The sequence below is a fragment of the Cupriavidus sp. SIMBA_020 genome (genome assembly GCF_046535395.1).
Lineage (GTDB): Bacteria > Pseudomonadota > Gammaproteobacteria > Burkholderiales > Burkholderiaceae > Cupriavidus > Cupriavidus campinensis.
In genome coordinates, this window is the sequence record NZ_JAWRWU010000016.1 from 1 (window position 1) to 54507 (window position 54507).

General features: G+C 67.1%; 57 protein-coding genes and 1 pseudogene (1 of these 58 only partly in view). 34 read left to right on the forward strand and 24 right to left on the reverse strand.

Annotation, left to right across the window (positions count from 1 at the left end; all coding sequences use genetic code 11):
* Window positions 1-247 precede the first annotated feature (247 nt).
* The 6 genes from SB751_RS24145 to SB751_RS24170 are packed head-to-tail and all read left to right on the forward strand — an operon-like array spanning window position 248 to window position 7087.
* Window positions 248-1633 (forward strand): NAD-dependent succinate-semialdehyde dehydrogenase, encoded by a 1386-nt coding sequence (locus SB751_RS24145; protein ID WP_092294840.1) that lies wholly within the window; start codon window positions 248-250, stop codon window positions 1631-1633.
* Window positions 1633-2658 carry an alcohol dehydrogenase gene (locus SB751_RS24150; protein ID WP_092294842.1) on the forward strand — a complete coding sequence of 342 codons (1026 nt, stop codon included), beginning with the start codon at window positions 1633-1635 and terminating at the stop codon, window positions 2656-2658. The genes SB751_RS24145 and SB751_RS24150 overlap by 1 nt, the downstream gene beginning before the upstream one ends.
* 28 nt (window positions 2659-2686) lie before the next feature.
* Window positions 2687-3094, forward strand: a complete 408-nt coding sequence (locus SB751_RS24155; protein WP_092294844.1) for a GFA family protein — start codon at window positions 2687-2689, stop codon at window positions 3092-3094.
* Window positions 3095-3130: 36 nt separating this feature from the next.
* On the forward strand, window positions 3131-3586 hold the full coding sequence (locus tag SB751_RS24160; RefSeq protein WP_092294846.1) for a (2Fe-2S)-binding protein: 456 nt from the start codon (window positions 3131-3133) through the stop codon (window positions 3584-3586).
* 1 nt (window position 3587) lies between these two features.
* A complete protein-coding gene (locus SB751_RS24165) occupies window positions 3588-5804 on the forward strand; it encodes a xanthine dehydrogenase family protein molybdopterin-binding subunit (protein ID WP_144196540.1) in 2217 nt (738 codons plus the stop codon).
* Window positions 5805-5815: 11 nt separating this feature from the next.
* Window positions 5816-7087 carry a c-type cytochrome gene (locus SB751_RS24170; protein ID WP_410748640.1) on the forward strand — a complete coding sequence of 424 codons (1272 nt, stop codon included), beginning with the start codon at window positions 5816-5818 and terminating at the stop codon, window positions 7085-7087.
* Window positions 7088-7115: 28 nt separating this feature from the next.
* Here SB751_RS24170 and SB751_RS24175 read toward each other — a convergent pair whose 3' ends face one another.
* Genes SB751_RS24175 through SB751_RS24195 form a run of 5 tightly spaced genes read right to left on the reverse strand, consistent with a single transcriptional unit; the run spans window position 7116 to window position 11187 of the window.
* On the reverse strand, window positions 7116-7901 hold the full coding sequence (locus tag SB751_RS24175; RefSeq protein ID WP_144196542.1) for an enoyl-CoA hydratase/isomerase family protein: 786 nt from the start codon (window positions 7899-7901) through the stop codon (window positions 7116-7118).
* Window positions 7902-7937: 36 nt separating this feature from the next.
* Window positions 7938-8693, reverse strand: a complete 756-nt coding sequence (locus tag SB751_RS24180; protein ID WP_144196543.1) for an ABC transporter permease — start codon at window positions 8691-8693, stop codon at window positions 7938-7940.
* Window positions 8694-8706: 13 nt separating this feature from the next.
* Entirely contained in the window at window positions 8707-9465 is a 759-nt protein-coding gene (locus SB751_RS24185; protein WP_144196544.1) for an ABC transporter permease, read from the reverse strand.
* Window positions 9462-10235, reverse strand: a complete 774-nt coding sequence (locus SB751_RS24190) for an ABC transporter ATP-binding protein (protein WP_244844552.1) — start codon at window positions 10233-10235, stop codon at window positions 9462-9464. The genes SB751_RS24185 and SB751_RS24190 overlap by 4 nt, the downstream gene beginning before the upstream one ends.
* Before the next feature lie 10 nt (window positions 10236-10245).
* Entirely contained in the window at window positions 10246-11187 is a 942-nt protein-coding gene (locus SB751_RS24195) for an ABC transporter substrate-binding protein (protein ID WP_144196545.1), read from the reverse strand.
* Window positions 11188-11301: 114 nt separating this feature from the next.
* Here SB751_RS24195 and SB751_RS24200 point away from each other — a divergent pair, with 114 nt between their 5' ends.
* The 3 genes from SB751_RS24200 to SB751_RS24210 all read left to right on the forward strand — a co-directional run bounded on the left by SB751_RS24200 (window position 11302) and on the right by SB751_RS24210 (window position 13692).
* Complete coding sequence (locus SB751_RS24200; RefSeq protein WP_186296776.1) at window positions 11302-11805, forward strand: MarR family winged helix-turn-helix transcriptional regulator; 504 nt, start codon at window positions 11302-11304, stop codon at window positions 11803-11805.
* Between the two features lie 202 nt (window positions 11806-12007).
* Window positions 12008-12982: a Bug family tripartite tricarboxylate transporter substrate binding protein gene (locus tag SB751_RS24205; RefSeq protein WP_186296777.1), complete on the forward strand. Its 975-nt coding sequence runs from the start codon at window positions 12008-12010 to the stop codon at window positions 12980-12982.
* 95 nt (window positions 12983-13077) lie between these two features.
* Window positions 13078-13692, forward strand: a complete 615-nt coding sequence (locus SB751_RS24210; RefSeq protein WP_144196548.1) for a flavin reductase family protein — start codon at window positions 13078-13080, stop codon at window positions 13690-13692.
* A gap of 89 nt (window positions 13693-13781) precedes the next feature.
* Here the strand turns inward: SB751_RS24210 and SB751_RS24215 are convergent, their stop codons facing one another.
* From SB751_RS24215 to SB751_RS24230, 4 genes are read right to left on the reverse strand one after another with little or no spacing between them, the layout of a single operon-like run.
* The gene (locus tag SB751_RS24215) at window positions 13782-14141 is read right to left on the reverse strand and encodes a hypothetical protein (RefSeq protein ID WP_144196549.1); all 360 of its coding nucleotides are present in this window, start codon (window positions 14139-14141) and stop codon (window positions 13782-13784) included.
* A 16-nt stretch (window positions 14142-14157) separates the two neighbouring features.
* Window positions 14158-14952 carry a citryl-CoA lyase gene (locus tag SB751_RS24220; protein ID WP_144196550.1) on the reverse strand — a complete coding sequence of 265 codons (795 nt, stop codon included), beginning with the start codon at window positions 14950-14952 and terminating at the stop codon, window positions 14158-14160.
* Window positions 14949-16499: an AMP-binding protein gene (locus SB751_RS24225; protein WP_410748641.1), complete on the reverse strand. Its 1551-nt coding sequence runs from the start codon at window positions 16497-16499 to the stop codon at window positions 14949-14951. Before SB751_RS24225 ends, SB751_RS24220 begins: the two co-directional genes overlap by 4 nt.
* 11 nt (window positions 16500-16510) lie before the next feature.
* Window positions 16511-17659: an acyl-CoA dehydrogenase family protein gene (locus SB751_RS24230; RefSeq protein ID WP_211942864.1), complete on the reverse strand. Its 1149-nt coding sequence runs from the start codon at window positions 17657-17659 to the stop codon at window positions 16511-16513.
* Window positions 17660-17837: 178 nt separating this feature from the next.
* On the opposite strand from SB751_RS24230, the gene SB751_RS24235 reads away from it, so the two are divergent.
* The 6 genes from SB751_RS24235 (at window position 17838) to SB751_RS24260 (ending at window position 22167) form a co-directional block, all read left to right on the forward strand.
* Window positions 17838-18854 carry a LacI family DNA-binding transcriptional regulator gene (locus SB751_RS24235; protein WP_092294874.1) on the forward strand — a complete coding sequence of 339 codons (1017 nt, stop codon included), beginning with the start codon at window positions 17838-17840 and terminating at the stop codon, window positions 18852-18854.
* Between the two features lie 110 nt (window positions 18855-18964).
* Complete coding sequence (locus SB751_RS24240; protein WP_144196552.1) at window positions 18965-19387, forward strand: acyl-CoA thioesterase; 423 nt, start codon at window positions 18965-18967, stop codon at window positions 19385-19387.
* A 2-nt stretch (window positions 19388-19389) separates the two neighbouring features.
* Window positions 19390-20181: an enoyl-CoA hydratase/isomerase family protein gene (locus SB751_RS24245; protein WP_092294878.1), complete on the forward strand. Its 792-nt coding sequence runs from the start codon at window positions 19390-19392 to the stop codon at window positions 20179-20181.
* Complete coding sequence (locus tag SB751_RS24250) at window positions 20178-20558, forward strand: RidA family protein (RefSeq protein ID WP_092294880.1); 381 nt, start codon at window positions 20178-20180, stop codon at window positions 20556-20558. Before SB751_RS24245 ends, SB751_RS24250 begins: the two co-directional genes overlap by 4 nt.
* Before the next feature lie 238 nt (window positions 20559-20796).
* Window positions 20797-21627, forward strand: a complete 831-nt coding sequence (locus SB751_RS24255; protein WP_144196553.1) for a DUF2092 domain-containing protein — start codon at window positions 20797-20799, stop codon at window positions 21625-21627.
* Window positions 21628-21639: 12 nt separating this feature from the next.
* The gene (locus SB751_RS24260; RefSeq protein WP_092294883.1) at window positions 21640-22167 is read left to right on the forward strand and encodes a hypothetical protein; all 528 of its coding nucleotides are present in this window, start codon (window positions 21640-21642) and stop codon (window positions 22165-22167) included.
* Between the two features lie 65 nt (window positions 22168-22232).
* On the opposite strand, the gene SB751_RS24265 is transcribed toward SB751_RS24260, so the two are convergent.
* On the reverse strand, window positions 22233-23063 hold the full coding sequence (locus SB751_RS24265) for a MipA/OmpV family protein (RefSeq protein ID WP_410748642.1): 831 nt from the start codon (window positions 23061-23063) through the stop codon (window positions 22233-22235).
* 111 nt (window positions 23064-23174) lie between these two features.
* Here SB751_RS24265 and SB751_RS24270 point away from each other — a divergent pair, with 111 nt between their 5' ends.
* From SB751_RS24270 to SB751_RS24285, 4 genes are all read left to right on the forward strand, one after another.
* A complete protein-coding gene (locus tag SB751_RS24270; protein WP_250025470.1) occupies window positions 23175-24368 on the forward strand; it encodes a BamA/TamA family outer membrane protein in 1194 nt (397 codons plus the stop codon).
* Between the two features lie 245 nt (window positions 24369-24613).
* A complete protein-coding gene (locus SB751_RS24275) occupies window positions 24614-25213 on the forward strand; it encodes a tetratricopeptide repeat protein (protein ID WP_144196554.1) in 600 nt (199 codons plus the stop codon).
* A gap of 48 nt (window positions 25214-25261) precedes the next feature.
* On the forward strand, window positions 25262-26092 hold the full coding sequence (locus SB751_RS24280; protein WP_144196555.1) for a hypothetical protein: 831 nt from the start codon (window positions 25262-25264) through the stop codon (window positions 26090-26092).
* 188 nt (window positions 26093-26280) lie between these two features.
* On the forward strand, window positions 26281-26820 hold the full coding sequence (locus SB751_RS24285) for an IclR family transcriptional regulator C-terminal domain-containing protein (RefSeq protein ID WP_244844546.1): 540 nt from the start codon (window positions 26281-26283) through the stop codon (window positions 26818-26820).
* A 177-nt stretch (window positions 26821-26997) separates the two neighbouring features.
* Here SB751_RS24285 and SB751_RS24290 read toward each other — a convergent pair.
* Window positions 26998-27303, reverse strand: a pseudogene (locus SB751_RS24290) (DUF4148 domain-containing protein); the annotation flags it as partial.
* A gap of 226 nt (window positions 27304-27529) precedes the next feature.
* Here SB751_RS24290 and SB751_RS24295 point away from each other — a divergent pair.
* Window positions 27530-28342 (forward strand): class I SAM-dependent methyltransferase, encoded by an 813-nt coding sequence (locus SB751_RS24295; protein WP_144196796.1) that lies wholly within the window; start codon window positions 27530-27532, stop codon window positions 28340-28342.
* Window positions 28343-28365: 23 nt separating this feature from the next.
* Here the strand turns inward: SB751_RS24295 and SB751_RS24300 are convergent, their stop codons facing one another.
* On the reverse strand, window positions 28366-33900 hold the full coding sequence (locus SB751_RS24300; RefSeq protein WP_211942861.1) for an AAA family ATPase: 5535 nt from the start codon (window positions 33898-33900) through the stop codon (window positions 28366-28368).
* Between the two features lie 370 nt (window positions 33901-34270).
* Here SB751_RS24300 and SB751_RS24305 point away from each other — a divergent pair, with 370 nt between their 5' ends.
* Together SB751_RS24305 and SB751_RS24310 are read left to right on the forward strand one after the other, a co-directional pair.
* Window positions 34271-35107, forward strand: a complete 837-nt coding sequence (locus SB751_RS24305) for an enoyl-CoA hydratase/isomerase family protein (RefSeq protein ID WP_144196557.1) — start codon at window positions 34271-34273, stop codon at window positions 35105-35107.
* 30 nt (window positions 35108-35137) lie between these two features.
* The gene (locus SB751_RS24310) at window positions 35138-35815 is read left to right on the forward strand and encodes a type 1 glutamine amidotransferase domain-containing protein (RefSeq protein WP_410748657.1); all 678 of its coding nucleotides are present in this window, start codon (window positions 35138-35140) and stop codon (window positions 35813-35815) included.
* A gap of 44 nt (window positions 35816-35859) precedes the next feature.
* On the opposite strand, the gene SB751_RS24315 is transcribed toward SB751_RS24310, so the two are convergent.
* Together SB751_RS24315 and SB751_RS24320 are read right to left on the reverse strand one after the other, a co-directional pair.
* Entirely contained in the window at window positions 35860-36369 is a 510-nt protein-coding gene (locus SB751_RS24315) for a GAF domain-containing protein (RefSeq protein WP_144196558.1), read from the reverse strand.
* 71 nt (window positions 36370-36440) lie between these two features.
* The gene (locus SB751_RS24320; protein WP_144196559.1) at window positions 36441-36692 is read right to left on the reverse strand and encodes a DUF2789 domain-containing protein; all 252 of its coding nucleotides are present in this window, start codon (window positions 36690-36692) and stop codon (window positions 36441-36443) included.
* A 387-nt stretch (window positions 36693-37079) separates the two neighbouring features.
* On the opposite strand from SB751_RS24320, the gene SB751_RS24325 reads away from it, so the two are divergent.
* Window positions 37080-38510 carry an SLC13 family permease gene (locus SB751_RS24325; RefSeq protein WP_144196560.1) on the forward strand — a complete coding sequence of 477 codons (1431 nt, stop codon included), beginning with the start codon at window positions 37080-37082 and terminating at the stop codon, window positions 38508-38510.
* Window positions 38511-38611: 101 nt separating this feature from the next.
* Window positions 38612-39178, forward strand: coding sequence for a TetR/AcrR family transcriptional regulator (locus SB751_RS24330; RefSeq protein WP_144196561.1), 567 nt, complete (start codon window positions 38612-38614; stop codon window positions 39176-39178).
* Between the two features lie 34 nt (window positions 39179-39212).
* Here SB751_RS24330 and SB751_RS24335 read toward each other — a convergent pair whose 3' ends face one another.
* A complete protein-coding gene (locus SB751_RS24335) occupies window positions 39213-40094 on the reverse strand; it encodes a LysR family transcriptional regulator (RefSeq protein WP_144196562.1) in 882 nt (293 codons plus the stop codon).
* Between the two features lie 122 nt (window positions 40095-40216).
* Here SB751_RS24335 and SB751_RS24340 point away from each other — a divergent pair, with 122 nt between their 5' ends.
* Both SB751_RS24340 and SB751_RS24345 read left to right on the forward strand, forming a co-directional pair.
* Complete coding sequence (locus SB751_RS24340) at window positions 40217-41338, forward strand: muconate/chloromuconate family cycloisomerase (RefSeq protein ID WP_211942859.1); 1122 nt, start codon at window positions 40217-40219, stop codon at window positions 41336-41338.
* A 43-nt stretch (window positions 41339-41381) separates the two neighbouring features.
* The gene (locus SB751_RS24345; RefSeq protein ID WP_410748643.1) at window positions 41382-42356 is read left to right on the forward strand and encodes a tripartite tricarboxylate transporter substrate binding protein; all 975 of its coding nucleotides are present in this window, start codon (window positions 41382-41384) and stop codon (window positions 42354-42356) included.
* A 19-nt stretch (window positions 42357-42375) separates the two neighbouring features.
* Here SB751_RS24345 and SB751_RS24350 read toward each other — a convergent pair whose 3' ends face one another.
* The 5 genes from SB751_RS24350 to SB751_RS24370 all read right to left on the reverse strand — a co-directional run bounded on the left by SB751_RS24350 (window position 42376) and on the right by SB751_RS24370 (window position 45618).
* Window positions 42376-43455 carry a calcium:proton antiporter gene (locus SB751_RS24350; RefSeq protein ID WP_144196565.1) on the reverse strand — a complete coding sequence of 360 codons (1080 nt, stop codon included), beginning with the start codon at window positions 43453-43455 and terminating at the stop codon, window positions 42376-42378.
* A 117-nt stretch (window positions 43456-43572) separates the two neighbouring features.
* Window positions 43573-43734: a hypothetical protein gene (locus SB751_RS24355; RefSeq protein ID WP_186296778.1), complete on the reverse strand. Its 162-nt coding sequence runs from the start codon at window positions 43732-43734 to the stop codon at window positions 43573-43575.
* A 136-nt stretch (window positions 43735-43870) separates the two neighbouring features.
* Window positions 43871-44581 carry an SOS response-associated peptidase family protein gene (locus tag SB751_RS24360; RefSeq protein ID WP_144196566.1) on the reverse strand — a complete coding sequence of 237 codons (711 nt, stop codon included), beginning with the start codon at window positions 44579-44581 and terminating at the stop codon, window positions 43871-43873.
* A gap of 55 nt (window positions 44582-44636) precedes the next feature.
* Window positions 44637-45038, reverse strand: a complete 402-nt coding sequence (locus SB751_RS24365) for a MarR family winged helix-turn-helix transcriptional regulator (protein ID WP_211942857.1) — start codon at window positions 45036-45038, stop codon at window positions 44637-44639.
* Between the two features lie 103 nt (window positions 45039-45141).
* Window positions 45142-45618 carry a DUF6130 family protein gene (locus tag SB751_RS24370; RefSeq protein ID WP_211942856.1) on the reverse strand — a complete coding sequence of 159 codons (477 nt, stop codon included), beginning with the start codon at window positions 45616-45618 and terminating at the stop codon, window positions 45142-45144.
* Window positions 45619-45837: 219 nt separating this feature from the next.
* Between SB751_RS24370 and SB751_RS24375 the strand changes: the two genes are divergently transcribed.
* The gene (locus tag SB751_RS24375) at window positions 45838-46818 is read left to right on the forward strand and encodes an alpha/beta fold hydrolase (RefSeq protein WP_284454296.1); all 981 of its coding nucleotides are present in this window, start codon (window positions 45838-45840) and stop codon (window positions 46816-46818) included.
* A gap of 80 nt (window positions 46819-46898) precedes the next feature.
* Window positions 46899-47318, forward strand: a complete 420-nt coding sequence (locus SB751_RS24380) for an organic hydroperoxide resistance protein (RefSeq protein WP_144196570.1) — start codon at window positions 46899-46901, stop codon at window positions 47316-47318.
* A gap of 31 nt (window positions 47319-47349) precedes the next feature.
* Here SB751_RS24380 and SB751_RS24385 read toward each other — a convergent pair whose 3' ends face one another.
* The 3 genes from SB751_RS24385 to SB751_RS24395 are packed head-to-tail and all read right to left on the reverse strand — an operon-like array spanning window position 47350 to window position 48455.
* Window positions 47350-47799, reverse strand: coding sequence for a carboxymuconolactone decarboxylase family protein (locus SB751_RS24385; protein ID WP_211942882.1), 450 nt, complete (start codon window positions 47797-47799; stop codon window positions 47350-47352).
* Window positions 47796-48236 (reverse strand): cupin domain-containing protein, encoded by a 441-nt coding sequence (locus SB751_RS24390; protein ID WP_144196572.1) that lies wholly within the window; start codon window positions 48234-48236, stop codon window positions 47796-47798. The genes SB751_RS24385 and SB751_RS24390 overlap by 4 nt, the downstream gene beginning before the upstream one ends.
* A 30-nt stretch (window positions 48237-48266) precedes the next feature.
* Window positions 48267-48455 (reverse strand): hypothetical protein, encoded by a 189-nt coding sequence (locus SB751_RS24395; RefSeq protein ID WP_144196573.1) that lies wholly within the window; start codon window positions 48453-48455, stop codon window positions 48267-48269.
* A 233-nt stretch (window positions 48456-48688) separates the two neighbouring features.
* On the opposite strand from SB751_RS24395, the gene SB751_RS24400 reads away from it, so the two are divergent.
* On the forward strand, window positions 48689-49900 hold the full coding sequence (locus tag SB751_RS24400; RefSeq protein WP_144196574.1) for an NAD(P)/FAD-dependent oxidoreductase: 1212 nt from the start codon (window positions 48689-48691) through the stop codon (window positions 49898-49900).
* 47 nt (window positions 49901-49947) lie between these two features.
* Here the strand turns inward: SB751_RS24400 and SB751_RS24405 are convergent, their stop codons facing one another.
* Window positions 49948-50469, reverse strand: a complete 522-nt coding sequence (locus SB751_RS24405) for an RrF2 family transcriptional regulator (protein ID WP_144196575.1) — start codon at window positions 50467-50469, stop codon at window positions 49948-49950.
* Window positions 50470-50703: 234 nt separating this feature from the next.
* Here SB751_RS24405 and SB751_RS24410 point away from each other — a divergent pair, with 234 nt between their 5' ends.
* The 5 genes in view from SB751_RS24410 to SB751_RS24430 are tightly spaced (at most 41 nt apart) and all read left to right on the forward strand, a layout consistent with a single transcriptional unit that may run on beyond the window.
* Complete coding sequence (locus SB751_RS24410) at window positions 50704-51066, forward strand: Zn-ribbon domain-containing OB-fold protein (RefSeq protein WP_144196576.1); 363 nt, start codon at window positions 50704-50706, stop codon at window positions 51064-51066.
* Between the two features lie 12 nt (window positions 51067-51078).
* Window positions 51079-52230, forward strand: a complete 1152-nt coding sequence (locus SB751_RS24415; protein ID WP_144196577.1) for a thiolase family protein — start codon at window positions 51079-51081, stop codon at window positions 52228-52230.
* 1 nt (window position 52231) lies between these two features.
* Window positions 52232-52996, forward strand: coding sequence for an SDR family NAD(P)-dependent oxidoreductase (locus SB751_RS24420; RefSeq protein ID WP_144196578.1), 765 nt, complete (start codon window positions 52232-52234; stop codon window positions 52994-52996).
* Between the two features lie 11 nt (window positions 52997-53007).
* A complete protein-coding gene (locus tag SB751_RS24425) occupies window positions 53008-53811 on the forward strand; it encodes an enoyl-CoA hydratase/isomerase family protein (RefSeq protein WP_144196579.1) in 804 nt (267 codons plus the stop codon).
* A gap of 41 nt (window positions 53812-53852) precedes the next feature.
* Window positions 53853-54507, forward strand: partial view of a Bug family tripartite tricarboxylate transporter substrate binding protein gene (locus SB751_RS24430; RefSeq protein ID WP_144196580.1) — the 5' portion only. 338 nt of this gene lie beyond the right edge of the window; the window shows 655 of its 993 coding nt (coding positions 1-655); its start codon is at window positions 53853-53855; its stop codon lies beyond the right edge, outside the window.

Sequence of the window (54507 nt, forward strand, 5' to 3'; positions counted from 1 at the left end):
CTGAGTCCTGTGCAATACAGGACCCAGCCCTTGGCCGCGGCCTAACTTACCCGTCCAACTTTAGGGGGTCAGTTCACTGTCGGCCCTTTTTTCGTTCCGGAATTGGGTCCTGGGCAGGGTTTGAAACCGTTTTCGGGACGTTGCCCATCAGACAATGTGGCAGCAGGTTGAAATTTATCGGCTGTGGTACTATTTTTATCGAAATCGTTTTCGATTCATTTTCGAAACTCTCAACAGGAGTCAGACCATGAGCTTTCGTACAGTCAATCCGGCCACGGGCGAATTCGTGAAGGAATTTCCGCTGCAAACCGATGCGCAAGTCTTCGCGGCGCTGGACACCGCGGAAAAGCGCTATCGCGAGGACTGGAAGTTCCGTTCCGTGGCCGAGCGGGCCCGCATCGTGGGCCGGGCGGCCCAGATCCTGCGCGAGAAGCGCGATGAATACGCGAAGTATCCGACCCTGGAAATGGGCAAAGTGGTCCGCTTTGGCTATATGGAGATCGATCTTGTCGCGGACATCCTGGATTACTACGCCGAGCATGGCGAACGGCTGCTCGCGGCGCAGGCATTGCCCGGCGAGCCCGGCGCCACGGTGGTGGCCGAGCCCATCGGCGTGATCCTGGCGATTGAGCCCTGGAATTTCCCTTACTACCAGCTGGTGCGCGTGGCCGCGCCGCAATTGATCGCCGGCAACGTGGTGTTGATGAAGCATGCCGAGAACGTGCCGCAGTGCGCGCTCGCCTTCGCGCGGCTGTTCGAGGAAGCCGGCGCGCCGGAGGGCGTGTACACGAACCTGTTTTGCAGCATCGACCAGATCGCCAGCCTGATCGACGATTTCCGCGTGCGCGGCGTGGCGCTTACCGGCAGCGAGCGGGCGGGCACGTCCGTGGGCGAGCGTGCCGGACGCAATCTCAAGAAGGTGATCCTGGAGCTGGGCGGCAGCGATCCGGCGCTGATCCTGGAGGGCGCGCCGCTCGATCACGCGGTGGAACAGTGCGTGATGGGCCGCACGTTCAACTCGGGGCAGGGCTGCGTCAATATCAAGCGCGTGATCGTGGTGGGCAAGACTCGGGGCGCCCAGATGCTGGCGGCGCTGAAGGAGCGGTTTGCCGCCATCAAGGTGGGCGACCCCACGGACGAGACCACGTTGCTCGGCCCCCTCGTCAGCGAACGCGCGCTGGAAGGGCTGCTCAAGCAGATCGAGGACGCCAAGGCTGCCGGCGCGACGATCGTCTACGGTGGCAAGCGGGTGGACCGCCCCGGCTTCTACCTCGAGCCGACCATCATCACTGACATCGCCGAAGACAATCCGCTGTATCAACAGGAAGCCTTCGGCCCCGTGCTGTCCTTCTATGTGGTGGATAGCGAGGAAGCGGCTATCGCCCTGGCCAACGACTCCAAGTACGGCCTGGGCGCCTTTGTCTTCGACGCCGATATCGAGCATGCGAAGCAGGTGGCGTCCCGCATCGAGTCGGGCATGGTCTACATCAACTCGTGCTTCGTCGACTCCCCGGGCCTGCCGTTCGGTGGCGTCAAGAACTCGGGCTTTGGCCGTGAACTGTCCGAACAGGGCATTGGCGAGTTCCTCAACCGCAAGCTGATCCGCATCGCCGACGCCGCCGGGAGCCAATGATGCGAACCATGCGCGCGGTGCAGGTGGCGCAGGCAGGCGGCCCGCTGGAGCTGGTGGATCGCGAGATCCCGGAGCCGCCCGCGGGGCATGTGCGGATCAAGGTGCAGGCCTGTGGCATCTGTCACAGCGACTCGCATACGCTGGATGGCTCGTGGCCGGGGATCCAGTATCCGCGTGTGCCGGGCCATGAGATTGCGGGCGTGATCGACGAGATCGGCGCTGGCGTGCAAGGCTGGCAGCCCGGGCAGCGGGTGGGCGTGGGCTGGCACGGTGGCCACTGCGGGCACTGTGACAACTGCCGGCATGGCGACTTCGTGCGCTGTGACAACCTGCGCGTGCCTGGCATCAGCTACGACGGTGGATATGCGGAGTACATGGTGGCGCCGCAGGAGGCGCTCGCCCGCATGCCGGACGCGCTTGCGGACGTCGATGCCGCGCCGCTGCTCTGCGCGGGCCTGACTACCTTCAACGCGCTGCGCCACAGCGGTGCGCGCGCCGGGGACGTGGTGGCCATCCTGGGCGTGGGCGGCCTCGGCCATATCGGCGTGCAGTTCGCGCGGCAGATGGGCTTCGTCACCGTAGCCATCGCGCTGGGGCAGGACAAGGCGACGCTGGTGCGCGACCTCGGCGCGCATCACTACATCGACGCCGCCACGCAGGATGTTGCCGAAGCGCTGCAGGCGCTCGGTGGCGCGCGCGTGATCCTGGCGACCGCGAACAGCGGCAAGGCGATGAGCGGCGCGCTCGGCGGGCTGGGCATGAACGGCAGGATGGTCATGCTCGGCTGGACCGAGGAGCCCATCGCCGTCTCGGCCACGCAGTTCATCATGCGCCGCAATGCCGTGGAAGGCTGGCCATCGGGCACGGCCGCGCAATCGCAGGAGACGCTGGCCTTCAGCGCGCTGTCCGGCGTGCGGCCGATGATCGAGCAGTACCCGCTGTCCCGCGCGGCGGAAGCCTACGAACGCATGAAGAGCGGAAAGGCCCGCTTCAAGATCGTGCTGACGCCAGACCCGTCACACTGATCCAACCTATCAACAGGGAATCCCAATCATGAAGGAAAGACAAGGCGGCTGCCTGTGCGGAGCCGTGCGTTACGTGATGAAGGGCGAGCCGGAGACGGCGGCCATCTGCCATTGCCGGCACTGCCAGAAACAGAGCGCCAGCCTGTTCTCGTTCAACCTCTTCGTGAAGGAGGCCAACTTCACGCAGCACGGCGAGACCAGGGTGTTCGAGGACCGGGGCGACAGCGGGCATCCCTCGTATCGCCATTTCTGCGGTAGTTGCGGGTCGCCCATCCTCACCCGGGTGTCGACGATGCCCGGCGTGGTGCTGGTGAAGGCAGGCACGCTGGACAGCCTGGCCGGCATCCAGCCGCCCGGCCTTGAGATCTATACCGATCGCGCGCCGTACTGGCTCGCGCCGGTGGACGGCACGCAGCGCTTCGCGCTCAGCCCCTGAGCGCTGGCGCATCCCCCCTAAACCGGAGCGGCACACATGGTAAGACTGGATATCAACGGCCGGCAGCACACGATCGATGCGCCGCCCGACATGCCCCTGCTGTGGGCGATTCGTGACCTCGTCGGCCTGACGGGCACCAAGTTCGGCTGCGGCATCGCCCAGTGCGGCGCGTGCACCGTCCACCTCGATGGCGTGGCGGTGCGGGCCTGCGTGATGCCGGTCTCGGCCGTTGGCGAGCGCAAGATCACCACGATCGAGGGCGTTAGCGCGACGCCGGCCGGCCAGCGCGTGCAGGCCGCGTGGCGCGCGCTCGATGTCGTGCAGTGCGGCTACTGCCAGTCGGGCCAGGTGATGTCGGCGGCGGCGCTGATCGCCAGCAATCCGAAGCCGAGCGACGCCGATATCGATGCCGCGATGGCAGGCAATATCTGCCGCTGCGGCACGTACAACCGCATCCGCGCCGCCGTCAGGCAGGCCGCGAAGGAAGCCTGACATGCATGGCGATGCACAGGAGACGGACGTCTCGCGCCGAGGCTTCCTCAAGTTCGCCGCGATGGTCGGCGCTGCCGGCGGCGGTGGCCTGCTGTTCGGCTTCAGCGTGCCGGCGCGCAGCCAGGGCGAAGGGCGCCGGTCGGTCATCGGCGGGGATGGCGTGGAGACGCCGCAGCCGGGCGTGTTCGCGCCCAACGCGTTCATCCAGATCGCGCGCAGCGGGCAGGTCACGCTGATCATGCCGAAGGTGGAGATGGGGCAGGGCGTCTATACGTCGATTCCCATGCTGTTGGCGGAGGAGCTGGAAGTGCCGCTGGAGCGCATCACGCTCGTCCATGCGCCGCCCGATGGCAAGCTGTTCAACGACCCGCTGCTGGGCGAGCAACTGACCGGCGCCTCGACCTCGATCCGCTACGCGTGGGAGCCGATGCGCAAGGCCGGCGCCAGCGCGCGGACGCTACTCGTCACGGCTGCCGCGCGGCGCTGGAAGGTCGATCCATCGACCTGTATCGCGCAGGCGGGCCGGGTAACGCATCCGCCCAGCCGCCGCAGCATCGGCTATGGCGAGCTGGTAGACGACGCGGCGAAGCTGCCGCCGCCGCAGGACGTCCGGCTCAAGGCGCCGAAGGATTTCCGGCTGATCGGCACGCGGGTGAAGCGGCTCGACTCCCCGGAGAAGGTCGACGGCACCGCCATGTTCGGCCTGGACGTGCGGCTGCCGGGCATGGTCTATGCGGCGATTGCCACGTGCCCGGTGTTCGGCGGCACGCTGGCCAGCGTCGATGACACGCACGCCCGCAAGATGCCCGGGGTGCAGCAGGTGGTCCGCTTCGACAACGGTGTGGCCGTGATCGGCGCCCACACCTGGGCGGCAAAGCGCGGGCTGCAGGCGCTGGTGATTCGCTGGAACGAAGGGCCGGGCGCCAAGGTATCGACGGAGACGATCGTCGCCGACCTCGTCAAGGCCTCGCGCCGCAGCGGCGCCGTGGCGCGCCGGGAAGGCGATGTCGACAAGGCATTCGCCAAGGCCCGCACGCGCATCGATGCGGTCTTCCAGCAGCCGTTCCTCGCGCACGCGACCATGGAGCCGGTGAACTGCACCGTGCATGTGCGCCCGGATGGCTGCGAAGTCTGGACCGGCACGCAGGTGCCCGGGCGCGTGGTCGATGCGGCCGCCAGGGTCACCGGACTGCCGCCCGGCAAGATCACCGTGCACAACTACCTGCTCGGCGGCGGCTTCGGCCGGCGGCTGGAAATCGACATGGTCACGCAGGCCGTGAAGATCGCCCGGCAACTGCGCGTGCCGGTGAAGGTGGTGTGGACGCGCGAGGAAGACATCCAGCACGACATGTACCGCCCGTACTACTACGACCGGATTTCCGCCGGGCTGGACGATAGCGGCAAGCCGCTGGCCTGGCAGCACCGCATTGTCGGCTCCTCGATCATGGCCCGCTACGCGCCGGCCGCGATGATGCCGAATGGCGTCGATCCCGATGCCGTGGCGGTGGCGGCGGAATTGCCCTACGACCTGCCCAACCAGCTGGTTGACTACGTGCGCCAGGAGCCGCGGGACGTGCCAACGGCCTTCTGGCGCGGCGTCGGGCCCACGCGCGGCGCCTTTGTGGTCGAGAGCTTTATCGACATGCTGGCGCAAGCCGCCAAGGTGGACCCGGTGGCGTACCGGCGGGATCTGCTGCGCAAGTCCCCGCGCGCGTTGTATGTGCTGAACGAGGCGGTGCGGGCCTCCGGATGGAAGCCGGGCGTGTCCCAGGGCAATGGCCGGGGCAGCGGCGTCTCCGTGATGCATGCGTTCGACAGCTTTTTCGCGATGGTCGTCGATGTGACCGTGCAGAACGGCGAGGTGCGCGTGAACCGCGTCACCTGCGTGGTCGACTGCGGCATGGCGGTCAACCCGGACACGATCGAGGCGCAGATGCAGGGCGGCATCATCTTTGGCCTGACGGCGGCGCTCTACAGCCAGATCACGATCCGGGCGGGCCGCGTCGAGCAGAGCAACTTCAACGACTACCGGATGCTGCGCATCAACGAGACACCGGAGATCGACGTCCATATCGTCAAGAGCAGCGAGGCGCCGGGCGGCATCGGCGAGCCGGGAACGTCCGCGCTCCAGCCCGCGCTGGCCAACGCCATCCACGCGGCCACGGGCCGGCGGCTGCACACCCTGCCGGTGGGCGATCAACTGAAGGCGCGCACGTGAGCACAGAAACGATGAACAAGCTGAAATCCACGGGTGCGCTGCTCGGCACCGCGCTGCTGGCGTTCGGGGCGGCGCCCGCACAGGCCGCCACGGCGGTGGACCAGGCGCTGGTCGCGCGCGGCGAGTATCTGGCCAGGCTCGGCGACTGCGTGGCCTGCCACTCGGCGCCGGGCGGCAAGCGCTTCGCGGGCGGGCTGCCGATGACGACGCCGCTGGGCCGCATCTACACCACCAATATCACGCCCGATCCGGCCACCGGCATCGGCGGCTATACGCAGGCGGCGTTCAACCGTGCCATGCGCGAAGGCGTGGCGAAGGACGGCCACAACCTGTATCCGGCCATGCCGTATCCGTCCTACGCCAAGGTCAACGATGCCGACCTGACCGCGCTCTACGCGTATTTCATGCATGGTGTGCCGGCGGTGCGGCAGGCCAACCGGGCGTCCGACATCCGCTGGCCGATGAATATGCGCTGGCCGCTCAAGCTCTGGAACCTCGTCTTCCTCGAAAAGGCCGTCTATAAGGAAAAGCCCGGCCAGGGCGCCGCGTGGAACCGCGGCGCCTATCTGGTGCAGGGGCTGGGGCATTGCGGCTCCTGCCACACGCCGCGTGGCGTCGGCTTCCAGGAGAAGGCGCTGGACGAGGGCGGCAAGGCGTTCCTTGCCGGCGCGCTGCTCGATGGCTGGTACGCCTCGAACCTGACCGGCGAGCACAACGTGGGGCTGGGGCGCTGGAGCGCAGCCGATATCGCGGGGTTCCTGAAGGATGGGGCAAACCGGCACGCGACGGCGTTTGGGCCGATGTCCGAGGTCATCCACAACAGCACGCAGGCGATGACCGATGGCGATCTCGCGGCGATGGCCGCCTACCTGAAGTCGCTCCCGGCACAGGGTGGCAACGGCGCTCCGCCTTACGCGTACGACGCCCGGACGACCACGGTGGCCTTGCAGCGCCCGGCTGGCAACGCCGGCGCGCGGCTATACGCCACGTACTGCATGCAGTGCCACGGCGCGGACGGGCGCGGCGTTGCGCCCCTGCTCGCGCCGCTGGCTGGCAATCCGAACGTGCTGGAGCGCGATGCGTCGTCGCTGATCAACGTGACGCTGCACGGCACGCCGGACCTCGTGATCCGCGGCATTCCGGCGCCGTATCCGATGCCGAAGTACGCCGCCATCCTGAGCGACCGCGACGTCGCCGAGGTGCTGACCTTCATCCGCGCCAGCTGGAACAACAGCGCCCCGGCCGTCAGCCCGGACGCCGTGGAGAAGCTCCGGCGCGAGTGACCCTGCGCCGGTGCTTCACCGGCCGGCGTCAGCTTCCGATATAGGCGGCCGGTCGCCGCTCGACGAATGCCGTGGCGCCCTCGCGGGCGTCGCGGCTGCGCAGCAGCAGCCGCTGCAAGGCCGATTCCTCGAACAGCCCGGCCTCCAGCGTGAGGTCATGGCTGGCGAGCACGGCGCGCCGCGCGGCGATGACGGCCAGCGGACCATTTCCGGCAATCTGGCGCGCGATCTTGAGCGCGGCTGCCTCCAGTCCCGCCTTCGGCACCAGTTCGGTCACCAGCCCGTGGTTCAGGGCGAAGCTGGCATCGAAGGTGTCGCCGGTCAGGATCATCCGCATGGCTACACCCATCCCCGCCACCTTTGCCAGCCGCTGGGTGCCACCACCGCCGGGAAGAATCCCCAGCCGGACCTCCGGCAAAGCGAAAGTCGATTCGGGCGTGGCGAGGCGGATGTCGCAGGCCAGCGCCAGTTCCAGCCCGCCGGCCACACAGATGCCGTCGATAGCGGCGATGGTCGGCTTGGACACGTCGCCGGCGCCGGTCAGGCCGCCAAAGCTGATGATCGACGTGGGCGCGTCGCTCTCGGCGAGATCGCGCCGATAGGCGAGATAGTCGCCAATATCGGCCCCGGTGCAGAAGGCGCGGCCGCCCCGGGCGGAGAGCACGGCGACCTTTAGCTGCGGGTCGTCGTTGAAACGCTGCCAGGCGCCGGCCAGTGCGCGGTCGTGCTCGACGTCGAGCGCGTTGTGGCGTTCCGGGCGGTCGATGACGATGTGGGCGATGGCGTGGTCGATGATCTGAAAGTCGATGGACATGGATTCAAAGGGTTCCGTTCCGGTTGTTGGGGGGGCTCAGCGCATGGCGTTGGGCAGGCGTCTCGCGGCAGATCGCTCCAGCCATTCGAACGCCCCGTTCACCGCCACGCCGATCAGGCCGACGGTGAGCAGCAGGGCAAAGACGCCGGGGGCATCGAAGTCCCGCTGGGCGGTGAGCAGCAGGCGGCCGATGCCCGGTCGCGTGGCCAGCATCTCGACCAGCAGGGCGACGATGATCGCCAGCGGCGCCGCCACGCGCAGTCCGGCAATCACGCCGGGCAGGATGCACGGCACGTAGATGTTCCGCACCCGGCTCCAGGGCGAGAGCCTGAGCGTGTGGCCCGTGCTGATCAGTGTGGGATGGATCGATCGCGTCGCCTGCAGCACGTTGAGCATCACCGGCCAGACCGTGGCCAACGCGACTACCGTGATATCCAGCCCGGTGCCGGCGCCGATCAGCAGCATGGCCACCGGGACGATGGTCGGCGGCGGGATCGAGCGCAGGAATTCGAGCGTGGGCGCCACGGTGTCGGAGACGGCACGGCGCGCGCCCAGCGTGGCGCCCATCACCGTGCCGGCCATGCCGGCGACCAGCGTGGAAAGCAGCACGGTTTTCAGCGTGGCGAGGACCGCCAGTTGCAGGTCGCCCGCCGCCAGCATGACGGCCGCCTGCGTGAGCCACGTCTGCGGGGGCGGCGCCACCGGCGAGGCAGGGTCGCCCAGCGCCCCCCAGACGCCGAGCAGGGCGATGGGCGTGGCAAGGCTGAGCAGCCCACGGGACATCTTGTTCATGAGCACAGTCCTTTCAGTTGCCCTGGGCCAGTCCAGGAAACAGATGCTTGACGGCGAAGTCCAGCGCGCAGTTCGCGCAGACGCCGAGGATGCCAATGGCGAAGAGATAGGCAAATGTCTCGCTGGCGCGCATGGCCTCCTGGGCGCTGACCAGCCCCCATCCCAGTCCAGCTGGGTTGCCAACCATCTCGGCGACCACGCTGACCACCAGGCATAGGCTGAAGCTGAGCTTGGCGCCCACGAGGATCTGGCGGAACGCAGCGGGCGTGATCACGCAGCGCAGCGCATGCCAGCGGCGCAGGTGAAGCGTGCTGACCACCTCGAGGATGCGCGGATGCAGCCGTTCGATGCCGGACCGGCTGGCCAGGATCAGCGGCCACACGCTGGCGAACACCGTGACGGTGATCTCGGTCTGCCAGGAGAAGCCGAACACGAGGATGGCGAGCGGAATCAGCGCCACGGCCGGCAGGGGCCGCAATAGCTCGATAAAGAGCGACAGGGCGACGCGCAGCCGCTCGGCGCTGCCGAGCGCCATGCCGAGCGGGATGCCGATCAGCAGGCAGATCACCCAGCTGGCGATGGCCGCGGCAAAGGTATGCAGCGCATCGGCCGGCAGCCGGCCACTGACCAGCGTCTCTAGCAGGGTCTGGCCGATCTCCACGGGCGAGGGCAGGATGCTGGGCCCCTCCTGGGCCGTGGCCGCGAGTTGCCAGGCCACGAGGAGGGCCGCCGGGAGCAGCCATTGGCGCGTTTGCGGGAGGCGGGGCGTCATCGGGCCGCTCCGTGCAGGCGCTCCAGCAGCTCATGACGCGCGTGGAGGTACTCGGGCATCTCCTTGGTCGAAATCTGGTCGCGCGTGGCGGGCAGGGCAGGGCGCAGCTCCGAGGCAATCCGCCCCGGCGAGCCGGCGAGCAGGATGACGCGATCCCCCAGATACACCGCCTCGTCCACATCGTGTGTGATGAAGACGATGGTGGCGCCAGTGCTGGCCTGAATGTGCCGGAGCTGGTCCTGCAGCTTGGCCTTGGTCATGGCGTCCAGCGCCCCGAACGGCTCGTCCATCAGCAGCACCTTGGGCTGCAGCGCCAGTGCGCGGGCGATTTGCAGTCGCTGCTGCATGCCGCCGGACAGCTTGGCAGGATACTCCCGGGCCGCCTGCTGCAGGCCGACCATGGCCAGCGCGGCGTCGATACGGTCGTCCAGTGCCGCGCCGGAGACCTGCTCCTCGATGCCTAGCGCCACGTTGCCACGCACCGTCCGCCACGGCAGCAGCGCGTTGCCGTAGTCCTGGAACACCGTCACCACACCCGCCGGCGGGCCGCTGAAGGCGGCACCTTCATAGAAGACGGCGCCGCCGGTCGGCGCGCAGAACCCGCCGAGCGCGCGCAGCAGGGTGGTCTTGCCCGTGCCGGAGCCGCCCACCATGCAGAGGAACTCGCCCCGGCCGATATTCAGGTCGATGCCCTGGAGAATCGTCTTCTCCCCACTTGCCGACGTCAGTCTGACTTCCGCCTGCTCACAGCAAAATACCGATGCGTTCATAGGTCGTGAACTAGTTGAGGCTGGCGCCGATGGCGCTTGCTTTCTCGTTGATGGCGCCGACGGCGACGGCGGTCTGGATCCAGGTGTCGATCTCGGCATCGCCGAGGCGGGTGGTGTAGGCCGGCAGATGGACCGAGGCTGCCACCGCATCGGGCAGGCGGGTCCACTTGGCCAGCACCGCGCGTGACGCCTGGTCGTTCTTCTGGATGTACTGGATGGCGTCGTTGAGCGCGGCGCGCCAGGCCGCCACGGCGCCCCGGTTGTCACGGGCCCACTGGCCGCTCGCCATCCAGCAGGTCAGGATCACCGGGTCGGCCACGCCGAGCATGGGGTTGCCGAGGGTACGCACGCCCACCTTCATCGACGCCGAGGCGTAGGGTTCGACGATCTCCGCCGCCGCCACGCGCCCCGCCGCCAGCTGGTCGCCCATATTGGCGAAAGCCATCTCCTGGAAGCGGACGGCCTTGGGGTCCACGCCGCGCTGCCGCAGCGCATTGAGCGTGGCGATGTGGATCACCCCGTTGAGCGAGGGCGTGGCCACGACCTGCCCCTTGAGGTCGGCCAGGTCCCGGATCGGGCTGTCGGCGCGGGTCACCAGCCGCATCTGCTGGTTGGCCGTCAGCTCCTGCGTATTGCCCGCGATGCCCACGACATCGAGCTTCCGCAGCCGCGCCTTGATGATGTCGATGGGCGTGCACCCGGAGACCTCGAACTGCCGGCCCAGCGCGCCGACCACGGTGGAGACGTTCTGGACGGTGGTGATGTCCACGTCCAGCCCGTGCGCCTCGAACATGCCCTTGTCCTTGGCAATCCACAGCGGCAGCCATGCCGCCGAGACCACGGACGCCACGCGCACCTTGGTTCTGGCCGGGGTTTGCGCCATCGCGGTGGGCGGTTGGGCGAATGCCAGCCAGGTCAGCAGGAAAACCAGCAGCCGGAAGCGTGTCGTCATCGAAGTCTCCTTGTATCCTTGTAGGGTTAGTCAAACATTAGTATCTTTGTATAAAGATACTTTACGCAAAGATAGCAAGCGCCCGAGACAATTTCTTATATGGATAAACACGATTTGATAGACACATTCGATGAAGAGTGGGCGCGCGTGCGGCCTGATCTCGTCACGGACCACGTGCTGGTGCTGGGCCGCATCCTGCGGATTCGCGATCTGGCGATGAGGGCGTCCGAGCGGTGGCTGGCGCCTCACGGCATCACCTGGGACATGTTCGACATGATTGCCACGCTGCGGCGCACCGGGCCGCCCTATGCGCTGAACCCCAGCGCGCTGTCCCGGGCGCTGCTGCTGTCATCCGGCGCCATGACCCTGCGGATCGACCGGGTGGAAAAGCGCGGGCTGGTGAGGCGGGAGCCCGATCCCAGCGACCGGCGCGGCACGCTGGTGGTGCTGACCGAGCAGGGGCTGGAACTGGCAGACGCCGTGCTCACCGCGCATTTCAAGGAAGCCAACCAGTTGCTGGATTGCCTGTCCCCTACGGAGCGCTCTTCGGTGGCCAGGAGCCTGCGCAAGATCCTGCTGCAACTGGAAGACCCTGCCGGCAACGCGCCCGGCAACTAGGGCTAGCCAGTGCGGCAGGAAAACATCACATCGAAAACGTTATCGATTCTATTCCCCCGTATTTTCCCTGATAACGCATAGATCGATATTGACTCCCCAGGGTGCTGGGCCTACTGTACCGAAAACGTTTTCGAAACAGCGGGACCGGGCTAGCGGGATATGTTTAGGCTTGCGGGTTCGATCCAGCACCCTGGGGATGACCATGAAACGCTTGAAGCTCTTCTTTTCGATCCTGACCGTGTGCTGCGCGGGCAGTGCCGGTGCACAGACGGCCGATTGGCCGCACAAGCCGGTCAGGCTGGTGGTGCCTTACGCGGCAGGCGGGCCGGTCGACAATCTGGCGCGTGCATTGTCAGTGCAGCTGGCCACCATCTGGGGCCAGCCGGTGGTGGTAGACAACCGGCCGGGCGGCAACGAGGTCATCGGCGCCACGGCGGTGGCCAAGTCGCCGGGCGATGGCTACACGCTGCTGCTGGCCACCGATGCCGCCGCTACCCTGAACCTGTATGTGTTCAAGAAGCTCCCGTACGACCCGATCAAGGAACTGTCGCCGATTACGCGGGTGGCCATGGCCAATATGGCGATCGCCGTGTCGCCGTCGCTGCCGGTAACCGACCTGCGCAGCTTCGTGACCTATGTGAAGGCCCATCCCGGCCAGGTGAGCTACGGCTCGGCGGGCATCGGCAATACCACTCACCTCGCGCTGGCGTGGTTCGCCAAGGAGAACGGGCTGGAAATGGTCCACGTGCCATACAAGGGGCTCGCGCCGGCCTTGCAGGACGTGATGGGCGGCACCATCCAGGTGACGATTGGCGCGGGCTCCGTGGTCGGCCCGTTCGCGCTGGGCGGCAAGGTCAAGGCGTTGGGCATCAACGGGGCCAAGCGGGCTTCGATCCTGCCGAGTGTGCCGACGTTTGCCGAGGCCGGGTATCCGAAGCTCGACGCCAGCTTCCCGTTCAGCCTGCTGGCCCCGGGTGGCACACCGGAGGCGTTGCGCCAGAAGATCTATACCGACGTGAAGAAGGTGGTCATGAACCCGCAATTCCGCAGTGACAATCTCGAGAAGTACGCGCTGGACCCCGTGCTGGACTCGCCCCAGGAATACGCCAAGGCGCTGGTCAAGGATCGGGCGCTGGCCGTGGAGAAGGTCAAGGCCTCGGGCGCCCAGCTGGACTAAGCTACGCGCCCTGCCTGCCAGGACGGCGGCGGATGCTTCCCTGTAAGGGGCGTCCGCCGCCGGATGCATTTCTGCTTCAATCACACCACTGCCCCATGGAAGACGACGTCTATTTCTATCGCCCGGATGCCGGCCACGGCCTGCCCCATGACCCGTTCAAGGCGATTGTCGCGCCGCGCATCATCGGCTGGATTTCGAGCCTCACCGCCGCCGGCACCCCCAACCTCGCGCCGTACAGCTTCTGCGCGGCAATGTGTTCCGATCCGTACATCATTGCGTTCTCCAGCGAGGGCTACAAGGACAGCGTGCGCAATATCGAGGCGACGCGCGAGTTCGCGTGGAACTTCGTCAGCCGCGAACTGGCCGAGAAGATGAACGCCACGTCCGAGCCGGTGGACCCCCACGTCGACGAATTCCGCCTCTGTGGCGTGGCGCCGGCGCCCGGGCGTGCCATCCGCGCGCCGCACGTGGCGGCGTCTCCGGCCGTGCTGGAATGCAAGCTGCTGGATGTGCGCGAGATCAAGGACCTGAACGGCGACGGCACCGACCACTGGCTGGTGCTGGGCCAGGTGGCCGGCGTGCATATCCGCCGCGCGTATCTGCGCGATGGCCTGTTCGACACCTTCCTGGCCGACCCGGTGCTGCGCGCCGGCTACCGGGCGGACTACATGCACAGCGGCAAGCGGCTGGAATTGTATCGGCCTTATTGAACGATCGTGGCCGATGCCGGCCCCGGCAGAGAAAAGCCCCCGCAACTCCTGGAGTGGCGGGGGCTTTGACTTTGGATGCGCGGACAGGGCTAGCGGCGCCGCCTGAGTTGCTCAAGATGCCGGGCGTGGCGATGGCGCACCGTCCAGATCAGCGCGCGCAGCACGGTGGCGCCGGAAGCCTTGACGGCCTCGGTGCAGCGCTCCAGGTCGGCTTCGGCCGGAAAGACGCGCAGCTCCGCCGCGCTGCCCAGCGCCACGGCCATCTCCGAGATCGACCGGGCGGCAATGGCGTTGCGCAGCAGGTTTTCCAGCCGCTGCTGTACCGCATGATCGCGGTCGTCCGCGCCCCGGGCGCCGTGCCGGACGTCCTTCACGCAGGCGCGGATGCGATGCAGCAGTTCGCTGGTGGAGAGCGAATCGCCGGCATGCACGGCTGGGGCCCGGGTCACGCGCCTGTCCCTGTGGTCAGGCTTCGTCAGCGGGACGCAGATGCGCGCTGGCCTCGTGCTCGATGCGCAGGTAGAGCGTTTCCGCCATCGGCTGGCGCATTTCCTCGAGGATGTGGCCGACCAGTCCGACCGAGCGCGCGGCCACGGCGAGGCCCCGGCAGATCTTCCAAGAAATGCCCATCTCCGAGGCCACCGCGGCCATCGCGCCGGTGACGTTGACCGGGAGGGGCCGCTTGGCCTGCTGCGTCGCCTGCTCGCCCAGCGCCACCATCAGCCTGATGTACGGGCCATCGAAGCCGGTTTCCTGGGCGACCTTGAACAGCGCCGGGGCGCGCGGGTCAATGGGCTTGTGGAAGGGGTGGCCGATGCCCGGGAGGATCTCCTTGCGGCTGCGGTACCCCGCCACGATGTCGGCGGCCAGCGCGTTCATGTCGACGTCATCGCCCACTTCCTGGCCTGGGAGCGACTCCTGCAGCAGGCGCGCGGCGTTGTCCAGCGAGCCGACGAACACCGAGCCCAGCCCCAGCAGGCCGGCGGCCACGGCGGCCTGCACCGCCTCCGGCGCGCCGCAGTAGGTCATGCGGGTGGCCAGCGAGGACGGCGTGATGCCGTGCTCCACCAGGATCACCATCATCGCGTTGAACATGCGCAGCTCGTTGTCGTCCGCCGGCAGCCGGCCGAAGATCTGCAGGAAGGCCATCTGGCCGAAGTCCAGCTTGCCGACGATCTCGTCGCACAGGTCGAGGCCATGGATTACCACGCGTTTCGGCGTGGCCCAGGCGATGTCCGATTTGATTTCCTTGAGTTTCATGGCGTCTTCCTTGTGTGGTCTTGGGGGTTCGGTGCGGTTTGAAGATGTTGCCGGGCGAGATCGCGCAGGACGTGCTTGAGAATCTTGACGCCGTTGGGGCCGTCCACCTGCGGGAAGGCGTCCAGCGCCACGATGCGCCGGGGCAGCTTGAACCCCGCGATGCCGCGCTTGCAGAACTCCAGCAGTGCCGCTTCGCTCACGTCTTCCGCGCGGGTGCGGATGAACGCCACGGCGACGTCGCCTTCCCCCTCCTGGTGAACGCCCACCACCTGCGCCGCCGCCACTGCCGGGTGCGTGACGAGGAATTCCTCGATCTCGGCCGGGTCCACGAGGTAGCCGCGCAGGCGCAGCGTGTCCTTGAGGCGCGACAGGTACTGGAACGCGCGGCCCTGCGCCCGGGCGAGGTCACCTGTGCGCAGCCAGCCATCGGAGGTAAAGGCGTCCGCCGTGGCGGTCGGGTTGTTGAGGTAGCCGGCCGTTACGTTGTAGCCGCGCAGCTGCAATTCGCCCTGTTCGCCTTCGGGGACGACTTCGCCGGTCGCGGGATCGACGATGCGGAACGAAATCACGGGCGCAACCGGGTGGCCCCCGGCCAGCCGGCGTTCGTCGCCAGTCGCGTTGGTATCGCGCAGCGCGGCCAGCGCGAAACATTCGGACATCCCGTAGATGGCGGTGAGCGGCACCTGCCAGTCGGCCCACGCCTTGTCGGTGATGCGGCTGCCCAGTCCCGCGAACTCGGCGAAGCCGCCCCGGCGCCAGTTTCGGAAGCTGTGGCCGGGCACGCCGAGGACCATGTCGAGCATGGCGTCGGAGCCGTAGAAGTGGGTCACTGCATGGCGTTCCATGGCCTCGGCCGCGGCCTGTGCCTTGAACACGGGCAGGAACACGCAGGCCGCGCCTGCTGCCAGCGAGGAGATCGCCAGGACGAAGCCCATCACGCCGTAGAGGGGCAGGGCGCAGAGGGTGGCGTCGCCGGGCCGCATGTCCGTGGCCGCCGCCACGTTCAGCACGTGCGTGACGATGCCGGCCTGCGTGTGCACGGCCAGCTTGGGTTTGCCGGTGGTGCCCGAGGTGCTGAAGGTGCACCACGGGTCCAGCCCCTCGCCGAGGCTTGCCGCGCGCGCGGGATAGGCGTCCCACATGAACTCGCCGGTCACCGGCACGTTGACCACATGCTCCAGCGCGCCGACGGCGTGCTGGATGGCCGAGGCGGCTTCCATATAGTCGAAATCCAGGAAGCGGGTGGGCACCACCAACATCCGTGCCTGTGCCGTATTCACCACATGGAGCGCTTCGGCCGTTTTCAGCCGGGTGCTGACGGGCACCACCAGCACGCCCAGCTGTGCCGCGCCAAACAACAACTGCAGCCAGACGGCGCCATCGGGAATCCAGACGGCAAGCGTGTCGCCCCGGCGCAGGCCCCGCTCCCACAGGAAGCTGGCAGCGCGCTGGGACGCCTGCTGGAGTTCGCCCCGGGTAACGGGTTGGCCTGCCTGATAGAAGGCGGGCAGGTGCGGATCATGGGCGGTCAGGATTTGCTGATACATGAATCCGTCCCTCACTGCGCCAGCGCGGCGCGAGCAATCTGCAGGCGCTGCATCTCGGAGGTGCCTTCGCCAATGCGGAATGCCCGCGCGTCGCGGTAGAAGCGCTCGACCGGCAGCTCGCACATATAGCCCATGCCGCCGAAGATCTGGAGCACACGGTCGGACACCCGGCAGCCCATTTCGCTGGCGAACAGCTTGGCGCGGGAAGCGGCAATGCGCGCCGCCGGGTCGCCGGCTTCGATCAGTTCCGCCGCGCGGCCAATCAGCAGGCGCGCCGCTTCGATATCGACATCGTTGTCGGCGAGCATGAACTGGATGCCCTGGTGCTGGCCGATGGCGTTGCCGAACGCCTTGCGCTCGTTGGCGTATTCGCAAGCCATGGCCTGGCCCCGCGCGGCCAGGCCGAGCGAGCGGCTGGCGGAGAGCAGGCGGTCCTGGTTGATCGACTGCATCATGCCGAGGAAGCCGGCGTTGGGCGCGCCGAGCACGTCCTCGTCCGGGACGAAGCAGTCCTCGAGCGTGAAGCCGTTGAGGTGGTAGCCGCGCCAGCCCATCTTCTTGTAGCGCGTCATGCCGACCACGCCGGGGTTGCCCTGCCGGACGATAAAGGTGCCGAAGCGGTCCTTCAGCGAGGCGGCCGGGTTGGTCACCGCCAGGACGATGATGTAGTCCGCGGTTTCGGCATGGGAAATGAAGTGCTTGCTGCCGGTGAGCGTCCAGCCGCCCGGCACCTTGACCGCGCGGGTCTTCAGGCCGCCCAGGTCGGAGCCTGCGTTCGGCTCGGTCAGGGCGTAGGTGATGGTTTTCTTGCCGGACAGGACATCGGGCAGGAAGCCGGCGCGCTGCGCGGCGTTGGCCTGCGTGAGCTGCAGCGGCAGGTGGCCGAAGACTTCGCTCAGCGGCACCGATGTATAGGTCAGCTCCTCCAGCACCACGACCTTGGCGGCGGCGGAGAGGCCGGGGCCGCCGATGGATTCGGGCAGGTTGAAGCCGTATAGGCCCAGCCCCGCCACCTCGGCGCGCAACTGCGCCAGCAGGTCCAGTTCGACGTCGTCGTCGGTCTCGATCTGCTGTTCGAGCGGTACCAGACGCTGGCGGACAAAGCGCCTGGCGGTCTCGCGGATCATGGAAAGCTCGGTGTCTTGGGAAGTGTCGTGCATGGTGTGCTCCTCGCCGGGGTTTTATCGGGCCATCGAAAACGTTTTCGAAAGAGTAGTGTTTGAACCAGGGGAAGTCAAGCAGGTGGGGCAAGGTCCTGCGGAAAACGGTTTCGGTCCGGATAGGCGCAGCCCGGCGCGGTGAGGGATAATGTTGTCCAAAGCACCTCAGGAATCCCAAGTGGACATCAAGGAATTTGCCGCCCATCTGAAGCTGTCGGTCAGCACGGTCTCCAAGGCGATGAACGGCCGGGCGGACGTCAGCCGTGACACGCGCGAACGCGTGCTGAAGGCCGCGGCGGAACTCGGATTCAGCCCGGACCCGGCTGGCCGGCGCCTGCGCCGCCAGTCGTCGGACACGATTGGCTTTGTGATCTCGGCGCCGCAGACGCAGTTCGCGCATCCGTTCTTCCTGAACATGCTGTCGGGGATCGACGAAGCGCTGGATGGCACCAACTACCAGGTGATCATCGCGTCCGGCCGCACCGTGGAAACGGAAATCGACGTTTTCAAGCGGCTGGTGGAGAAGCAGCGCGTGGATGCGCTGCTGTTCGGCCGTACGCGCCGGCACGATGAACGGATCGAATATCTGCTGGAACGGGACATCCCGTTCGTGGCCTTTGGCCGCAGCGAGAGCTCGCAGGACTTTCCGTTTGTCGATATCGACGCAACCGTGGTGGGCCGGGATGGCTGCGGGCGCTTTATCGCGTTGGGTCACCGCCGGATTGCGCTGGTGCACCCGCCCGAGTACCTGATGTTCAGCTACTGCCAGCGGCTTGGCTATGAAGAGGCGCTGCGCGCGGCCGGCATTCCGCTCGACCCGGCACTGTGCGTGGAGGAAGCCATGACAGAGGAGGGCGGGCTGCGCGCTGCACGTGCGCTGCTGGCGCTGCCCAATCCGCCCACGGCTTTTGTCTGCGGGCAGGACATGGTGGCAGTGGGCGTGATGCGGGCGATTGCCGAGGCCGGCAAGGTCGTGGGCCAGGACGTTGGCGTGATCGGCGGCGACGACCATCCCGTGGCGCGGCTCGTGACGCCGCCCCTCACGACCTTCACCGCCGAAACCAATCGCGTCGGCAAGCGCCTGGTGGAAATGCTGCTCGCCCGGCTAGACGGCGCGGACCCCAGGACCTTGCAGGAAGTCTGGCGGCCCGAGCTGATCCTCCGTTCGTCTGACGGCCCGCCCAGACCCCGCTAATCCCCTTCGATGATCGACCCGGCGCAAGCTTTGCCTTGTGCCGTGCCGCTCTGCATGCTATCTTTTACGAAAACGTTTTCGAACAAACCGGAACCGTATGGAGGGACAGGATGACGAGGTTGGAAAGTGCGGAAAGCGCCAGTTTTTCGACGCGTTTAAGGCTGCGCAACGGCGACACGGACCAGTTCCGGCACGTCAATAACGCGGCGATCGCCACCTGTTTCGAGGAAGCGCGGATGGCGATCTTCCAGCAGGCCGATCTGGCGCCCTGCATGGCAGGCAAGACCGTCGTGGTGGCGCACCTGGCCATCGATTTCCTCAGCGAGGTGTTCTACCCGGGTGAAATCGAAGTCAGAACCACGCCCGTGGCGGCCCGGAATACCTCGTTCGAACTGATGCAGGGGCTTTATATGGGCGACACCCTCTGCGCACGGGCCAAGGCGATCTGCGTGCTGATGGATGCCGCGCAAGCCCGGCCCACGCCGCTCCCTGATGCCTTCCGCGACCGCTTAACCCTCAGACCTTGCGCGTGACCATGAAAACCTTCACTACCTTGATTCTCGACGTCCGGGATGACATCGCCGTCATCACGCTGAATGACGTGCAGCGGCGCAATGCGCTGTCCCGGCGGATGGTCGGCGACATGTTCGACGCCATCGAGTCCAGCCAGGCGCAGGGCGCCCGGGCGCTGGTGATTGCCGCCAATGGGCCGACGTTCTGCGCCGGCGCCAATATCGATGACCTGCGCGATGGCTGGATGGAGCAGGCCGACCCCCGGACCGACCCCGCCTTGCTGTTCCGCCGGCTGGCGGAAGAGAAGCGGATCGTCGTGGCGGCGGTGCAGGGGCCGGCCGTGGGCGGCGGCTTCGAGCTGACGCTGGCCTGCGATCTGGTCATCGCGGAAGAGGGGGCGTGGTTCGCGCTGCCCGAGGTGACCCGGGGCGTCATCCCCAATACCGGGCTGGCGCTGCTCCAGCACATCGTCGGTACCCGGCAGGCACTCGAACTTGTACTCACCGGGAAGCGATTGCCGGCGCCCGAGGCGCTGCAACGTGGGCTGGTAAATGAAGTGGCGGAGAAGGGCGCGTCGCTGGGCCGGGCCTTCGAGCTGGCGAAATCCATCGTCGCCAACGCCCCGCCGGGCGCGCTGGCGGCGGCAAAGGGCCACCTCCACGCCCATGCCGGCTATGACTGGGGCCGGGTGGTCCGCTCTGTGTCCGACGTGCCGCGTGCCGAATGGCAGGAAGGGCTGGATGCCTTCACCGAGAAACGCGCGACGGATTTCGACCGCCTCTGGCAGGCCAGCCAAAGGGGGCAACAGGCATGATCGAGTACATCAACCATGCCAGCGCGCCGTTGCCGCGCGGCCATTATTCCCAGGCGGTCAAGGCGAATGGCTTGATATTCGTGTCGGGCCAGCTCCCGATTATGTTGGGCGATGACCTGAAAATCCCGGCCGGCCTCGACGCCCAGGTCAGGCAGGTGTTCGACAACCTGAAAGCCATCCTGCTGGCCTCGGGCAGTTCGATGCAGAACCTGGTCAACGTGCAGATATTCATCGCCGATATCGCCAACTGGCCCCGGGTGAATGAACTCTATGCCCAGATCCTCGGTGACGGCCCGGCGCCGGCGCGCACGGTGGTCCCGTGCCCGACCATCCACTATGGCGCGGAACTGGAAGTCAATGCGATAGCCGTGGCCTAGACGGCGCCGCAGCGCCCCATCAGCAAATGGTGCTCCGCTTAGGAGCTTTTCTGGCCATCCTGTTTTCCGGGATGGCTTTTTTTTGCATTTTTCCCGCTGGTGGGCGGCATGCGTCACAGCGCAACACTTTTCATGCCGATTATCGATAGTTGTTAATTCGATGAAAGAAAAATTGACTTCCGTAAGACCGCGAAGTGGAGAAGGATCAGGCACGAAACCAGATTTCAGGGAGCCTGCCATGAGACGCATTGCGGTATCGAGCCTGCTTGCCGTTTCGCTCTGGGGCTGTAGCCACGCGCCATCGACGCCTCCGGCGGCTCCTGCGCCCCCCAGCGCTTCCAAATCGAACGCGGCGCCGCCCCCGGCCCCGGCTGCGTCTTCGTCCGCGCCCCCAGCGGCCAATGCCGTGGACCCGGCTGTGGTGCAGGCGCTGCAGAACATGGGCAAGTACCTCCAGACGCTGCGCACGTTCGAGGCGCAGGTCGACCTTTCCGGCGAACGCGTGCTCCAGGATGGCCAGAAGCTGCTCCACATGGCTACGGCCAAGGTGGACGTGCAACGCCCGAACATGCTGCGCGCCGAAATGCGCAGCGCACGGTCTGCGCGCGACCTGATCTACGACGGCAAGACGGTGGTGCTCTACCTGCCCGAGCAGAAGTACTACTCGAAGGCGCCGTTCACCGACAACCTGGATGAGCTGGGGAACCGGCTGCAGGAGCGGTACGGCATCGAACTGCCGGTGGCGGACCTGTTCCTCTGGGGCACGCCCCAGGCACCGCTCGGGAATATGACCTCCGCGATGAATGCCGGCCAGGACGTCGTGGATGGCGAGGTCTGCGACCACTATGCCTTCCGCCAGGACAATGTCGACTGGCAGATCTGGATCGCCACCGGCGCGCGGCCCCTGCCGCGCAAGCTGGTCATCACCAATCGTGCCGATGAGGCACGCCCGCAATCGGTCTCGCTGATCCGGTGGCGCGTCAATCCGGGCTTCAATGCATCCCGCTTCACGTTCACGCCGCCCAAGAATGCCACCGAGGCGAAGTTCGTTCCGCTGAAGTCTCAGTAAAGGAGCTGCATCATGCACCACGCTATTGGGAAGGGCTTCTTGCTGTCGATGGCCGTGATCTTCCTCGCCGCAGCCACGGCGTGGGCCCCTGTGGCGGACGCGCGTCCCGCTGGCGGAGGCGGGCACGCGGGCGGCAATCGTGCCGCGGCGGCGCCGGCGCGGGGCGGCGGCGGTGGCGCGCAGCACGTCAACAACCAGCATGTGGATGCGCGCGCCAACAACGTGCGCAGCAACAGTGTCAACAGCGTCAATACCAACCGCAACGTGAACGTCAATTCGAACCGCAACGTGAACGTGAACGTGGAGGGCGGCGGCGGGTGCTGCCACAACGGCTGGGACAATGACTATCACCCCGTGGCGACGGCTGCGGCGGTGACCGCCACCGTTGCGGTGACCTCCGCTGTGATCGGCTCCATGGTCCGCACTGTGCCGCCCGGGTGTGCGCCGGTCAATTACGGCGGCATGGTGTACCAGCAGTGCGGCACCACCTGGTATCAACCGCAGGGCTCGCAATACGTGGTGGTGAATCCACCTTACTGACGGGCATGGTACGAGGGCCAGCGAGGGGTGGCCTTCCTGTTTCCCAAGTCGGGAGGGCAGTGCGCCTAGCGCCAGGCGTAGGCGATGCCGGCGCCGTAGGTCACCTGGTTGCGCGTGCCGCGCTGCGTGACGATGGGGCTGTCGGCGGCGCTGCCGGTGATGCGCTGGTAATAGACCATGGCGCCCGCATGCCAGTGCTTGTCGATCCGATAGATCGCCCCGAGCCAGCCCGTGCCCTGTTGCAGGCCGCTGCCGGGCGTGTAGACGGGCAGGCCGCTGGCGGCGCTGTCTTCGGCAGTGACGCCGAAGTAGGTCCGGTTGAAGCTGCCGCTTACCCACGTCAGGCCCATGCCGAGCCCGAGCATCATTCGGGTGTGCACGGGCACCCAGAAGGTACCCGTGGCCGACACACGGGCCCCGCCATACACGATGCCCGCGTTGGTCAGCACATTGATCCCGCCGCGCAGGCGGTACGGAATGCCGCCGCTATGGATGTACTCGTAGCTGATAAAGCCGCCGGCTTCCACGGTGGTGTCGATCTCGTGGATCCTGGCGACGACGGCGTCGTCGACATTGTTCCGCCCCAGGCGGAGCGAGACGGCCGGGCCGTACTGGAAGCCGGTCAGGCTGCCGAAGTTGAACTGGGCGTAGGGGCCATACCATTCCAGCAGCCGGCCGCTTTCCGAGGTGTAGCGCAGGCCCGGCAGCACGCCGATCATGCGTTCGTTGCCGCCCGCGTACTGGGTGGTGGAGCCCACGCCAACGCCAAACATGTTCGGGATCGTGCTGGGCAGGTCGAAGGGAGAGGCCATCGCCGTGGAGGCGGCGCCGGCCAGCAGCGCGCCAAGGAACCGGCTCGGCGCAGGCTTCCGGCGGTAGGGCGGTCGCGCGCTCATCGTAAGAGTCTCCTTGCGGCGAACCCGCGCAGGCACGCGGGACTGGCCATCTGCGGATTGTGCAAGCGCCCGGCCGGCAAGAGAAGTCAGTCTTTTCGGGCGGCCCGTTAAATGAAATCGACGCCTTCCCGCCGCTGGTTTGTGTCGATGTGTGTGTCGATTGGCCTGGCAGGTGCGGCCCCGCCCGGGCAGGCGGACGAGCCGGTGGAAGCCGTGGAGGGCGCGGCGAGCGCGGAGGAAAAGCAGGGCTGGATCGACAGGATACTCACCAAGCTCGGCGCATCGGACGCCGTGGACGTGAGCCAGGGCATCGACTGGGGCGTGCTGCCGGGACCGTTCTATAACCCGGAAATGGGCTTCGGCATCGGCGCGGCGGCAATCGGCCTCTACAAGCCGGCCAACGCCGCGCAGGAGACGCAACTGTCCACACTGTCGATTCGCGGCTTCGGCACCGTCAAGGGCGCCTACGGCATCTCGATCGAGAACAACACGTTCTTTGCCGACGACAGCTACCGCTTTCTCATCGAGGCGGATCTCATCAACATGCCCACTGCCTACTGGGGCATCGGCTACGGCAGCGCCATCGACAGTGCCAACAAGGAGGCGTACACGCGCAAGGAGGTGGTGCTCCAGCCGAAGATCATGATGCGGGTACGCCCCAACGTCTACGTAGGGGCGGGGTGGAGCTTGCAGTACGACGATGCGGTGAAGCTGGAGCGCGGTGCCGACAGCAAGCTGGCAACCGATCCCCACGGCCCACGCGTGCTCAGCTCCGGGGTCAGCGCGCATTTCTCGTACGACACGCGCGACTTCATCCCCAATCCTTACCGGGGCGAATCGCTGCTGGCCAACGTCACCGTCTACCGCCGCGGACTTGGCAGCGATACCAATATGGAGAACGTGGAACTCACGTTCAACAAGTACTTCCGCATGCGCGAGCGCGATGTGCTGGCCTTCGACGCCTACGCCAACATGAACTGGGGCGATGTGCCGTGGGACATGATGGCGACCCTCGGCAACAACAAGCGGATGCGCGGCTACTTCTCGGGTCAGTTCCGGGACAAGGTCATGGCCGGGGTGCAGGCCGAGTACCGCTGGCACATCGCCGGACGGCAGGGCATGGTCTTCTGGCTCGGCACCGGGGCGGTCAGTCCCAATGTGGGGGCGCTGTTCCGGGGGCACTGGCTGCCGAACGGCGGTATCGGCTACCGCTTCGAGTTCAAGCCCCGGGTCAACGTTCGCTTCGATGCCGGGGTGGGGCGCAATACGAAAGGCGTGTATTTCCAGATCAACGAGGCGTTCTGACATCGGGCACGTTCATCGCTCACATCCCGTACACGACTGATCGGGCGGCGGGAGGCCCTGCTTCCTGCCTTTCTTATAGGGGTTACCCTAGTAAAAACGTGTCCGTGACGCAACAAAATTACTGATTCGCATTACGGTGTGTTGCAATCCCCACATACAATGCCGTTACAATCTACACGTTTACTTACAAAGCTAAGTATTCGAGGCATTGCAAAAAAAATAAATATGTTCGGGGTGGGGTTGCCATGCGTGTTTCCGTTTCTTTGGTGTTCGTGACAGTTTTGAGCCTGGCGGGATGCGCCGGGCAGACGGCGGAAGGGCAGTTGTCCCGCTCGCCAACGGTGCGCGTGTGCAACGGCAATGCCTGCGCCGAGCAGGACCGACGCCTGACCACATTCCAGGGCGCGCCCGTCGATATCGAGGCCGAGCGCCGCATGCAGGCCCTGACCGAAGTGGCGGAACGCAATCCCAACGCGGCCTATGACCTGGGCCTGCGCCTGCTGCGCGGCGACGGCGTGGAGCGCAACAGCTATCAAGCCCTCGAGTGGATGCGCAAGGCCGGCGACAACGGCCACGTGCAGGCCCAGCTGGCGCTTGGGCGAATCTATCTGATGGGCTTTGAGGAAATGGGCGCGGACCCGGCGGAAGCCGAGGCCTGGCTGACCCGTGCCGCCTCCAAGGGCAGCAAGGAAGCCCGCGACCTGATCCCGCAAGCTCAAGCCGCCAAGAAGGACGAACAGAGTCTGTACCAGGTACGCGAGGCGTATCGCAAGTCTTGGTACGCGTGGTACAGCAGCTACCCGTATTACTGGGTCTGGGGCCCTTCCGGCTGGTATCTGCGCTAAGCCCGCCCCCTCCTCCTCTTTCCATCACTTCCAACAACAGGCGATTTCATGCCCAAGAAGACTTCTTTGCGCTTGGCCGCACTGGCCGCGTCCCTGGTTCTGGCTGGCTGTGCCATGCCGGGCGCCGGCGGTAGCATCTCCACTGGCACGGCACCGACGGCCGCCACCGGCGCCGCGGGCGGCGCAAGCAGCGTGAATGCCAATCCGTCGCTGGAGCGCTGCGACGCGCCCCTGGGCACGCTCGCCGTGGATGATGGCCGTGGCAAGGAGTGGTACGCAAGCTTCGGCGCCACGACCAAGATCACGACTATCGAGCCGCTGATCCGCCTGGCCGTGCAGCAGTCGAACTGCTTCGTGATTACGTCTGTCGGCAACAATCGCACCGAGAGCAAGCTGTCGTCGATCACCGACAAGCAGCGCAATTCGGGCGAGTTCCGGGCTGGTTCGAAGCAGCAGAAGGGCCAGCGCGTGGCCGCCGACTTCTACATGGAGCCGGCCATCATCATCGACAACGACGCCACGGGCCAGCTGGCTGCCGGTGTGGGCAGCCTGTTTGGCGCCGCCGGCGCACTGGTTGGCGGTGCCATGCAAAGCAAGGCATCGGTCGTGACGCTGACGATGTTCGACATCCGCTCGGGCGTGCAGCTGTCCATCTCCGAAGGCAACGCCACGGCCACCAACTTTGGTGCCGCCATGGGCGCCTTTGGCGGCGGTGCGGCTGGCGGGCTTGGCGGCTTCTCCCGCACGCCGGAAGGCAAGGCCACGGTTGCAGCGTTCATGGACGCCTACAACAACATGGTGGTCTCGCTGCGCAACTACAAGGCGCAGGAAGTGAAGGGCGGACTGGGACGCGGCGGCCGCCTGAAGGTCGGCTCTTAATCGTCTTGGCAGTGCCCCCGGCCACCGCGCAACGCGGTGGCTGATCAGGCGGGAGACGGGCACACTAGTCCGTCAATCTCCCGCCGCCTGTGCCGCCTTCGCCGCCTTCGCCGCCTTTCGCGCAAGGCGACACGAATCCCTCCTCCCGTCCGTTCCCGTGCCAGTATCCGGATCGCCCGATCAAGCTCGTGGTGGGATTCCCGCCGGGCGGTACGCCGGACGCGATCGTGCAGCGCCCGTCCAAGGCTGTGTCGGAAGGGCTGCGCAATGCCGATCTGCAGCGCGTAGTGCGGCAGGATGGCGCCCGGGAGGCCGCGTTGGTGAACGGCACGGCGTCACATATGCTGGATTTCGACGATGCACACTTGCAGTCCCGCGTGCATCCGTCCGTGCCGCTGTGGCCGGCGATTCTCGCGCAGGCCGAAGGGGGCCGGCATCACGGCATCACGGCATCGATGCAGCAGGTCCGTCGCCTGGGGTACGCCATCAATCGGGGCGAATGGCGCCCGGGCGTGAACGGACTGGCCGCGCCCATTTTCGATGGAACGGGCGCGGTCATTGCGGCGGTTGGTATTTCCGGACCGGACACACGGCTGCGGCCCACGCGTTTGCGCGATTTGGCCGCAGCCGTGTGCGAGGCAGCCGAGCAGCTATCCACAGGGCTCGGCGAATTCGGCCCGCATGCCTCGCTGCTGCGCGTGACCAACCACTGGGGCGGGCTGCGCTAGGGCCTGGACATGCCTGCATCGTCAAGCGCCGTCGAAGAACGCATTGCGGGGCCGGTCAATGCGCGGGATTGCCGATGCAGCGGCCATCGTTGCCATCGGCTTCTGTGCCGGCGTGGGCGAGGCGGTGGTTGTGCCGGCTGCTACGCGTGCCTCGGCGGCCTGGAGTTTGGCCGGATACGTGCTGCCGACGCGGAACGGATCGTATCCGGCCTTTTCCACCTGCACCAGATCCTGCCGGACTTCAGCGCGGGTTTCCGGCTGGATGGCCGGCGTGCCTTGCTGCGCAGCCACCTTGGCCTCCGCCGCCTGGATATCGGCGGGATAGTTGTTGGTGTTGCCGAACGGGTTGTAACCGGCTTTCTCTACCCGGATGAGGTCCGCGCGCACTTCCGCGCGGGTAACCGGGCCCGGAGTGCTTTGTGCAAAGGCCAGCGCGGGCAGGGCGACAAGGGCCAGGCCGGTGAGTCGTACAAGTGTTTTCATGATGTGCTCCTTGCGAACTAACGGGTGGATCCGGATGGATCCACGACGCTTCTCAGCGTCTGATGCCAGCATGCGCGTGTACGGCCGGCGCGATTTTCGGGTTCGCATGGATTTCTTGCGCGATCACGATGCAGGAGACTGGTGGGCGGTTGCAGCGCAGCGCGATCCACTTTAGGCGCGCGGAGGCATCGGCAAGCGCACGATCAAGCGCTTTCAAGGGGGAATCATGACGGATTGCGATCAAGTGTTTGCGGGCACGATCCCGAGGTTCTACGACACGTTCATGGTTCCGTTGATCTTCGAGACCTATGCCGCCGATCTGGCCGCGCTGGTTGCGGCCGCCCCGCCCGGCGCGGTGCTGGAGACGGCAGCCGGCAGCGGCGTGGTCACGCGCGCGCTTGCGCCCAAGCTGGGCGCCGGCGCGCGCTATGTGGTGACCGACCTCAACCAGCCCATGCTCGACTATGCCGCCAGCCGGCAAGGGCCCGACAGCCGCATCGAATGGAAGCAGGCGGACGCGCTCAACCTTCCGTTCGAGGCGGCGTCATTCGACGCTGTCTGTTGCCAGTTCGGCGCGATGTTCTTTCCCGATCGGGTCGCCGGCTATGCCGAGGCGCGTCGCGTGCTGAGGCCGGGCGGGCGTTTCATCTTCAATGTCTGGGATCGCATCGAAGAGAATGTCTTTGCCAATGACGTTACCGACGCCGTTGCCACGGTGTTCCCGCACGACCCGCCGAGATTCCTCGCGCGTACGCCGCATGGCTATCACGATGTCGCGCTGATCCGGGAGGAGTTGGCCCGCGCCGGGTTCGCCGGCGTCCAGATCGAGACCCGCGAGAAGCTGAGCCGCGCGAACTCGGCGCGCGACGTCGCCACCGCCTATTGCCTGGGTACGCCGCTACGGAACGAGATAGAGGTGCGGGACGCCAGCCTGCTGCAACACGCTACGGACCGGGCGGCCGAGGCGATTGCCAGCCGCCATGGCGACGGTCCCGTGGCCGGGAAGATCCAGGCCCATGTAATCGTGGCGGCAGGCTAGCTGTCGCCCGGCAAGGATCAGGGCTACAACTGGTTCGGCGGGTCCTGAAGGCAAGGCATTCGCGACGCTCCGGACTGCACGGGCACCGTGAACTGGATGAGGGCGCCGCGCGGTGCGTGCTCGCTGGCCCATAGCCGGCCGCCGTGCGCGTCGATGATCGACTGGCAGATGGACAACCCCATGCCCAGGCCAGAGGGCTTGGTGGTATAGAAGGGCGCAAATATGCCGGCAGGGTTCAGGCTGCCGAAGCCCGGGCCGGAATCCCGCACGGTAACGAGGACGCAGCCTTCGGCCGTATAGCCCGTGGCGATCAGCAGATGCCGTTCGGCCTCGCTGACACCAAGCATGGCCTCGATCGCATTGACGATCAGGTTGAGCAGCACCTGCTGCAACGCCACGCGCTCGCCCTCGATGGCGGGCAGGTCGCGCGCAAGCTGCATCTCCACCCGGGCGTGGCTCTGCCTCGCTTCGCCGCCGGTGAGCGCGACCACCTCGCGGATGGCGGCGTTGATGTCCACCCGTTCCTTGCCGGGCGGCGCCTTCCTGATCATTTGCCGAATCCGGCCGAGCACATCCGCCGCGCGATTGGCATCCTTGACGATGCGCTCCAGCGCGAGCCGGACTTCGTCGAGGTCGGGGCGCGGCAGGTTGAGCCAGCGCGTCGCGGCCTGGGCGTTGGTCACGGTCGCGGCAATCGGTTGATTCACTTCATGCGCGATGGAGGCTGCGAGCTGCCCCATGGTGGCCACGCGGTTGGCGTGCGCCAGTTCCGTCTGCACCTCGCGATAGCGCCGTTCGCTCTCGCGCACCCTGTCTTCGGCCTGCTTCTGCTCGGTCAGGTCCAGCACGAAGGCGACGCCATCCCGCCCGCCGGGTTCGAACGTCGCCAGGCCGACGATGACCGGTACCCGGCTGCCGTCCTTGCAGAGGTACTCCGTCTCCAGCGGCGGCACGCGCCCCGTCAGGATCAGCGCTGCCGCGGCTCGATCGGTGTCCTGTTGCATGTCCGGCGGCGTCAGGTCCCGCCAGCGGAAGTGGCCCGAGACCAGATCCGTCCGCGCGTATCCCACCATGTGAAGAAACGCGTCGTTGGCTTCCAGGATCTCTCCATCGTCGCGCCAGACGGCGATGCCGATGATATTGGCCTCCACAAGCCGCCGGATCCTGGCCTCGCGCTCGGCAACGTCGCGATACAGGCGCGCGTTCTCCAGCGAGATCGCGGCCTGTGAGGCCACCAGCCGCAATACCGCAATGCGTGACGGACTGAATACCCGTGCCGCCAGATTGTTCTCGAGGTAGAGCGCGCCCGTGAGCTTGGCCTGGGTCATCAGCGGCACGCAGAGGATGGAGCGGGCGCGATGCTGGCGGATGTACGGGTCGGCGGCATAGGGCGGTTCGGCCGCAGCGTCGTCCAGAAAGAGGGGCTCCCGCGTGCGCATCACGTGGTTGAGCACGGACGCCGGCAGGATCGCCGCGCTGACCGGCACATCGTGCGGATGCAGGCGGGTCGCGTCGCTGGTGGCTTCCGCGGCAATTCGCTGTGCGCCGCCGTCTGACAGGATCAACAGGCCGCGTTCCGCCCCGGCCTGTTCGATGGCGGTGCGCAGGATCATGTCGATCAGCTTTTCCAGCACGATCTCGCCCGAGGCGGCCTGCGTCACCTTGATCACGGTGGCGAGGTCCAGCTGGTCGACCGGTGTGGCCATCGTGTTCGTCGCGCCGGGCGTGGCGGCCTCCGCGCGCAGGTACGGATGCTGTGCCTCGAGCTGGCGGGCCTTCCCATCCGCCCCCCAACGCAGGTAGCCGTAGTGGGCGTCCCGCAGATACGCCCGCGCGATCTTCTCAAAGCCGCGCGCCGCGTAGAAACGGGCCGCGAGTTCGTTCGCCAGGGCTTCGATGTTGAGGAAGCCGTCGTCGCGCGCCACGCGGATGGCCTCCTCGTAGCGGTGTTCCGCATCGATGTCGCGGCCTTCGACGCGGGCGATCTCGGCGGCCACGAGCGCGGCGTGGCAGGCGAAGTTCTGGGGGCAGAGATCCGCCCAGACCCGCAGTTCACGATGATGGTCGGCCAGGATGTGCAGATGCGGCGGTCGGTCGCCGGCCGGGAGCGTGCCGCAGAGGTCAGCCCGGGCCAGCGCGCCGTAGAGGTAGTACTCGGCTTCCTCGAGGAACGCGTGCGAGCTCCAGAGCCGCGCCTTGGCATGGGCAGCGGCCTCCATCGCCGCTGCGCAGTCGCCGGCAAGATAGCGCGCCTGGAGTTTCCGGATCCAGTACCAGCAGGCGAAGACCGGAGACGCTGTCGATAAGCGCTGTTCGATGCGGCTTTCGTTGAAGTGTTCGCCATCGAGGCAGCCGAAGGTCGGGGTGATGCCGCGCAGCATGTGGATCAGCGCCAGCTGGGTCTCGCTGAAGCCGATGGCAATGCCGAAGCGCACCTGTCGGGCATACGCCAGGCCGCGTTCGGCTTCGCTCTGTAGCGCGGGCAGGGGCTCACCGGCAAAAAGCAGGTCCGACAGCAGGTTGTTGCGCGTGAATGCGCCGGACGGAATATCGCCGACGCGGTTCGCCGCGTCGAACGCACGCTGCAGTTGCTCGCCGCACGTGCGCACCGGTTGCGACCAGCGTGCAACAAACACGGAGAACGACAGGTAGGTGCGCGCTTCATAGCGCTTGAGGCCGCGTCGCTCGACGAGCTGGCAGCCGAGTTCCCCGAACCGGAATCCCGCCTGATAGTCTCCGAAAATCCGCCCGGTCACCCTGGCGAAGTTGGTATAGGCCACGCACGACGCATCGGTATTGCCGTGCTCGAGGCTGAGGCTGATCGCCTTGCAGATCGTCAGCCAGGCCAGGTTGCCATCCTCGCGGGCCGTATGCAGGGCGGGCGAGGAAAGCTTGGCCAGCGCCTGGATCGTGGCGAGGGCGACCGGGTCTTCCATTGGTGGAAGATCGATCAGGGTCTCGATTGGCCGGTCACCGAGCAGCGACCAGATGCGCGCGTATTCGTGACGTACCGCGATCTCGTCCGGCTGGGGCGACCATTCGATGCCCACCTGACGGAGCAGGGCGAGGCAATCCGCGACCGCGCGGTCGCCCTGGCCGAGAATCAGGTACAGATCCATCTGCCAGCAGGCGATCTCCAGACGTTCGACCACGTTCACGGCGCGCTCGGCCAACGTCATGAAGCGCGTTTCGGCGGCGGTCAGCTGGCCGATCAGGAATTCACACTGGGCCCGGTTCGATTCCAGCGCAAACATCAGGTCATAGTGGTGTTGCCAACCGCCGTCCTGCAGCAGGCTGGCGCCGGCGCCGAGATACGCCACCGCGGAGGCATAGGCGGTGGACGCCTTGGCGCGCTGGCCTGCGAGCAGGTTGAATTCGGCCAGCTGCTCGCGTTCGGCGCACGCCGTGATCAGTGCGGCGCCGCGATTGAGGTGGCCGACGATTTCGAAGATTGCCTCGTCGCGTTGCGCCGGCGGCGTGCGGGCGGCCAACAGCCGGCCGATCCGCAAATGCGCCTCGCTGCGCAGGGCCTCAGGAATCAGCGTGTAGGCGGCTTCATGCACGCGGTCGTGCACGAACGCATAGGTGGTTTCCTGCCGGATCACCAGTTCCTGGCGAATCGCCTCCCACAGTACTGTGTGGATCTGCACCTCGGGCATGCCGAGCACCGCCGCCAGCGTCGTGATCTCGGCAGCGTTGCCGAGGCACGATAGCTGCTGCAGCGCCTGCTGCGTCGGCGCCGGCAGCTTGGCCAGCTTGCCGACCAACAGGGCCACGACGTTGTCGGTGTAGCCCTTGGCGTGGATGCGCGCCGGGTCCCAGCGCCATTGCCGCGTGGCGTGGTCCGGGGTGAGCAGGTCTTCGTCGACCAGCGCGTGCAGGAACCGGATCACGAAGAACGGATTGCCGGCGGTCTTTTCATGCACCAGTTGTGCCAGGGGCTCGATCCGTGCCGGCTCCCCATGCAGCGCCTCCGCGAGCAGCTGACTGATATGCGCGCTGGCAAGCGGCGCCAGCTGGATGTCATCGACGCGCGCGCCCGCGTTGCGGATGGCCTGCAGCTTGCCCGTCAGCGGATGGGCGGCACCGACCTCGTTGTCGCGGTACGCACCCACCAGCAGCAGGTAGCGCAGGTCCGCGTGCGTCAGCAGGTCTTCGATCAGGTCCAGTGTGGCGGCGTCCAGCCATTGCAGATCGTCCAGAAACAACGCGAGCGGGTGTTCCGGGCGGGCGAATGCGCCGAGAAACGCGCGGAATACCAGCAGGAAGCGGCGTTGCGCCTGCTGCGGCTCAAGCTCGGGTACCGGAGGCGGCTCGCCGATGATGAGCTTCAGCTCGGGAATGAGATCGGTCATCAGCCCCGCATTCGGCCCCAGCGCTGCCAGCAGGGCGCTGCGCCAGCGCTCCAGCTCCGCATCGGACTTGCCGAGCAGCATCCGCACCAGGCCCTGGAAGGCCTGCACCAGCGTGGCGTACGGAATATCGCGCTTGTACTGGTCGAACTTGCCAGATGCAAACAGCGCGCGCGGCGGCACCAGCGCCCGGTGCAACTCGTTGACGACGGAGGATTTGCCGATGCCGGAGTAGCCGGACACCAGCACCAGTTCCGGCGTGCCGGTGCCGACTACCCGGTTGAACGCGTCGATCAGGGTGCGCACTTCGTGCTCGCGCCCGTACAGCTTCTCGGGAATCAGCAGGCGGTCGTGCGTGCCGTGCGCGTCGAGCGGGAAGTCCTCGATGCGGCGCTGGCGCTCCCAGTCTTCCAGGCAGCGGCGCAGGTCGTGCTCCAGCCCGACGGCGGTCTGGTAGCGCTCCTCGGCCGTCTTGGCGAGCAGCTTCATGACGATGCGCGAAATCGTCGCCGGTACGGTTTCCTGCCGCGCGCGCGGCGACACCGGCATCTTGGCGATGTGGCAGTGTATCCACTCCATCGGGTCCGTGGCGGTGAACGGCAGCGCGCCGGTCAGCATCTGGTAGAGCGTGACGCCGAACGCGTAGAGGTCGCTGCGCGAATCGATCGACCGGTTCATCCGCCCGGTCTGCTCGGGTGCCATGTAGGCCAGCGTGCCGGCGATGGTCTCGGGCGGCTTGGGCGCCTGGCGCTCGCGCGGCAGGCGCGAGGCCAGGCCGAAGCCGGTGAGCCGTGCCTGCCCGTCGGCGCAGTTCACGACGATATGGGTCGGCTTCAGGTCCTTGTGAAGCAGCCCGCGCTGGTGGAGCCCGCATAGCGCGCTGGCGATGTGCACTGCGTGGCGCAGGAATGCCCCGATCTCCATCGGCGCGCCAAGCAGGCGCGAGAGCGGCTCGCCACCCGGATCCTCGAGCACCAGCACAGTCTGGCCGGCCTCTCGCACCAGTTCCAGCGGCCGGATTGCCCAGGCGCTGTCCAGTTCGTCCTTCAGGCGATATTCGTGGCCAAGGCGGTCCAGGCTGGCCGGCGATGGCTGTTCCGCAGCGGGCCGTGCCAGCAGGAAATCGCCGCCGGCCTCGTCCGGGCGCCGTCCTCGATAGAAGACACGCTCGCCGTCGTCCCACAAGATCTGCAGTCCGTTACCCATTACCCCGAAGCATCATGTAGCGCATTCCTGCGGACGCAGGTATCGCGTGAAGATACGCCGACGCCGCTGCGGCACCATTGGGGAATAGTATGATTATGTGACTATTAGTCCATATTTGCGATGCGACATCCATGCCCTGGTCCTTCAGCCTGTGGCATACCTGCCCGACCCAGCGCACTGGCTTTGCACCTGAAGGGTGCGCTCGCTGATCGCCTGGCATACCGAAAATCGCTTCCTATAATCATCTGGCTCTTCACGCGCGAGAGCCGCCAAGGGGTGGCGCTACGACAGGTGCGAGCGCCACCCGGCATCCTGCCTGGCCCGTACCGGGAATGGCTTCGAGGATCAGGCATCGACTCAGGGTGCAACGATGACGCAGCAATTCCACATCACGCGCGTGACACCAGCCTACTGGCGTGTCACGGTCGACCATCCGCCATTCAATATCTATGGTCCGGAATCCATGCCGCAGCTGAACCAGGTCATGACCGAGCTCGAAAGCGCTGCGGACCTGAAGGTGGTGGTGTTCGATAGTGCCGTGCCGGGCTTCTTCCTGACCCACTACGATTTCGTGCCGCCGCTCGAGGTCACCACCCGCATGGCGCCCGGGCCGACCGGCATGCCACCGTTGCCCGACATGCTGGTCCGCCTGAGCCGGGCCCCGGTGGTGTCCATCGCGTCGATCCGCGGCCGTGCCACGGGCGTGGGCAGCGAACTGGCGCTGGCCTGCGACATGCGGTTTGCCAGCCGGGAGAAGGCGGTGCTCTCGCAGTTCGAGATTGGCGCGGGTTTTGTGCCCGGAGGCGGGCCCATGGCGCGCCTGCCACGGCTGATGGGGCGGGGGCGGGCGCTGGAGGTGCTGCTCAGTGGCGCCGATATCGACGGCGCGCTGGCCGAGCAATACGGCTACGTGAATCGCGCGCTGCCAGATGCCGAACTGGATGCCTTCGTCGATGGACTGGCGCGGCGCATAGCGTCGTTCGACAAGACCTCCATCTCCGAAATCAAGCATCTGGTCGATGTGGCCAGCCTGCCGCCGGATGAGGACATCGCAGCGGAGTGGGATCGATTCATCGCCTCCGTCCAGCGGCCCGCCGCCCAGCGGAATATCGGCCGGCTCATGGAGCTGGGGCTACAGGAAGCGCCCGATGTCGAAATTCATCTCGCCAGATACACCGGCCAGGTGAACCAGCCGGCCGACAGGTAGACCCCCACTTTCGCTCAACGGAGAAACATGATGAAGATCCTGATGGTCCTGACCTCGCATGACCAACTCGGCAATACCGGCCGCAAGACGGGTTTCTGGCTTGAAGAGCTGGCCGCACCGTATTACGCCTTCAAGGATGCGGGCGCTGACATCGTCCTGGCCTCGCCCAAGGGTGGCCAGCCGCCACTGGACCCCAAGAGCAACGAGCCGGATTTCCAGACGGAACTCACGCATCGGTTCGAGGCCGACGCGGCCGCCAAGGCGCAGCTTGCCGCCACCGTGCGGCTGGATTCCGTCTCGCAGGCGGATTTCGACACGGTGTTCTATCCGGGCGGCCATGGCCCGATGTGGGATCTGGCCGAAGACAAGCACTCGATCGCGCTGATCGAGTCGTTCATTGCCGCCGGCAAGCCCGTGGCACTGGTCTGCCATGCGCCGGGCGTGCTGCGGCATGTGGTGACGTCCGACGGCAAGCCGCTGGTGCAGGGCAAGAAGGTCACGGGCTTCACCAACACCGAGGAAGCCGCCGTGGGGCTGACGCAGGTGGTGCCGTTCCTGGTGGAGGACGAACTGAAAGCCAAGGGCGGCCTCTATTCCAAGGGGGATGACTGGGCACCCTACGTGGTCGAGGATGGCCTGCTCATCACGGGCCAGAACCCGGCGTCCTCGGCGGCAGGGGCAGCGGACTTGTTGAAGCGGCTGGCATGAGGTAACGCCCGCCGCCAGGGCGCGCCGATGACGTGATCGGGTGTTCAGCCCTCGATGCGGCGCGCCCAGGCGAGTTCGACGAACACCGCGCACAGCGCTTCCATGCCCGCCTGGTCCGCTTCGTCGAAGCGGGCTTCGCGGGGGCTGTCGACGTCCCACACGCCAATCAGCGTGCCATCGGGTGCAACCAGCGGCACCACGATTTCCGAGCGCGAGGCCGCATCGCAGGCTATATGACCGGGGAAGGCGTGGACATCGCGCACCAGTTGCGTGGCGCGCGTCTGCGCCGCCGTGCCGCAGACACCGCGCCCGATGGCGATGCGTACGCAGGCCGGCTTGCCCTGGAAGGGGCCCACCACCAGTTCGGTGCCATCGTAGAAATAGAAACCGGCCCAGTTCAGGTCGGCCAGCGAGTGGTAGACCAGCGCCGAGAAATTCGCGGCATTGGCGATCAGGTCGCGCTCATCGGCAAGAAGCCCGCGCGCCATGTCCACCAGCGTGGCGTACTGGTCAGACTTCGGGGCGGCGCAGAGATCGTCGGAAAGCTGGAACATCGTGAGGGGGCCGGAGGTGTTGCGGAAGGGCCGATGATATACCGGCCGGCTGCCGCCTTCAGGCGCTCGACTCAAGCCCCCGGGACCGGCGCCCCCCGCAACGCCAGATTCAACTGGTCCACCATCTCCGCCCAGTCGGCGTCCTCCATGTACTCGTCGCGCAGCAGCGTTGCCTGCGCGGGTGTCCAGAACGGTGCCTCCCAGAGTTCGAGGTCGTCGGCGAGCGGGGAGTGCGTGGTGATGAAGGCGCGGATATCGGCCTCTTCGGCGGGCAGGCCGAGCTGTGCGAACAGGTCGGAGAAATGGTGGAAGGACAGGTCCATCGCGTGCTCCTGAAGGTTGGCCGGCAGGGGAATGGCCGATTGATTCTCTCTCGCCAGCGGGGGGGCCGCAATCCTCCCGGCGCCTACACGCGCTTTGTGATGCGGCGGTCTCCCCGAGCGCTGTTCCGGTTACCGTAAGGATTGGACCAGTACCTTAATTGATGCCTGCCGCCCGCCGCCGTATTGTGGGATCACAACCAGATCAGCGGCGCGCCGGGCGGAAGTGTTCCGGACGCGACCCCATCCACCCGGAGACAACTCGTGACCGCCAGCCCCCGCCAGCGTTTGCCTTAGCGGCGAATCCCCCGGCAGTCCTGCCGATGCCATTCCCATGCCTTCCCTACCAAGCGGGGTGCGCCGATGCGTGCCTGCCGCGATGGAGCCGCTATGTCGCAACATTTGATTGCCATCTCAGTCCTGGGACTGATGTTCGTCGTCGCCACGGTCCTGCCGGTCAACATGGGGGCGCTCGCCTTCGTCGGCGCGTTCCTGGTGGGCACCTGGGTGGCCGCCATGCCGGCCAAGACCATCCTCGCCGGCTTTCCGGCCGACCTGTTCCTGACGCTGGTTGGCATTACCTACCTGTTCGCCGTGGCGCAGAACAACGGCACCATCGACTGGCTGGTGCGGCTGGCGGTGCGTGCCGTGGGCGGCCGGATCGCGGCGATTCCGTGGATCATGTTCCTGATCGCGGCGTTGCTGACCTCGGTTGGCGCGGTCAGTCCCGCAGCCGTGGCGATCATCGCGCCGATTGCGCTGGGCTTTGCCGCGCGCTATGGCATCAACCCGCTGCTGATGGGGCTGATGGTGATCCATGGCGCGCAGGGCGGCGGCTTCTCGCCGATCAGCATCTACGGCGGCATCACCAACAAGATCGTGCAGAAGGCCGGGCTGCCGCTGAGCGAGATGGCGACGGCCTTCGCCAGCTTCGGCGTGAACCTCGCCGTGGCGGCGGGGCTGTTCGTGGCCTTTGGCGGCCTGCGGCTGATGCGCCAGTCGGCAACATCGACCCAGCCCGCGGCAGCACCCCAGGCGGCCGGCGGCGCGCTGGCCATGCCGCATCCCTTCGGCGCCTGCACGGTGGCGGCACAGGGCGCGCAGATCTATGGCGATGCCGAGGCCGAGGCGGGCACGGAGGAGCACAAGACCATGACGCGCGACCGGGGATCGATGCTGGAGGGGGGCAGCGATGCCGCCGGCAGCGCGGCCAGCAGCCCCGAGACCCCGGCCGGCCTCTACCAGTACCTGACGGTGGCTGGTCTGGTGGCGCTGGCCGTGCTGACGCTCTATTTCAAGCTCGATATCGGTTTCGTCTCCCTGACCATCGCGCTGGCGCTCACGCTGATCGCCCCGGAGCTGCAGAAGCGGGCGCTGGGCCAGGTCTCCTGGCCCGAGATCATGCTGATCGTCGGCGTCAGCACCTTCGTTGGCGTGATGGACAAGATGGGCACGATCGACTTCGTCGGCCACAGCGTGGCGAACCTGACCTCGCCGCTGATGGCTGCGCTGCTGCTGTGCTTTGTGGGCGCGGTGGTATCGGCGTTCGCGTCGTCCACGGCCGTGCTGGGGTCGCTGATCCCGCTCGCGGTGCCGTTCCTGCAGCAGGGCTCGGATGTCAGCGCGATCGGCTTTATCGCCGCGATGGCCGTGTCGTCGACCATCGTCGATGTGAGCCCGTTCTCGACCAACGGCGCGCTCGTGCTGGCCAACGCGCAGGGCGTAGACCGGCAGGCCTTCTTCCGCAAGCTGATGGTCTATGGCGCGCTGATCACGATCATCGCGCCGGTGGTGCTGTGGTTCGCCTTCGTGGTGCTGTGAGGGGTGGCAGGGGTTTGGGTAATCGGCAGGTTGTAGACAGGTCTGTCTTCTATAATGGTGGCCATCCGCACCTGACTTCCGCACCTGACCTCCGCACCGCCATGGCCACTCCCTCCGCCCGCGACCGCATTCTCGACACCGCCGCACGGCTGTTCTACCGCGACGGCTATCGCGCCACCGGCATCGACAAGATCATTGCCGAGTCCGGCGTGGCGAAAATGTCGCTATACCGGCACTTTGCTTCGAAGAACGACCTGATCTCGGCCTTCCTGGCCCGCCGGCATGACAACTGGATGGCGTGGTTCGAGGCCGCCGTGCGGCGCCGGCTGAAGGAACGACCGAACCTCGATGTGCTGGCCGATGCCCTGGCGGAGTGGTTCCAGTCGGACGACTACCGGGGCTGCGCCTTCATCAACGTGGTGGCCGAGGCGGGTGGTGGCGCCGGGGATGACCCCCGGCTGGCCGGGCACGCGGTGGAACACAAGAAATCGCTCGCCGAATTCGTGGCGAACGTGGCCCGCGAGCTGAGGCTGCGTGACCCCGAGGCCGTGGCGGAGGAAGCCATGGTCTGCATCGAGGGGATGATCGTGCGCTACCAGATGGTGCCGGACGTGGCATCGATCGACGCCGGCCGCCGCCTGCTGGCGCGGCTGCACGCCGCCGGGTAGGGCAGCTAGCCCGGCGCCTCGTGCGCAACGCCGGTCATTCCCCGCGCTGCCGCATCACCCATTCCACCGCCCGCAGCAGGTACGGCGACACGTCGCCGGCGCGGTAGCTCATGATCACGGGCGAGACGAAGCCGGCGGCGTCCACCGGCACGTAGCGCACATCGTCCCGATGCAGCCGCTGCACGGACGACGGCACCAGCGTGATGCCGATGCCCGCCGCCACCAGCCCCAGCGCCGTCTGCAACTCGTTGGCTTCCTGCACGACGTGGGGTTGCAGCCCCTGCGCGCGGAACAGCGACAGCACGTGGTCCGCGTAGCTGGGGCGGGGGCGGGCGGGGTAGAGGATCAGCGGATGGCGGGCCAGCGCGTCCGCCGTCAGCGGCGTGGCCGGCACGGCGGTGCTGGCGGGCAGCGCCGCCACAAGCGCCTCCGCCCTGACCACGCGCTGCGCGATGGCCGGATCGTTGAGTGCCAGCCGGCCGAAGCCGAGGTCGATGCGGCCAGACTTGAGCGCCTCCAGCTGCTGCACCGTGATCATCTCGGTCAGGCCCACCTCGATCTGGCTGGCGTCGTCGCGCAGCACGCGGATCAGCTCGGGCAGCACGCCGTAGAGCACAGAAGGCACGAAGCCGATGCCGAACCAGCGCTTCTCGTTACGGCCGATGCGCCGCGTACCCTCCAGTGTTTCTTCCAGCCGCTGGGTCAGCTGGAGCGACTGTTCGAGCAGGAAGCGGCCGGCCTCGGTCAGCTTCAGGCCACGGCCCACGCGATCGAACAGCGCCACGCCCACCTCCTCCTCGAACTGGCGGATCTGGCGCGACAGCGGCGGCTGGGCCATGTGCAGCAGGGATGCCGCCCGCGTCACATTGAGTTCCTGCGCGACGGTCTGGAAATAGCGCAGGTGCCGGAGTTCCATGGCGCCTCCTTGGTAGGGTCGATGCATACCCACAGGGTATCAATCGAGACATCATCGGTCTTGGACGCCAGTAAAGTCAAGGCGTATGCTCGATTGCAACTGATACCAAGCATCGAGAAAGTATGACTACGACGATTACCGGCATCGAGGCCATCCTGGTCGATCTCCCGACCATCCGGGCCCACCAACTGGCCATGGCGACCATGCAGCAGCAGACGCTGGTGATCGTGCGGCTGCGCTGCAGCGACGGCGTGGAGGGCATCGGCGAGGCCACTACCATTGGCGGGCTGTCCTATGGGGAAGAAAGCCCCGAAGGCATCAAGCTGACCATCGACACCTACCTGGGCCCGGCGCTGATCGGCCAGGACGCCACCAACGTCCACGGCGCGATGGCGCGGCTGAACAAGGTGGCGCGCGGCAACCGCTTCGCCAAGAGCGCGCTGGAAACCGCGCTGCTCGACGGGCAGGGCAAGCGCCTGAACGTGCCGCTGGCCACGCTGCTCGGGGGTGCCGTGCGCGACACGCTGCCGGTGCTCTGGACCCTGGCCAGCGGCGACACCGCCCGCGACATCGAGGAAGCCGAGCGCCTGCTGGCCGAGCGCCGCCACAACACGTTCAAGCTCAAGATCGGCCGCCGCGCGGTGCGTGACGACGTGGCGCACGTCTCCGCCATCAAGCGCGCGCTGGGCGACCGCGCCCGCGTGACCGTCGATGTGAACCAGGCGTGGAACGAGGCCGACGCGGCCACCGGCATCGCCATGCTGGAGGCGGCCGGCATCGACCTGATCGAGCAGCCCACCCCGCGCGAGCACCGCACGGCGCTGGCGCGGCTGGCGGCCCGCTTCGTGGTGCCGATCATGGCCGACGAAGCCGTGACCGGCCCGGAAGACGCGATGGAACTGGCACGGCTGGGCGCCGCCGACGTGTTCGCGCTCAAGATCGCCAAGTCCGGCGGCATCTTCGGCATGCTGCGCACGGCGGCCGTGGGCGACGCGGCCGGCATCGCGCTCTATGGCGGCACGATGCTGGAAGGCAGCGTCGGCACCATCGCCGCCGCGCATGGCTTCTGCACGCTGCCGCAGCTGGCCTGGGGCACCGAGCTGTTCGGCCCGCTGCTGCTCAAGGACGACATCGTGGCCGAGCGGCCCACCTACCGCGACTTCGCGCTGCACCTGCCCACCGGCCCGGGCCTGGGGCTGGCGCTGGATGAGGACAAGCTCGCGCACTATCGCCGGGTTGCCTGAGCGGCGCCCGCATCATCGACATATACAAGAAGGAATGGAGACTATGAAATCCCTGAACCGGTCATTGCTGTCGGCCCTGCTGGCCGCCGCCGCCCTGGCGGCGGGCACCGCCCACGCCGCCTATCCCGACCATCCCATCCGCTGGATCGTGCCGTTCCCGGCCGGCGGCGCGATGGACAACATCGCCCGCACGCTGGGCGAGGATATGTCGAAGACGCTCGGCCAGGCCGTGGTGGTGGAAAACCGCCCCGGCGCGGGCGGCAATATCGGCGCGGAACTGGTGGCACGTGCGCCGGCCGACGGCCACACGCTGCTGATCGTGGCCAACGGCATGGCGGTCAATCCGGCGCTGTACGGCAAGCTTGGCTACGACCCGATCAAGGATTTCGCGCCGGTCTCGCTGCTGGCCGTGGTGCCGAACGTGCTGGTTGCCAACAAGGCGAAGACGCCGGCCAGGACCGTGGCGGAGGTGATCGCCAGCGCCAAGGCGCGGCCGGGCAAGTACACCTACGCGTCGGCTGGCAATGGCACATCGATCCATCTGGCGGGGGAACTGTTCACGTCGATGGCGCAGGTGGACCTGCTCCATATCCCGTACAAGGGATCGGGCCCGGCCATGACCGACCTGCTCGGCGGGCAGGTGGATTACATGTTCGACAGCATCACTTCGGCCAAGCCTCAGATCGACAGCGGCAAGCTGACGCCCATCGCCGTGACCACCGCCAGGCGTTCCTCGGCGCTGCCCAACGTGCCGACGCTGGCCGAGGCGGGGCTGCCGGGCTACGAGCTGTCGCCGTGGTTCGCTGCCTTCGTGCCGGCCAGGACGCCCCAGCCGGTCATCGACGCGCTTAACAAGGCCATGCTGGAGGCACTGAAGAAGCCCGCCGTGCAGCAGCGGCTGGCGGGCATCGGCGCGGAGCCCATCGGCAGCACGCCGGCGGCGCTGCGCGACCACCTGGCGAAGGAAACCACCAAGTGGGGTGCCCTGATCAAGGAAAAGGGCATTCGCGCCGATTGAGGGCTGCGGCGCGCGCCCGTCAGGGCACGATGGTGAGGAACAGGTAGGCGGCGAAGATCACAAGGTGCACCACGCCCTGCAGGATCGTGGTGCGGCCCGAGCCGAGCGTCAGCGATGCGACGATCATCGTCAGGAACAGCAGCACCATCTCCTTGGGGCCCAGCCCCAGTTCGAGCGGGCGGCCCAGGCCGATGAAGACCACCGCCACGGTGGGAATGGTCAGGCCGATACTGGCCAGCGCCGAGCCCAGCGCCAGGTTCATGCTGGTCTGGAGGCGGTCCAGCCGCGCGGCGCGCAGCGCGGCGAGCCCCTCGGGCAGCAGCACCAGCGCCGCGATCACCACGCCCACCACGGCGGGCGGCAGGCCCGCGGCGGCCACCGCCGCCTCCACGGACGGCGACAGCATCTTCGCCAGCCCCACCACGGCCACCAGGCACACCACCAGCAGCACGCCACTGGCCGCGGCCACGCGCCCCGGCGGCGGTTCCGCGTGCACGTTTTCGTCGCTGCTCTCCACCAGGAAGTAGTCGCGATGCCGCACCGTCTGCACGAACACGAAGCTGCCGTACAGCACGAGCGACATCAGCCCCGAGAACGCCAGTTGCGACGAGGTCAACATCGGCCCCGGCGTGGAGCTCGTGAAATTGGGCAGCACCATGGTCAGCACCAGCAGCGCCACCAGCACGGCCATCGCGGCCTTGGCGCCGGGCGCCTGGAATTCCTGCTCCCGGTGGTGCAGGCCGCCCACGAACAGGCACATGCCGACGATGCCGTTGCAGATGATCATCACGGCGGCGAACACGGTGTCTCGAGCCAGTCCGGCCTTCTCCGGCCCGGCGGACAGCATGACCGAGACGATCAGCGCCACCTCGATCACCGTCACCGCAATCGCCAGCACCAGCGTGCCGAACGGCTCGCCCACCTTGTGGGCCACCACCTCGGCATGGTGCACCGCGGAAAACACCGCGCCGGCCAGCGCGGCAGCCATGATCGCAACAAGCCAGCCCTGGCCCGGCAGCATCAGCCCGAGGCCAAACGCGGCCCACGCGGCCAGCGGCGACCAGATGGTCCATGCGGGCAGTTTGTTCGATGTAGCCATCCTGGTTCCTTTTCCTTCTGCTGCCGCGCAAGTGGCGACTAACGGGGCATTGTGCAGCAGAAGGCCGCCCGGCGATAGGTTCTCGGCGGCGCGGGGAAGTTCCGGAGGGCGGCGGATTCAGTCTGGCATGAGCGGCCGGGTGGGCGGCTCCGCGCGGGCGAGGCGGTCGGCGTCGGCATCGCGCAGGCCGGGATGATGACGCGAGATCCAGCGCGCGGCGACGATGAGGGCGATGAGGAAAGCGAGAACGTACCCGACGAAAGAGACGGCGACATACATGGTCTGACCCCTTATAGGAACGGCTCTTGTGGCCGGTGCAGGGCAGTATGGGGAACAAGGGCTGCGCCCGACACCCTCTGTCGGAGGGGCGTTCCGGTCACCCAATTGGGGGCTGCGCCGCGCCCGGGCGCCTGAGTCAGAACAACGATCCGGACTCGGGCGCGGGCGGTTCGGGAGCCGATTCGGGTGCCGCTTTCCCAGCCGCTGGTGGCATCGGCGCCGGCGCTCCGGCCATGCGCTCGGCCGGATAGAGCCGCAGGAACGTCCGGGCGACTTCCGGATCGCGGCAGCGCAGCCAGTCATCCCAATCGGCTTCGGGCACGATCACCACCGAACGCTTCTCGGTGCCGGGCCGGTGCATGCGCGACAGCAGCGGATGGGCATCGGCATTGACGGTGAGCATGGTGAAAGACAGCGTGTCGTCCGGCCACGCGCGCCAGAGGCCGGCGATGCCGAAGCCCGGTGCATCCGGCAGCCAGAGCTTCCAGCGCACGGGCTTGCCGGGCCGCTCGGGCGTGCCGGCCTCGGGATAGGCGTATTCGTAGAACGCGCTGGCCGGAATCAGGGCCAGCTGGCCGGCCTTCCAGAATCTGGCGAAGGACTTGAGCGTGCCCACGGTCTCCGTACGCGCATTCGCAGTCGGGAAATAGCGGGTGCCGGCCGGAATCCGGCGCTTCGGCACCATGCTGAACGAGGCCAGCGCACAGGCGCGCCCGGCATCGGAGCCGGTGACGATGGGTGCGAGGGTGTCCGGCCACGCCTCGTCCGCCCACAGCCGGGCCGGCGGCTCGACACCGAAGATGTCACGCAGGACTTGCCGCTGGATGGGGGCGTAGTTGACGCACATCGATCGCTCCTGGGAGGGGGAGAGGCGTGCGGACATGCTGGCAGCCGCCGCAGTCCTACGCCCCCCGCTTCGGCAGCTTCGCCGCAATGCCCATGATGGCCGCCACGCCGTCGTCTCCCATCATGGCCGTGGCGGCCGCTTGCGCCTGCGCCCACGCGGGCGCGGCCTCCTTCAGCATCGATTTGCCGGCGCGGGTCACGGAGAGCGGCCGCGATCGGCCATCGGCGGCCTCCGCCACGTCCTCCGCAATCCACCCTTCCGCGAGTAGCGGCTGCAGGTTGCGCGTCAGTGTGGAACGGTCGTGATGATTGCGCCGTCCGAGATCGGCGCGGCTGATCGGGCCGAGTTCATGCACGAGCACCAGCAGCGTGAACTGCGTGGCGTTGATGCCGAACGGGCGCAACGCCTGATCGTAGGCAGCGGTCAGGACGCGCGAGATCTGCCGGGCACGGGTCATCACGCAGTGCTGGAAAATTTCGGCGCCCGGGTTACCGGCCGCGGAACGCTTAGCGGGTCGCATGTCTCACGGGAAGCGATGAAGGTCCGCCAGCGTACCGCACTCAGTGCCGATGTGCTGGCGGCGCGGCCGTGGCGGCCGAAGACCGCGTATCGGGGACCGTCACGGTCACCACTTCCGTCGCCAGGATCCTGTGCGTGGGATCCGCCAGTTCGAGCCGCACCCTGTGCGGCCCCGGCGGCAGCCCCACCACGATGATGGGGTCCTCGCTGGTGTGCGCCCAGGTGGCCGGGCCATCGTCAACGGTCACATGCAGATGGCCGACCCGTGGCGAAACCTGGGTGGCCGCTTTGCCGAACACCGGGATCACCCGGAAGTTCTCGGTGCGGAACTGGACGATCACGACGCCCCGCGCGAGCGGCTCCGGCAATGCCGGGTAGGCCACAACCCGGGGCGCCGGCTCCGCTTCGAGCGGCAGGACGGCCGGTGGACGGCTCGTGTCCGGAGCCGTTTGTGCGGCGGCCGTCATCTGCACTGCCGCGAGCGCTGCGGCGGCGAATACGTGGGTAAGAGCTCTCATGTGTGACTCCTAAGATTTGGGAACAACCCGAGGGCGCCGATGATGCCTTGACGGAATAGTAGGCGGGCGGCCTTTTTGTACGCGCATGTATCTGCAGGGCAGAGGGATACACAGCCATACCGTCTGACCGTCTCACGACAACAGACTCGATACATCCCATCACTCTAATGCTGCATATGCAACAGATTGCGCGGCCCGGCCGGCGCAGGAGGAAACGAGATGAAAGCGAAATCAGCAACCCGTCGTTCGGCGCTGTCGGTGGCCACTGCCATCAGTGTCTCCACGGCGCTCTTGGGCGGCGCAGGAGCCGCAGGCGCCGCAGGCGCAGCGACCGGCGAGCCCATTGCAGAAGTGAGTCATGTGGATGTCGATGCCGGGTTGCATTTGCGGCGGATGGTGGTCCGGCCGGCGGCGCCGCGAGGTACCGTGCTGTTCCTGCATGGCTTTCCCGAAACCATGCTCGCCTGGAAAGAGATTTCCAGGACGCTCGGCCAGGAATACGAAGTCCATGCGTTCGACTGGCCGGGCTATGGCGGTTCTTCACGTCCGCCTGTCGAGCGCTTTGCCTATGCGCCGCGCGACTACGCCACGGTACTGACGCGCTACATCGACACAGCAGGCCTCGACAGCAGCAACCTGGTGATCTATGCCACCGACATCGCGGCCTTGCCGGCGTTGCTGGCGGCCATCGACCGGCCAGGTATCGCCCGGACCATCATCGTCGGAGACTTCGCACCGTTCAACCGGCCGCAATACATGCAGGAACGCCTGCAGGCGTTAAAGGAACCCGCATCGGCCGAAGCCGTGCGTGGTGCCTTCAATGCCTCGCGCGACGAGATTCTGCAGAACGCGTTCACACGTGGATTGCCGGAGGGCGCGCGCTATGCGCTGGATGCGGAGTACCGGACCGATCTTGCACGCGGCTGGCAGAACGGGGCGTTGACGTCGGCCGACGCGTTCGCGCACTACTACGCGCACTTCACGCGGGACCAGAATGCGTTCGAGGCGCTGCTGCCGAGCCTGAAGACCCCGGTACGTGTTGTGTGGGGCGAACAGGACATCTACATCAGCAAGGAAATGGGCGCCGAGTTCGCGCGCAGGACCGGAGCGCCGTTGCGCCTGCTGCCCGCCACGGGCCATTACCCGCACCTGCAGCGTCCGCACGAGACGGTCGACGAGGTTCGTGCGGCGTTCCGTTGAGTTACCCGGCGCGGCCCGTGTCGCCACCACGGGCCGCCGCCTTCCATACGTGGCGAACACTCCTACCATCCCAGACATTCATGACGCAAGCCATCGATACCGTGATCTACACCGGCAAGACCCGCACGACGGGCGGCCGGAACGGCAGTTCCCGCAGTTCGGACAACCGTCTCGCCATTGACCTTTCTGGCCCCGGCAGCAACGGTCCCGGCACGAATCCTGAGCAGTTGCTTGGCGCCGGCTGGTCCGCCTGCTTCCTCGGCGCGATCGGCAAGGCGGCACAGGCCGCGGACGTCACGTTGCCTGCAGACGCCGCGGTTGAAGCGGAAATCGACCTTTGTCGCGCTGGCGAGGCGTTCCTGCTGGCTGCCCGGCTCAACGTGTCCCTGCCCGGGATCGATCCCGACCTCGCCCGCTCGCTTGCCGCACGGGCGCATCAGATCTGTCCGTATTCAAAGGCCACGCGCGGCAACATCGACGTGACGATCGCGGTCGTCTGACGCGCACGGCCAGGCGGGGGCCCGAGCGCCGTTACACCGCACCCTCGGGCCCCCGCCGGAAGCTGATGGCCAGCCGGTTGAAGGCATTCATGAGGCCGATCGCGATGGTCAGGTCGGCGAGTTCCTTTTCCTCAAAGACCGCGGCGGCAGCCTCGAAGGCGTCGTCGGGCACATGGGTGTCGGCGACGCGCGTCACCGATTCGGCCCAGGCCAGGGCGGCCTTTTCGCGGTCGGAGAACAGGTTGCCCGCCTCGTGCCAGACCTGGACCAGCGCAAGCTTCTGCACGTCCACGCCCTTGCGCGTCAGTTCGCGTGTATGCATGTCCAGGCAGTAGGCGCAGCCGTTGATCTGGCTGATGCGCAGGTAGGTCAGCTCCACCAGCGCGGGTTCGAGCCCGGACTGCGTGATGTAGCCGTAGACACCGCCGAGCGCCTTGACGCCGGCTGGGGAAGTTTTCGTGTAGTCGATGCGCATGCTCAGTCCTTCTTGTCGTGGGTACCAAGGTTGGTGGTGAGTTCGGTGTCCGTGGCATCGGCCACGAAGACCGCCAGCAGTTTGGCGGGCTTGGTCTTGCTGGCATTCCGGCTGACCGGATGGGTCGAGCCAGGGTCTTCGTGGAAGCTCTCGCCCGCCTTGTAGACGCGCTCGGGGCCGTCGTTAACCTTGCTGACGATGCTGCCCGAGACCACATAGGCATAGATGAACGCAGACCCGGCATGCCGGTGCGGGTGCGAAGCGCCGCCCGGCGCGTAGTTCACCTCCACGGCGACCAGCGACTTGCCCGGCAGGTTCGGAATGGCGCGCGAAAAGTTCGGTGTGACGGTCTCGCCAGTGCCGTGCGCCATCGCGCCGCCGGCAAGCATCATGCCGGCCGCCGCCAGGAGCGGTGCCAGCATCCGGGGGAAAACAACTTTCATCTCAACCTCCATGTTCAGGGCCGGAGCCGGTCAGGCCACCGGGTAGGGTGGGCCAGATGCCTGGCTGGCGGCGTTCGTGCCATCGGCGTGTTGCGCACCCAGCAGCACACCCCGCGCACAGGGGGGTGCCAGGCCACCATCGGCTGCCGCCCATGTGGTGATGCCGGTCGCCAATACTGCAATGGCGCCAAGGGCGCCCACCCAACCAAACTGCCTCATGATCGACTCCAATTCATTACTACGACTAATATAGTCGGAGATAACGATAGTCGATTCGCGGTCTCCCTGCAAGCAGCGGATGGATTGGCGTAAACCCCATCCATGAAATTTCTTGCACGCTTTAACTACGACTCATACAATCGTAGTTAAGCTGTGTCGAGAGACGCGGCCTGTAAATCGACGCGGCGCCGCCGCTGGTCAGGGCAGTACAGATCAATTCAGGAGCAGTAGAGATGTCCCAACGCATTCTTGTCATTGGCGCCGGCTTTGCCGGCATGTGGAGCGCCCTTGCTTCGGCCCGTCTGCTCGACGAGGCCGCGCGCACCGATGTGGAAATCGTGCTGGTCGCGCCGGAGCCGGCGCTGCACGTGCGCCCCCGGCTCTACGAGCAGAACCCGCTGAAGATGAAGGCGCCGCTGTTGGAGATCTTCGCCGCCACCGGTGTGCGGTTCGTGCAGGGCATCGTCGAACGCATTGACGTGGCAGCCCGTGAAGTGGCGGTGAAGGGCGTGGGCGCCGATACCTCGCGCCAGACGCTCGGCTATGACCGCCTGGTGCTGGCCGCCGGCAGCCGGCTGTTCCGTCCGGCGATCGACGGACTCGAAGCGCATGCCTTCAACGTCGACCAGGTGGCCGATGCCTCGCGGCTGGAGGCGCATTTGCACGGGCTGGCCGGCCGCCCCGACAGCGTGGCGCGCAATACCGTGGTGATAGCTGGCGCTGGGTTCACCGGCATCGAGACCGCGGCCGAGATGCCGGCGCGGCTGCGCGAGGTGCTCGGTGCCGATACCGCAGTGCGCGTCATCCTGGTGGAGCGCAATGGCGAGATCGGTCCGGACCTGGGCCAGGGGCCGCGCCCGGTGATTACCGAGGCGCTGACCCAACTCGGCGTGACGTGGAAGCTGGGCTCCGGTGTGGCGTCGGTGGACGCCGAAGGCGTCACCCTGGAAAGCGGCGAGCGCATCGACGCCCAGACCGTGATCTGGACCGCAGGCGCCCGTGCGAGCGCGCTGACTGACCAGATCCCCGCGCAGCGCGACAACTTCGGCCGGCTGCATGTGGACCGCAACCTGAAGGTCGATGGTGTGGAGCATGTCTACGCCACCGGCGATGTGGCCCGTGCCGCGACCGATGACGAGGGTAACGTCACGATGATGTCGTGCCAGCACGCGATGAACCTGGGGCGGTCTGCCGGGCACAACGTGGCCGCCGACCTGCTGGGCCAGCCGCCGATCCCGTACAGCCAGCCGAAGTACGTGACCTGTCTGGATCTGGGGCCGTGGGGGGCGGTCTACACCGAGGGCTGGGACCGCCAGGTGAAGCTGTCGGGCGCCGAGGCCAAGGCGCTGAAGACAAAGATCAACACCGAATGGATTTACCCGCCGAGCGCGAACCGGGCCGAGGCGCTGGCGTCGGCCGATCCGCGCCGCATCGTCGTGGCCTGATCGGGCTCGGGAAAGAAGAAGGGCGATCCGCCAGGATCGCCCTTTCTCTATCTGGCGCTGCGCCGGTTGGCCGCGCGGTCGGTCAGCCACTCCACAACCTGACCGCCGTACGCGGCGGGCAGTTTCTCCACGGTGCGCTCGGCAATGTCGGCCAGCGTGTGATTCTTGAGCTCGGCGCGCATTGCCTTCTCGGCGGACTGCATGACCGCGTGGATGGTGCACACGCCGCGCGTTGCCCAGGCCGGCGGGCAGCCCTCGAATACGGCACTGCGCTCGCGGATCTCCCGGCACTCGAACAGCGGCTTGTCGCCGTCGATGGCGACAATCACGTCATAGACCGAGATGCGCGAAGGCGGACGCGCCAGCCGGAAACCGCCCTTGATGCCCTCGGTGGCCACCACGATTTCGGCCTTCGCGAGCTTGGTGAACAGCTTGGCCAGGAACTCGGTGGGGACGCCCTGCAGTTCGGCCAGATCGCGCACACTGGCTTCTTCCACGGCCATGTTGGAGCGCGACAGATAGAGCAGGCAGTGCAGCCCGTACTCGACACCCGTGCTGATATGGGACATTTTTAACTAGGACTCAATAGATCGTAGTTGCAAGCCTACACCAGCGCCGGCGCGACAGCAAGGCTAGGCAGAGACCTTGAAAACCCGAAGTGCCTGTTCGAATACAGTACCAGCCCGGCGCTCCTCGGCCCCTTCGCTTGAGAAAAAGTCAATCGACGCGTCCGGATTTCTCGTTTGTCGTGGCTTCACCGGCGTACCACTATCCAGCCAACGACCAACGACAAGGAGACCAGCATGACGACGCAATCCTTCCCCCTCTGGCGCCCCGGCAGCCCCCAGACAGCGCCGACGCTGATGGCGTCCCGCGACACGCGTACCGGCGAGTGGGTGTTCCCGGCCGTGGCCGACCATTCGCCGCTCGCACCGCACCATGCACCCGTGGCGGTGACCGGCCCCGGCACCGTCTACAGCTTTACCGTGATCCATCCCGCGCCGAAGACCGGCCAGCCGCCGTACGCGCTGGGCTATGTGGACTTCGCCGGCCCGGTGCGCATCTTCGGCCGCCTGCTCGGCAAGGACCGGCCCGCCATTGGCGACCGTTACCGGCCCGAGCCGGACGACACCTACGGCTACGTATTCCACGCCACCCAGGACTGAGCGGAGCGATTCATGCAAGACATCTATATTGCCGGCGGCGCGATGACGCCGTTCGGCCGACACCCGGGCGTGCTGGCCCCCGAACTGGCCCAACAGGCCATCCTCAAGGCCGTGGACGACGCAGGCGTCTCGCTGCAGGACATCGAAGCTGTCTACTGCGCCAACGTGCTCGGCGGCATGATCCTGGGCCAGTTGATCGTGCGCGATCTCGGCCTGCGCGGCATTCCCGTCTACAACGTCGAGAACGCCTGCGCGAGCGGCGCCACCGGCGTGCATCTGGCGCGCCACGCGCTGCTGGCCCAGCAGTATGAGACGGTGCTGGTCTTCGGCATCGAGCAACTCACCGCGCTCGGCGGCGGTACCATCCCGCTGCAACGCAATGATTACAAGACAGAGTGCTACGCGAACGCCGGCATGGTGCTGCCTGCCGTCTACGCGATGCGCGGCACGCGTTTCCTGCACGAGCGCGATGCCACGCCCGAAGACCTGGCCGCCGTCGCCGTGAAGAACCGCTACCACGGCACGCTGAACGAGTTCGCCCAGCAGCGTACGGCGGTCACGGCCGAGGAAGTGCTGGCCTCGCGCATGATCGCGGACCCGCTCACGCTGCTGCAGTGCTGCCCCTCGCAGGTCGACGGCGCCGCGGCGGTGGTGCTGAGCACGCGCCGTCCGGCGCAGGCCAAGGCCAGGGCAGTGCGGGTGCTGTCGTCGGTGGTGGTCTCCGGCATGCGCGAGCAGGCCGACGACGACATCCTCGACGCCGAAATCACCGCCCGCGCCGCACGGCAGGCGTACGACCAGGCCGGACTCGGCCCGGCGGACGTCAACGTGGTGGAACTGCACGACGCCTTCACCATCGCCGAGCTGCTCTACTACGAGGCGCTGGGCCTCGCGCCCCCTGGCGAGGCCGTGCCGCTGCTGCGCTCGGGCGCCACGCGGCTGGGCGGACGGGTGCCGGTGAACCCCAGTGGCGGCCTGCTCGCCAAGGGCCATCCGCTCGGCGCCACCGGCATTGCGCAAATGGTGGAAGTGATGTGGCACCTGCAGGGGCGTGCCGGCAGCCGGCAGGTGGAAGGGGCCCGGATCGGCCTGACCCAATGCACCGGCGGCGGCATCGCCGGCGTGGATCACGCCGCCTCGTCGGTGCATGTGCTGGGAGTTTGAGATGAATGCGAACACTTCCGAAACCGGGCGGGTCACCGTCGTCACCGGCGCCGCACGCGGCATTGGCCTCGGCATCGCCACGCGGCTGGCCGAATCGGGCATGACCGTGGCGCTGTTCGACCGCGATGCCACGGCGCTGGCCGACGCGGTGGGCGGGCTGGTCCACGCCGGCCACCGCGCCATGGGCGTGACCGTGGACCTGACCGATGGCGACGCCGTCAACGCGGCCTTCGCCCATGTCTCGGCCACCATGGGCCCCGTCGATGGCCTGGTCAACAACGCCGGCGCCGTACGCGACATGCGCTTCCTCAAGATGACGGACGACGACTGGGACCTCGTCATCAACACCAACCTGCGCTCCCAGTTCCTGTGCTGCCGGGCCGCGCTGCCCGGCATGGTCGAGCGGGGCTACGGCCGCATCGTCAATATTTCGTCGCGGGCGTGGCTTGGCGGCTTCGGGCAGGCCAATTACTCGGCGGCGAAGGGCGGCGTGGTCAGCCTGACGCGCTCGCTGGCCATCGAGTTCGCCGGCAAGGGCGTGACGGTGAACGCGGTGGCGCCGGGCATCGTCGACACGCCGCTGTTCCGCAACTTCGCGCCGGACGTGCAGGCGAAGCTCCAGAAGTCGGTGCCGGTGCAGCGGATTGGCACGGCGGCCGATATCGCCAATGCCGTGCACTTCTTCCTGGCCCCGGAGGCGTCCTACGTTACCGGCCAGACGCTCTACGTGTGCGGCGGGCGCAGCCTGTCGTCGCCCAGCGTGTAGGAGGGGGCGTCATGACTGTCCACCTCACCCTTGACGGCGCCGTGGCCGTGCTGACCCTCGACCGCCCCGAGGCGCTCAACGCGCTCGACGTGACCGCGCTGCGCACCCTGCGCGCCCACCTGACCGAGATCCGGGACCGCGACGATATCCGCGTAGCCGTGCTCACCGGCGCCGGCACGCGCGCCTTCTGCGCGGGCGCAGACCTCAAGGGCACGCGCACCTCGCCGGCCAGCTACGCGGAAGCGCTGTTCCAGGCGCCGGACCCCGCCGCCGACCTCGGCCTCTATATCCGCCTGATGGACCTGTCCGGACTGGCGCTGTGGAAGCCGCTGATCGCGGCGGTCAACGGGCACTGCCTCGGCGCGGGGCTGGAAATGGCCTTGCAGTGCGATATGCGGATTGCATCGGAAAACGCCACCTTCGGCCTGCCCGAGGCGGCGGTCGGATCGATTCCGGCGGTCTCCGGCCTCCACCGGCTGCTCAAGGCGGTGCCCGCCGCCCATGCGATGCAGATGGTGCTGACCGGCGAGCGCATCGATGCCGCCGAGGCGCACCGCATCGGCCTCGTGAGCGAGACCGTGCCGGCTGCAATGCTGGCCGAGCGGGCGCTCACGCTGGCGCACCGCGTGGCCCGCAACGCCCCGCTGGCGGTGCAGGCCGCCAAGAAGCTGTCGCGCCAGACCGCGCACCTTGGCGAAGCCGACGCGCAGGCGCTGACCGAACTCTACTGGGGCGTGCTGCGCGACACGGCGGACCGCACCGAAGGGCGGCAGGCATTCGCCGAGAAGCGGCCGCCAAGTTTCACGGGCCGCTGAGGGCGGCCCACCCCATCCATAACGACACTCAGGAGACAACCATGACCACACGATTCCGCATCTTCCGCATCGCCCGGATGCTGCTGGGGCTGGCCTGCGCGCTCGGCGCCACCGCCCCGGCCAGCGCCCAGCCGGCGTTCCCCACCAAGCCCGTCACGCTGATCGTGCCGTTCGCGCCCGGCGGCGGCAACGACATCCTGGCGCGGCTGATTGCGCCGCAGATGAGCAAGCAGCTCGGCCAGCCGGTGGTGATCGAGAACCGGCCCGGCGCAGGCGGCAACCTCGGTGCCGATCTGGTCGCCCATGCCCCGGCCGATGGCTACACGCTGGTCATCGCCTCCAGCCAGATCACGATGAACCCCTACCTGGGCATGAAGGTGCCGTTCCAGATCGAGCGCGATTTCGAACCTGTGGGGCTGATCGGCTCGGTGCCGCTGATGCTGGTGGCCAATCCCGACCAGCCCTACAGGACGCTCGCCGAGTTCATGGCCTACAGCAAGGCCCATCCCGGCAAGATCAGCTACAGCAGCCCCGGGCCCGGCACGCCGCAGCATCTGGCCGGCGAGGTCTTCGCGCGCATGAACAAGACCGAGCTGCTCCACGTGCCGTATCGCGGCACCGGGCCGTCCATCACGGACCTGATGGGCGGGCAGGTGCAGGTCTCGTTCGCCACGTTCGCATCGGCCATCCAGTACG

Bases quoted from the DNA above. Each gene is read 5' to 3' on its own strand.
- SB751_RS24145 (WP_092294840.1), top strand. From the start codon at position 248: ATGAGCTTTCGTACAGTCAATCCGGCCACGGGCGAATTCGTGAAGGAA.
- SB751_RS24150 (WP_092294842.1), top strand. From the start codon at position 1,633: ATGCGAACCATGCGCGCGGTGCAGGTGGCGCAGGCAGGCGGCCCGCTG.
- SB751_RS24155 (WP_092294844.1), top strand. From the start codon at position 2,687: ATGAAGGAAAGACAAGGCGGCTGCCTGTGCGGAGCCGTGCGTTACGTG.
- SB751_RS24160 (WP_092294846.1), top strand. From the start codon at position 3,131: ATGGTAAGACTGGATATCAACGGCCGGCAGCACACGATCGATGCGCCG.
- SB751_RS24165 (WP_144196540.1), top strand. From the start codon at position 3,588: ATGCATGGCGATGCACAGGAGACGGACGTCTCGCGCCGAGGCTTCCTC.
- SB751_RS24170 (WP_410748640.1), top strand. From the start codon at position 5,816: ATGAACAAGCTGAAATCCACGGGTGCGCTGCTCGGCACCGCGCTGCTG.
- SB751_RS24175 (WP_144196542.1), bottom strand. From the start codon at position 7,901: ATGTCCATCGACTTTCAGATCATCGACCACGCCATCGCCCACATCGTC.
- SB751_RS24180 (WP_144196543.1), bottom strand. From the start codon at position 8,693: ATGAACAAGATGTCCCGTGGGCTGCTCAGCCTTGCCACGCCCATCGCC.
- SB751_RS24185 (WP_144196544.1), bottom strand. From the start codon at position 9,465: ATGACGCCCCGCCTCCCGCAAACGCGCCAATGGCTGCTCCCGGCGGCC.
- SB751_RS24190 (WP_244844552.1), bottom strand. From the start codon at position 10,235: ATGAACGCATCGGTATTTTGCTGTGAGCAGGCGGAAGTCAGACTGACG.
- SB751_RS24195 (WP_144196545.1), bottom strand. From the start codon at position 11,187: ATGACGACACGCTTCCGGCTGCTGGTTTTCCTGCTGACCTGGCTGGCA.
- SB751_RS24205 (WP_186296777.1), top strand. From the start codon at position 12,008: ATGAAACGCTTGAAGCTCTTCTTTTCGATCCTGACCGTGTGCTGCGCG.
- SB751_RS24210 (WP_144196548.1), top strand. From the start codon at position 13,078: ATGGAAGACGACGTCTATTTCTATCGCCCGGATGCCGGCCACGGCCTG.
- SB751_RS24220 (WP_144196550.1), bottom strand. From the start codon at position 14,952: ATGAAACTCAAGGAAATCAAATCGGACATCGCCTGGGCCACGCCGAAA.
- SB751_RS24225 (WP_410748641.1), bottom strand. From the start codon at position 16,499: ATGTATCAGCAAATCCTGACCGCCCATGATCCGCACCTGCCCGCCTTC.
- SB751_RS24230 (WP_211942864.1), bottom strand. From the start codon at position 17,659: ATGCACGACACTTCCCAAGACACCGAGCTTTCCATGATCCGCGAGACC.
- SB751_RS24240 (WP_144196552.1), top strand. From the start codon at position 18,965: ATGACGAGGTTGGAAAGTGCGGAAAGCGCCAGTTTTTCGACGCGTTTA.
- SB751_RS24245 (WP_092294878.1), top strand. From the start codon at position 19,390: ATGAAAACCTTCACTACCTTGATTCTCGACGTCCGGGATGACATCGCC.
- SB751_RS24250 (WP_092294880.1), top strand. From the start codon at position 20,178: ATGATCGAGTACATCAACCATGCCAGCGCGCCGTTGCCGCGCGGCCAT.
- SB751_RS24255 (WP_144196553.1), top strand. From the start codon at position 20,797: ATGAGACGCATTGCGGTATCGAGCCTGCTTGCCGTTTCGCTCTGGGGC.
- SB751_RS24260 (WP_092294883.1), top strand. From the start codon at position 21,640: ATGCACCACGCTATTGGGAAGGGCTTCTTGCTGTCGATGGCCGTGATC.
- SB751_RS24265 (WP_410748642.1), bottom strand. From the start codon at position 23,063: ATGAGCGCGCGACCGCCCTACCGCCGGAAGCCTGCGCCGAGCCGGTTC.
- SB751_RS24270 (WP_250025470.1), top strand. From the start codon at position 23,175: ATGAAATCGACGCCTTCCCGCCGCTGGTTTGTGTCGATGTGTGTGTCG.
- SB751_RS24275 (WP_144196554.1), top strand. From the start codon at position 24,614: ATGCGTGTTTCCGTTTCTTTGGTGTTCGTGACAGTTTTGAGCCTGGCG.
- SB751_RS24280 (WP_144196555.1), top strand. From the start codon at position 25,262: ATGCCCAAGAAGACTTCTTTGCGCTTGGCCGCACTGGCCGCGTCCCTG.
- SB751_RS24295 (WP_144196796.1), top strand. From the start codon at position 27,530: ATGACGGATTGCGATCAAGTGTTTGCGGGCACGATCCCGAGGTTCTAC.
- SB751_RS24300 (WP_211942861.1), bottom strand. From the start codon at position 33,900: ATGGGTAACGGACTGCAGATCTTGTGGGACGACGGCGAGCGTGTCTTC.
- SB751_RS24305 (WP_144196557.1), top strand. From the start codon at position 34,271: ATGACGCAGCAATTCCACATCACGCGCGTGACACCAGCCTACTGGCGT.
- SB751_RS24310 (WP_410748657.1), top strand. From the start codon at position 35,138: ATGAAGATCCTGATGGTCCTGACCTCGCATGACCAACTCGGCAATACC.
- SB751_RS24315 (WP_144196558.1), bottom strand. From the start codon at position 36,369: ATGTTCCAGCTTTCCGACGATCTCTGCGCCGCCCCGAAGTCTGACCAG.
- SB751_RS24320 (WP_144196559.1), bottom strand. From the start codon at position 36,692: ATGGACCTGTCCTTCCACCATTTCTCCGACCTGTTCGCACAGCTCGGC.
- SB751_RS24325 (WP_144196560.1), top strand. From the start codon at position 37,080: ATGTCGCAACATTTGATTGCCATCTCAGTCCTGGGACTGATGTTCGTC.
- SB751_RS24330 (WP_144196561.1), top strand. From the start codon at position 38,612: ATGGCCACTCCCTCCGCCCGCGACCGCATTCTCGACACCGCCGCACGG.
- SB751_RS24335 (WP_144196562.1), bottom strand. From the start codon at position 40,094: ATGGAACTCCGGCACCTGCGCTATTTCCAGACCGTCGCGCAGGAACTC.
- SB751_RS24340 (WP_211942859.1), top strand. From the start codon at position 40,217: ATGACTACGACGATTACCGGCATCGAGGCCATCCTGGTCGATCTCCCG.
- SB751_RS24345 (WP_410748643.1), top strand. From the start codon at position 41,382: ATGAAATCCCTGAACCGGTCATTGCTGTCGGCCCTGCTGGCCGCCGCC.
- SB751_RS24350 (WP_144196565.1), bottom strand. From the start codon at position 43,455: ATGGCTACATCGAACAAACTGCCCGCATGGACCATCTGGTCGCCGCTG.
- SB751_RS24355 (WP_186296778.1), bottom strand. From the start codon at position 43,734: ATGTATGTCGCCGTCTCTTTCGTCGGGTACGTTCTCGCTTTCCTCATC.
- SB751_RS24360 (WP_144196566.1), bottom strand. From the start codon at position 44,581: ATGTGCGTCAACTACGCCCCCATCCAGCGGCAAGTCCTGCGTGACATC.
- SB751_RS24365 (WP_211942857.1), bottom strand. From the start codon at position 45,038: ATGACCCGTGCCCGGCAGATCTCGCGCGTCCTGACCGCTGCCTACGAT.
- SB751_RS24370 (WP_211942856.1), bottom strand. From the start codon at position 45,618: ATGAGAGCTCTTACCCACGTATTCGCCGCCGCAGCGCTCGCGGCAGTG.
- SB751_RS24375 (WP_284454296.1), top strand. From the start codon at position 45,838: ATGAAAGCGAAATCAGCAACCCGTCGTTCGGCGCTGTCGGTGGCCACT.
- SB751_RS24380 (WP_144196570.1), top strand. From the start codon at position 46,899: ATGACGCAAGCCATCGATACCGTGATCTACACCGGCAAGACCCGCACG.
- SB751_RS24390 (WP_144196572.1), bottom strand. From the start codon at position 48,236: ATGAAAGTTGTTTTCCCCCGGATGCTGGCACCGCTCCTGGCGGCGGCC.
- SB751_RS24395 (WP_144196573.1), bottom strand. From the start codon at position 48,455: ATGAGGCAGTTTGGTTGGGTGGGCGCCCTTGGCGCCATTGCAGTATTG.
- SB751_RS24400 (WP_144196574.1), top strand. From the start codon at position 48,689: ATGTCCCAACGCATTCTTGTCATTGGCGCCGGCTTTGCCGGCATGTGG.
- SB751_RS24405 (WP_144196575.1), bottom strand. From the start codon at position 50,469: ATGTCCCATATCAGCACGGGTGTCGAGTACGGGCTGCACTGCCTGCTC.
- SB751_RS24410 (WP_144196576.1), top strand. From the start codon at position 50,704: ATGACGACGCAATCCTTCCCCCTCTGGCGCCCCGGCAGCCCCCAGACA.
- SB751_RS24415 (WP_144196577.1), top strand. From the start codon at position 51,079: ATGCAAGACATCTATATTGCCGGCGGCGCGATGACGCCGTTCGGCCGA.
- SB751_RS24420 (WP_144196578.1), top strand. From the start codon at position 52,232: ATGAATGCGAACACTTCCGAAACCGGGCGGGTCACCGTCGTCACCGGC.
- SB751_RS24425 (WP_144196579.1), top strand. From the start codon at position 53,008: ATGACTGTCCACCTCACCCTTGACGGCGCCGTGGCCGTGCTGACCCTC.